Source organism: Isoptericola sp. NPDC057559 (assembly GCF_042801555.1).
In the GTDB taxonomy this organism is placed as follows: Bacteria; Actinomycetota; Actinomycetes; order Actinomycetales; family Cellulomonadaceae; genus Isoptericola.
Genome location: NZ_JBHVFQ010000008.1, coordinates 1 through 55,008, shown reverse-complemented (window position 1 = coordinate 55,008; position 55,008 = coordinate 1). Strand labels below are relative to the sequence as shown.

Genomic DNA, 55,008 nt, shown 5'->3' with positions numbered 1-55,008 from the left:
GTCCTGACGCACGAGTGCCAGGGGTGGCAGTGGGTCCCGGGCCGGTGCGCCGGCCAGCTCGCCGTCACGCTCCCCGCCGACACCGCCGTCGTGGTGCGCACGTCCAACGGGGACGTCCTCGCCGCCGGCGTCGCGGGGGACGTCGAGCTGCGCTCCAGCAACGGCGACGTCGAGGCCACCGGCACCGGCGCCCGCCTGGACGCCGGCACGTCCAACGGGGACATCACGGTCGACCGCGCGGCGGGCGGCGACGTCGTCGCGACCTCGTCGAACGGGTCGATCGAGGTGACCGGCGTCGACGGGAGCCTCCAGGCGGTGACGAGCAACGGGCGCGTGGAGGTGTCCGGCGTGACCGGCGACGTCCGCGCCGAGTCGAGCAACGGCGACGTCACCGTCGTCGGCGACGGCGAGCCCGTGCGCCTCACGATCGACACGTCCAACGGCGACCGGACCGTCGAGGGTCCCACCGACCCGGCCGCGGACCGCACCGTGCAGATCCGGTCGTCCAACGGGGACGTGGCGTTCCTGGCCGACTGACCGGGGTGCCTGCGGCTATCGTCCTCGGCCATGGGGATCTTCTCGCGCCGGGGCGCCGCCGCCGACGGGCCGCACGAGCCGTTCGAGCTGGTGGTCGACACCGTCTTCGTCGTCCCGACGCGGGGGCACGTCTTCACCGGCACCGTGACGTCCGGGCGCGTGCGCGTCGGCCAGCCCGCCGTGCTGCACCTGCCCAGCGGCGAGCACGCCGTCACCGTCTCGCGGATCGACGTGCGCCGGCGCAAGGCGGACGTCGCCGAGGCGGGCGAGGAGGCCGGCGTCTACCTCGGAGGGCTGGCGCGCGGCGCGCTCCCCGTCGTCGCCGGCGGCGAGGGGAGCCTGATCGACGCCGAGGCCCTCGCGGGCTCGCGGCTGGTCGCGGCCCCGTAGGCCGGCAGGCCGCGTCTAGAGCCGGTCGGCGAGCGCGACGAGCGTCTCGGTGACCCCGTCGTCCACCTTGAGGGTGGCGAGCGGGTCGCCGCGCGTCTCGCCGCGGTTGACGATGACGACGGGCTTGTCCGCCTTCGCGGCGTACCGCACGAACCGCAGGCCGCTCATCACGGTGAGCGACGTGCCCGCCACGAGCAGCGCGTCGGCGTCGTCCACCAGCGCGTAGGCGCGCTCGACGCGCTCGCGGGGCACGTTCTCGCCGAAGTAGACGATCTCCGGCTTGAGCACCCCGCCGCAGAACTCGCACGGCGCGGGCACGAAGTGGCTGGTCTGCTCGATGACGGCGTCCGCGTCGGGCGCGGTCTCGATGTCGGCGACGGTGGCGCCGTCGTCGAGCACCGACTCGACAAACCCGGGGTTGAGCGCGTCCAGCCGCTCCGCGAGGTGGGCGCGGCTGATGACGCGCCCGCACTGGAGGCAGATCACGCGGTCGTAGCGGCCGTGCAGGTCGATGACGTGCCGCGAGCCCGCGTCCTCGTGCAGCAGGTCCACGTTCTGGGTGATGACGCCCCGGACCACGCCCCGGTCCTCCAGCGCGGCGAGCGCGCGGTGCCCGGCGTTCGGCTCCGTGCGGTGCACGACCTGCCAGCCCACGTGGTTGCGGGCCCAGTAGTGGCGGCGGAACGCCTCGTCGGCCACGAACTGCTGGTACGTCATCGGGGCCCGCTTCGGCGAGTCCGGGCTGCGGTAGTCGGGGATGCCGGAGTCCGTGGAGACGCCCGCGCCGGTCAGCGCGGTGACGGTGCGGCCCCGCAGCAGCCGGACGGCGTCGTCCACCGTGCCGCGGTGCACCACCGCGTCCGGCGGGAGCTCCCAGCGGCGGTCCTGGTAGGTGGGGGCGAGCGGCCGGGGCACGGGTTGCACGCCTTCGAGCGTACGTCGCCCCGCGGGCCACCACCGCTCGCCGTGAGGGACCCCACCTCGCCGTCAGCTCGTGGCGGTGCCCGACGACGACTGCTCGCCCTGGGCGCCCTGCGGGCCCTGGCCGTCGGGGGCGTCCTGGCCGGGCTGGCCGCCGCCTCCGGGGCCGCCGCCCATGCCCCCGGCGGGCGCCTCGCCCGCGGCGGCGGTGCCGACCTCGGTGCCGTCGGCGGTGAGGGTGTACGTGTCCCCTGAGGTGATCTCCGGGCCGCTGTACACCACCGACTGCGCGGGCTTCGTGAGCGTGAGGGTGGCGACCTGCGTGCCGTCGGCGTCCACCACCGCCACCTCGGTGCCGGCCTCGAGGGTCGAGTCGGCGGTCAGTGCCACCCAGCCCTGCGACGAGTCCGTCCCGGGGGCCTCGGCCATGCCCGACGACCCGACGGCGAGCAGCGTGCCGCCCGAGACGGTGAGGCCGCCGGCGGAGTCGAGCGCGCCGTTGCCGCCGTTCGTCGGGCCCTCGATCACGACGTCGCCGCCGCTGATCACCGCGACGCCGTTGGAGTCCAGCCCGTCGCCCTCCGCGTCCACGTGCAGCGTGCCGCCCGTGACCGTCAGCGACGCGCCGTCCTGGACCTCGTCCATGCCGCCCCCGCCGCCCTGAGGCGCCTGGCCGTCCTCCGGCGCTGCGCCCTGGTCCGGCGCGGCCTGGTCGTCCGTGCCCGTCGCCGAGTCGTCGGTGGCGGTGTCGTCCTCCGCCTCCTTCACCGTGGCGTTCAGACCGTCGTCGGACGACGTGATGTCCACGTCGCCGCCGGAGATCGCGATGGTCGCGGCCTCCAGGCCCTCGACCGACTTCTCGATCGTCAGCGAGCCGTCCGTGATCGCGATGTCGGTGAACGCCTGCGCGCCGTCGTCGCCCGCCTCGACGGTGACGTCTCCGCCGGTGAGGGCGACGTACCCGGCCGTGGCGTCGTCGTCGGCGTCGGACTTCAGCCCGTCGCCGCCGGCCTGGACGTCGATCGTGCCGCCGGAGACGACGAGGTAGTCCTTGCCGCGGATCGCGTCGTCGGCCGCGGTGACGGAGATGTCCCCGCCCGCGACGACGAGGCCGTCCTTGCCGGTGATGCCGTCGTTCGCGTTGCCCACGACCTCCAGCGCGCCGGTGCCGGAGACCGCCAGGTCCGCGGTGGAGTACAGGGCGGCGTTGGCCGCGTTGTCCGACGTCGTGTCGGCGTACTCGGCCGCGTCCTCGAGCCGGTTGGTGGAGCCGTCGGCGAGGACGACGGACACCTGGTCGGCGTCCCGCACATCGATCGCGGCGCCGGTGGAGCTGGTGATCTCCGCGCCGTCGAGCACGAGGCGCACCACGCCGTCGGCCGACGCGTCGACCACGACCTGGCCGTCGTCGAGCGTGCCGGAGACCCGGTAGGTGCCCGGCTGCGTGATCGTGACGGTCGAGCCGTCCACGGTGACGCCGTCGCCCGACGCGCTCGCGGTGTCGCCGTCGAGCGCGACCGCGACCTCGTCGGCCGTGTCCCAGGTCTGGTCGGCGAGCGCCGCGGTCTCCTCGGACGACAGGTTCGCGGCGAGGACGTCCTGTGCGGACCGACCGGAGTTGTCCGTCGCGGCGATCTCGGCCGCCGAGGTGTCGGAGCTGCCGGTCGAGGCCGAGCCGGCGGAGTCGGCGCCGCACGCCGCGAGGGCGCCGGCGGCGAGCGTGCCGGCGGCCGCGAGCGCGACGGTGCGGGTCCAGAGCTTGGTCGGGCGGGGGATGCGCATGGTGGGTCCTCTCGGGGGTGTGCGAGGTCGGGGTCAGGCGACGCCCAGCCGCTCGCGCCGCAGGCGGCGCCAGGGGTGGTCGGGCAGGTCGGGCCGCAGGGTGGCGAGCCCGGTCGCGTACTTGGAGATGCGGTCGGGGCGGTGGCCGGCGCGCCACAGGGCGCGGTCGGCGGACGACGGCGCGGTGCCGGCCTTGGTCTCGACGACCACGAGGTCGCCGACGTCGGCCGTGCGGACGTCGTCCGGTGCGCCGGGGCCGTCGAGGTGCCAGCGCAACCCGGTGTCGAGGGTCAGGCGGGCGTCGGGCAGCAGCACGGTGGTGCGGCGGTACACGGAGCGCAGCACGGGGGCGAGGTCCGCCGACGGGGGAGCGTCGAGGCGCGCCGCGGCGAGCCGGTCGTCCACGAACTCCAGCCCGGCGCCCTCCAGCGGGGCGGCGAGCTCCCACGGGCACCGCTCCTTGACGGTGACGCCGCGGGCGGCGCGCGTCTTGACCTCGAGGAACGTCGTGTTCCCCGTGTCGACGTAGGTGCGGGTGCGGACCTTGAACCGGCGCCGCCGGCGGCGCGCGGCCTGCCGGAACGTGAGCAGGTCGGCCGTGTCGTAGTAGGTGGACGCGTACGTGAAGGAGCGGTCGCCGCCGATCTCCAGCACGCGGGGCGCGTCGTGCGCGGAGCCGGCGGTGAGCGCCGCGAGCATGGCCGCGACCTCCGCGGGTGTGAGCACGTACTTGCGGTCCACGCGGGTCTGCAGGGCGGCGGTGGCGTCGAGCTCCTCGAGCGTCACGGGCTCGCCGGCGGCGAGGCCGTGCGCGACGACGGCGTCCGCCGTCGCTCCGGCGACGTCCGCCGGGGCGCTCATCGCGTCACCGCCAGGTGGTCGTGCGCGCCGGTCGGGGAGGGGGCGGGCCGGCTCCCGGCGCGGGGCAGCTCGTAGCGGACCTCGACGCGCGTCGTGTCGTTGGCGAGGTCGATCGACTGCACGCTCACCGAGTGCACGCGGGCGCCGAGCAGGGCCTCCAGGTGCGCGGTCAGCTCGTCCCGGTCGACGACGGCGCGGTCGAGGACGATCGTCTGCGCGGCGTGCCGGGCCAGGAGCCGCGGGTGGTCGGCCACGGCCATCACGACCAGGATCAGCGCGGAGCCCGCGACGCCCAGCCAGCCGACCGACGTGCCCAGGCCGCCGAGCAGGCCCAGCGCGAGCGCCGCGAAGTAGTACGCGACCTCGCGCTGCGACAGCTCGTCGGACCGCAGCCGGATGATCGACAGCACGCCGAACAGCCCCAGGCCCAGGCCGGCGGCGATCGTGCTCGACGAGAGCACCGCGGACACCGCCAGCACGCCGACGTTGACGCCCAGGTACGCGACGACGAGGTCGCGGCGGCGATGCCGGGGGAAGTAGAGCGCGAAGGTCAGGACCGACACGGCGACGAGGTCGATGGCGTACAGGGCGACGGGAGGCATGCGTGCTCCGGGGGTCGTGAGGGACCGTTCACGGTCCGTTGGTGGGGACGTCACCCAGTGGACACCGTCGGCTCCGGCACCCACTGAGGGGAGCCTGAGAATCCACTGCGAGCGATGGGACGCGGCTGGGAGGCGGCGCCCGCGTGCGTGCATCGGGCCTGGTGGCGAGCATCAGGTCGTGAGGACGTTCGGGTGGGGGCGACGAGGCGCCGCGGCGGCGGCCTCGCTCGCCGTCGCCCTCGGGTGCGCGGGGTGCGTCGCGAGCCGGCAGGAGCCGGGCCAGGCGACGGCGGCCGTCGCGGACGCGGCCGCCGAGGCGGCCTCCGCCGGCGAGACCGCGCGGATCACGGTCGGGCTGCTCGACGAGGGCCGGCTCACCGGGCCCGTCGCCGACACCGCCCTGCTGGACCAGCTGCGCGCCCTCGACGAGGCGGAGACGGCGCTGACCACCCTCGTGCCGCCGGACGCGGCGTCGGCGGCCCACCGGGCCGCGGGGCTGGCAGCCGTCGGCGACGTGTCGGACGCCGTCGTCGCCGCGCGCTCCTGGGTGGCCGCGCGGTCCGGCGGGGACCTCGCGGGCGCCGCGGGCGTCCCCTCGTCCGCGGACGCGCTCCTGGCCGACCTGGCGGACGCCACCGGCGCGGCCGAGGACGCCCTCGCCGGGGCGGGCGGCCCATGAGCAGGCTGCTCGCCCTGGCGCTCGGCATCCTCACCGCGATCGGCGGTTTCGTCGACATCGGCGACCTGGTGACCAACGCGGTCGTCGGCTCGCGGTTCGGCATGTCGCTGGCCTGGGTGGTGGTGCTCGGCGTCGTCGGGATCTGCCTGTTCGCGAACATGTCCGGCCGCGTCGCGGCGGTGAGCGGCCGCGCCACGTTCGAGGTCATCCGCGAGCGCCTGGGGCCGCGGGCGGCGGGCGCGAACCTGCTGGCGTCGTTCGCGATCAACCTGCTCACGCTCACCGCGGAGATCGGGGGCATCGCCCTCGCGCTGCACCTGGCGAGCAGCGTGGAGCCGCGGCTGTGGGTCCCGGTCGCGGCGCTCGCGGTCTGGCTGGTGCTGTGGCGCGTGAAGTTCCAGGTCCTGGAGAACGTGGCCGGGCTGCTGGGGCTCCTGCTCGTCGGCTTCGCGGTGGCCCTGTTCCTGCTCGGGCCGGACTGGGGCGAGCTGCTGCGCCAGGCGGTGCCGCCGTCGCCGCCCGGCGCCGAGTCGCCGGCGTCGTACTGGTACTACGCGGTCGCGCTGTTCGGCGCGGCGATGACGCCGTACGAGGTGTTCTTCTTCTCCTCCGGCGCGGTCGAGGAGCGGTGGACGGCGAAGGACCTGTCGACCAACCGGTTCAACGTCATGGTCGGGTTCCCTCTGGGCGGCCTGCTGTCGCTGTCCATCGCCGCGTGCGCGGCCGTCGTGCTGCTGCCGGCCGGCATCGAGGTCACCGCGCTCTCGCAGATCGTGCTGCCCGTGGCGCAGGCCGGCGGGGTGCTGCTGCTCGCCGTCGTCCTCGTCGGCATCGTGGCCGCGACGTTCGGCGCCGCGCTCGAGACCGCCCTCTCCAGCGGCTACACGCTGGCGCAGTACCTGGGGTGGTCGTGGGGCAAGTTCCGCCGCCCGGCCCGGGCCGCGCGCTTCCACCTCACGATGATCGTGGCGCTGCTGCTCGCGGTCGGGATCCTCATGACCAGCGTCGACCCGGTGGCCGTGACGGAGATGTCGGTGGTGTTCTCCGCCGTCGCGCTGCCGCTGACGTACGTCCCGATCCTCGTGGTCGCCAACGACCCCGGCTACATGGGCAGGCACGTCAACGGGCGGGTGGTGAACGCCCTGGGCACGGTGTTCCTGGTGATCGTGGTCGTCGCCGCGGTCGCGGCGGTCCCCCTGATGATCGCGACGGGAGCGGGGTCATGACCGAGCGGATCGTGGACGCCCGCCTGCACCTGCTGAGCCGGCAGGTCCTCGACGCGGACGGAGAGCCCGTCCGGACGGTGGACGACCTGGAGCTGGCCGGGCCGGACGGCGGCGAGGTCGAGGTGGGTCGGGAGGCGCACGTGTCCGCCATCCTCGTCGGCCCGCTCCTGGCGACGCGGCTCTTCGGCGGCCGGGTGCCCTCCTCGCGGATGCCGCGCATCGCGTGGGAGGACGTCGGCCACGTGGGGACGGCGGTCGAGCTCACGGTGCCCTCCGACCGGCTCGACGCCGACTGGGTGGAGCACTGGCTCCGCGAGCGGCTGGTCGGGCGCATCCCCGGCGGCCGCCACGACCCGGAGGCCGGCGGATGAACGTGGGCGACCTGCTCGACGCGCCCGTCCTCGACCACGACGGCGCCCCGCTCGGGGTGGTCGTCGACGTGCGCCTCGCGCTGGAGGTCGTCGACGAGCCGGAGGGCGCCCCGGGCGAGGGGGAGGATCGCGAGGAGGCGGAGCACGACGCCCCGCTGAGCGCGCAGGCCCGGCGTGACGCCGTCGGCCGGGCGCGGGTGGTGGGGCTGCTGGTGGGGCCCCGCGGCGCGGGCTCGTTCCACGGCTACGAGCGGACCGACGTGCGGTCGCCGTGGCCGGTCCCGCAGCTCGTGCGCCGCCGCCACCGCGGTACGTTCCTCGTGCGGTGGGAGGACGTCGAGGCGCTCGACGGCACGGAGGACGGCGGGAGCGTGCGCCTCGTCCAGGGGTACGAGCAGCTCCCGCCGGACCTCGGATGACGGGTGCCGGGACGGCGCGCCCGCGGGTCGTGGCCGTCGTGCACCGTGCCTGGGTGCTGCACCCGCGGTGGTCCCTCGCGGTGCGGGGCGCGGTGGCGGCCGGGCTGGCGTGGGCGGTCGCCGTGCTGGCGCCGGCGCCGTTCTCCGAGTACCCGTTCTACGCACCGCTAGGAGCCGTGGTCGCCACGACGGCGACCCCGGTCAGGTCCCTGCGCGAGTCGCTGCAGACGGTGGGGGCGCTGCTCCTCGGGGCGCTGATCGCGCTGGTCGCCGACGTCGTGCTCGCGCCGAGCGTCCTCGCCGTCGCGCTCGTGGTGGGCGTCGCCCTCCTGTGCGCCGGATGGCGCGTGCTCGGCAGTGCCGGGGTGTGGGTCGCGAACTCCGCGATCTTCGTGCTGGTCCTCGGCCAGGGCGAGGACGCGAGCTACGTGGCCGCGTTCGCCGGGCTGATCCTCGTCGGGGCCCTGATCGGCACGGGCGTCAACCTCCTGCTCCCCTCGCTTCCGCTGGCGCCGTCCGACGTGGCGCTGGATGCCCTGCGTGACGCTCTCACGGACCAGCTCGACGCCCTCGCCGACGGGCTCGAGCACGAGGGAGCGCTCGACGCCGACGAGTGGGAGCGTCGGCGGGAGGCATTGTTCCCGACCATCGAGCGCGCCCGGCGGGCGGTCGACGTCGCGCGGGAGTCGTCCCGGGGGAACATGCGGGCGCACCGCCACAGCGCCTGGGCGTCGTCCCAGGGGAGGCGGGCGCGGACGCTCGGCACCGCCGCGGGCGTCGTCGACGAGGTGGTGCGCCTGCTGGTGGACTGGGAGGCCGCCGGCCGCGACGACGTCGCGCTGGGGCCGCCGCTGCGTCCCGTGGTGGCCCGTGCGCTGCGGGCCCTGGCCGCGGCCCTCCAGGACCCGACGGAGGGTGACGAGGCCGCGGGCCGGTTCGCCGCCGCGGTCGACGACCTGCGGGCCGAGGTGCGGGACTCGCGCGACCGGTCCGGCGACGACCACCTCGTCGCGGGGGCGCTCGTCGTCGTGCTGGGGCGGGCGGTGGAGGCCGTGGCGGGGTGACCACCGGGGAGAAGTGGGCGGGGCGGGCCCCCGCGGTCTCGCCGGTCCGGGAGGGAACCGGGTGCCGCGCTGCTGGACATCCGGTCCGCGGCCCCGCGGAGCGGTGGTCGCACCGACATCGTCACCAGGGACGGAGATGGTCGCCACCGCGGCGGACCGGGGCGCCGCCTCGCTGCCCCCCCTGTCGCCCGGCAGACGAAAGGGGCTACGGTCGGTCGGAGTCATGAGGCGGCTCGGCTGGGCGGCGGACGCCCGCAGCGGGAGGGACACCACCATGACCGACAGCAGGAAGTGGGACATCGAAGGCACGCTCGCCCTCGGCGCGAGCCACCCCGTCGGGCGCTATCGCCACGACCTCGCGACGGGCCGCTGGTGGTGGTCGGACGAGACGTATCGCATCCACGGCTTCGAGCCGGGGGAGGTCGTGCCGACCACCGAGCTCATCCTGGCGCACAAGCACCCCGACGACAGGGACCGTGTGAGCCAGGTGCTCCGTCGCGCCTGCGTGACGGGCGAGCCGTTCAGCAGCGTGCACCGCATCATGGACGCCCACGGCGACGAGCGGACCCTCGCCGTCGTCGGGGAGGGGCGCACCGACGAGGCGGGCGCCGTGTGCGAGCTCGTCGGGTTCTTCACCGACGTCACCCCCGCCGTCGCGCGGATCGCCGACGCGCGCGCGACGTCCAGCATCCGGGCCTCCGCCGCGAGCCGCGCCGCGATCGAGCAGGCCAAGGCGATCGTCATGTGCGCCGTCCGCACGGACATGGAGGGGGCGTTCGACTGGCTGCGGGAGGCGTCGAACCACTCGAACGTGCCGCTGCGCGACCTCTCCGCCCGGATCGTGGCGCTCGCCTCGGCCGGCAACGGGGACATGCGCGTCGTCGCGGAGGCACTGGCCGACCTGCTCGTGCCCCGGTCGGAGTCGCCGACCGCTCCGCGGTAGCCGCCGGGTCAGGCGGCGCCGGGAACGTGCCGCGGCTCGCGCATCGCCTGCGCGACGTGCCCCCCGAGGAAGCCCCCGGCGCCCACCGCGCCCATGCCCGCCAGGCTCAGCAGCGTGCCCAGCCCGGTGCGCCCCGCCCGCCGTGCGCGCCACGAGGCGAACGCCAGGAGGGTGCCGGCGCCCGTGCACGAGGCGTGGACGGCGGCCACGCGCCGGGCGGGCGCGCTGAGCGCCCGGTAGTCGGCGAGTCCCGTGAGAGCTGTCGGCGGCGCCGCCAGCAGACCCAGGCCCACCAGCCGCCGGGCGGCGTCGGCGTGGCCCTGCGGGCGGGTGAGGTCGAGCGCGACCGCGCTCGTCCACAGGCCGATCGGCAGGTCGGTGAGCACGGCGTGCACGGGGTGGCCGACGGACCTGCCGCGCAGCTCGTCGCGCACGCGGCTCGGGCCCGGCACGACGGTGCGCGAGATCCGCTCGTACAGGCCCGCCAGCGGGTCGAGCCCGGGGGAGCGCTCCAGCGCCTCGGCGAGGCGCGGCAGGGGTCGGTCGGCGGACGGTGTGGAGTGGTGGGCGGGCATCGTGCCTCCTCGTGACGCCCTCGGACGTCGCGGCATCGGCCGGGCGCCCGGACTCGACGCCACCCGACGACCGTAGGACGCCCGCCGTCAGCTCGCCGCGGCGGGCGGGCGGTGGTGAGCGGTGGACGACTCCCGTCCGCGGGGCTAGCGTGAGGAACCGGCGTCAGGAAGCGGCACCATCCCTCCTTCTTCATCCGGAGGTCATGATGACGACCACCCCTCCCGTCGACTCCGACCACCCCACCGCGGAGCAGGCCGTCGAGGCGCTCGCGGTCGGGACGAACCTCCTGACCGGCAGCTACCGGGCCGACCTGGCCTCGGGGCGCTGGTGGTGGTCCGACGAGGTCGACGCGATGCTCGGGCACAAGCCCGGCGAGCTCGAGCCCGGCGCGGCGACGCTGGACGGCCGCCTGCACCCGGACGAGCGCGAGCGCGCGGTGCGCGGCGCCGTCCGCACGCTGGCCCTGGGCGGCCCGGTCACGACCGCCCGCCGCGTCGTCGACGCCCACGGCCGGACCCGCACGCTGCTCTTCACGGCCCAGTCCCGCCGGAGCCGCGACGGCGGAGCGTCCGAGGTGGCCGGGTACGTCGTCGACGTGACCCCGGTGCAGCGCGAGGCCGTGCAGCGGGACGTGCGGCGCGCGCTCGACAGCGCGTTCGTCTCCGCCGCGTCCATCGAGCGTGCCAAGGGCGTGCTCATGGCCGTGCACGGGGTGTCGGAGCAGCAGGCCGAGAGCCTGCTCACGGAGGCCGCCGGCGCGACGGGCGCGACCCTGCGGGAGGCGGCCACCCAGATGATGGCCCACCTGGCCGACGCGGACGGGTTCGGCCGTCGGGCGAAGGAAGGGGTGCGCGACGCCCTCGACACGGTGAAGCCGGCCAAGCGGCCCCACGTGCACGAGGCGCAGCTCGCGCGCCGTCGCGCCGCGTGAGGCCACCGCCGGACCGAGGACCGCACGACCGAGGACCGCACGACCGAGGAGGACCGTATGGCTGACGACCAGCAGTCGTTCCCCGCCCAGCAGCAGGACCCGCCGGGGCTGACGAGCGCGATGACCCCGACGCCCGACCACGGCGAGGAGAGCTACCGCGGCTCGGGCCGCATGGACGGCCTGCGGGCCCTGGTGACCGGCGGGGACTCGGGCATCGGCCGCGCCGTCGCGATCGCCTTCGCGCGCGAGGGCGCCGACGTCGCCATCGGCTACCTGCCCGAGGAGGAGGACGACGCGCAGGAGACGGCGCGCTGGGTCCGCGAGGCGGGCCGCGCCGTGGCCCTGCTGCCGGGCGACGTCACGGACGAGGCCACGGCGCGGTCGCTCCCCGACCGGGCGGCCGAGCAGCTCGGCGGCCTCGACGTCCTGGTGAACAACGCGGGGTTCCAGATGGCGCGGCGGGAGTCCGTCGAGGACATCACGACGGACGAGATGGACCGCGTGCTGAAGACGAACCTGTACGCCCTGCTGTGGATCACGCAGTCGGCGCTGAAGCACCTGGGCGAGGGGGCGAGCATCGTCAACAACTCGTCCATCCAGGCGTTCCAGCCCTCGACGTCGCTGCTCGACTACGCGTCGACCAAGGCCGCGATCAACAACCTCACGGTGAACCTGGCGGCCGAGCTGGGGCCGCGGGGGATCCGCGTGAACGCCGTCGCCCCGGGCCCGATCTGGACCCCGTTGCAGCCGGCCACCCAGCCCGAGGAGAAGGTGCAGAAGTTCGGGCAGGACACGCCGCTCGGTCGCGCCGGGCAGCCGGGCGAGGTCGCCCCGGCGTTCGTCTTCCTCTCCTCGCCGCGCGACGCGAGCTACGTCTCGGGCACCGTGCTCGGGGTGACGGGCGGCAAGCCGGTGTTCTGACCCCTCTCGGAACCACCCCTGACCTGGGCAGGGGCTGGCCACCGCCGGACGGTCACGATATTGTGCAGGAGCCCGAACAAACCCGTATCCGGGTGCGCCCGGAGGAAGCAACGAGGCTCCCGATGAGACACCGACCGTCCCCGCGCCGTCACGGCGCCCTCACGCTCGTCGCGGCGGCCGCCGTCGTCGGGCTCACCGCCGCCGGGGCGTCCGCCGCGCCCCGGCCCGCGACGCCGGCGCCCACGTCCAGCGGCGCGTCCGCGCACGACGCCGACGGCGTCAACGGCTACAAGACCCTCGGCTACTACCCGGCCTGGGGTACGGAGACCCACGACTTCGAGGTGGCGGACCTGGCGCGCACGGGCGCCGCGGCCGACCTCACGCACCTCACGTACGCGTTCGGGAACGTCACGTCGGACCTCGTGTGCGACATCACCGACGCCGAGGGGCCGGAGGGGCCCGAGGGCGACCCGCAGAACGACTACCTGCGGATCTTCGGCGCCGAGGACTCCGTGGACGGCGTCGCCGACTCCGCGGACCAGGCGCTCGCCGGCAACTTCAACCAGCTCCGCAAGCTCAAGGCGGCCTACCCCGGGCTCAAGGTCATGATCTCGCTGGGCGGGTGGACCTGGTCCGACCACTTCGCCGAGGCGACCCTGACGGCCGGGTCGCGCGAGCGCCTCGTCGACTCCTGCATCGACACCTACCTCGACGGCGACCTGCCGCAGGTGGGGGCGCAGGGCGGCGCGGGCGTCGCGGCCGGGATCTTCGACGGCTTCGACATCGACTGGGAGTGGCCCGCCGCCGACGGCGAGCACGCGCCCACGTACCCGGACGTCGAGAAGGAGAACTTCCTCGCGTTCATGGAGCTGTTCCGCGAGAAGCTCGACGAGCGCACCGCGACGACGGGCGACGACTACCTGCTGACCGGCTTCGCGCCCGCGGGCTGGGCGCCGCGCACGCAGGGCGGCTGGGACGACCCGCGCCTCGCCGCAGTCGTCGACTTCCTCAACGTGCAGGGCTACGACTACACCGGGCCGTGGGCCGCCACGCAGACGGGCCACCAGGGCAACCTGCACCCGTACAGCAACCCGGACGGGTCGTCGGCCAACTGGGGCCTCGCCGCCGACGGGCTGCTCGGCGCCTACCGCGCCGCCGGGTACGACGGCGACCAGCTGGTGCTCGGCATGGCCGCGTACGGGTACGGCTGGGAGGGCGTCGAGGACGCGACCCCGGGCGCCGCCGCGACCGGCTCCCTCGGGCAGAAGAACTACTCCCAGCTGCACGACCTCGGCCGCGAGTACTACGACGAGACCGCCGCCGCCGGCTACCGGTACGACGGCGACCAGTGGTGGAGCCTCGACACCCCGCGCTCCGTCACCACCAAGGCCGAGTGGCTCGCCGAGAACGGGTACGGCGGCGCCTACTTCTGGGACATCGCGGGCGACTACCGCAACCAGCTCGGGTCGGCGCTCGCCGGCACCCTCCGCGCCGCCACCCCCGGCCCGCAGGTCGTGGGCGAGGGCGCGGACCCCTGGTACGCCACCGGCGTCTACACGAAGGGCGACGTCGTCGCGCACGACGGCGTGGAGTACCGCGCGCAGTGGTGGACGCGGAACCAGGAGCCGGGCGACCCGCACGGGCCGTGGAAGGAGATCGGGCCCCGCGGCACCGTCCCCGCCCCCGCGGCCGCCGACTGCGCGCCCGCGTGGGACGCGGACACCGTCTACCGCAGGGGCGACGTCGTCTCCCGCGCCGGGGTCAACCACACCGCGCTCTGGTACGCCAAGGGCGAGCGGCCCGGTACCGACGTGAACGGCGCCTGGGACGCGGGCGCGCCCTGCGCCTGACGGACCGGCGCGGCACGACGACGCCCGCACCCGGGGGCCGGGTGCGGGCGTCGTCCGTCGTCGTCGCGGTGTCAGCCCTTGACCGGGTCGAGCTGCAGGTAGTCGAGGTTCCAGTTCTGGTAGGCGTCCTCGGGCAGGCTGACGCGCACGGTGTGCGTGCCCTTCGTGAGGCGCTGCACCACGCCGCCGGCCTGGAGCTCCTGCTTGGTGTGGCTGGTCGTGGACCGCACGGCCACCTGCTCGCTCTCCGCGCCGCCGTCGAACGACACCGTGTACGCGCCGGCGGGCGTGTACGGGGAGGAGACCCGCGCGGACAGCTCGTAGGTCCCGGTACGCGGCACCTCGACCTCGTAGGCGAGCCACTCGCCGCCGCGCATCCACGAGACGCGCACGTTGCCGTCCGCGTCGGAGATGTCGACGTCGTCGCCGGGGCGCATGTCGAGCCCGCCGCGGTTACCGGCGTCGGCGTCGTGATAGGCGACGCCCTCGCCGCCGGGCGCGTAGTCCTCGCCCTGCACGCGGACGCTGCCGCGGGGGACGGGGTCGCCCTCGCCGGTGCGGAGCCAGCGCTCGAGCTTCTCCACGTCGTCCGTCTGGATCATCGACGCGCGGTACGTGGTGACGATCCGCTCCCAGCCGCGGCTCGGGTCGACCAGCGACGCCTCGTCGGTCAGGTGGTCGGCCAGGCCGTTCCACATCGAGTTGACCCACACCCGGGACTCCCCGGCCAGGCGGGCGAGGAACGGCGCCCGCACGACGGCGTCCTGCTCCGTGCCGAACACGACCTCGTACCCGACGGGCTGGTCGTCGCCGAACTCCTCGAACGACGCGAGGTTGTCGTCGCTGATCATGTGCAGGTAGAGGGCGCCCGGGTGGGCCTCGCGGAAGGCCTGCACCTCCGCGACCGGCGCGTCCGACTTGAACAGCCCGTTGCGGACCGTGCCCGTGTCGGCGAGGACGTCCCAGATCTCCTCGCGCGCCGGCCACCCCTTGTCGAGGTTGACGAGGCCCCGGTCGACGGCGACCTCCATCGCCTCCGCCAGCGTGGGGACCCGCTCGTCCGTGAGGGCCGTCTGGGCGCCGCCGAGGTGCTCCTTCAGCCGCAGCTCCCGGATCTCCGCGAGCGTGAACGACGAGACCTTGCCGGTGCCGTCCGTGGTGCGGTCCACCGTCTCGTCGTGCATGAGCACGGGCACGCCGTCGGACGTGAGGCGCACGTCGAGCTCGACGACCTCCGCCCCGTCGTCGAACGCCGCCTCGATGGCGGGCAGCGAGTTCTCCGGGGCGTCGCGCCACTGGCCGCGGTGCGCCGCGGTGAGGATCTTCGCCCTGGCGGAGTGGTCCAGCAGGTCGCGGTACGCGCGGTCGGCGGCGGTCCTCCCGCCGTGCCCCGGGCCGCCGTGCGCGAGGGCGGGGGAGGTGCTGGTCGCCGCCGCGGTGGCGGCGTCGGAGCCGGTGGTCGAGGTCGCGGCCGTCGTGCCGCCCACCGCCGCGGCAGCGGTGAGCGCGACGGCGAGCGCGGACGTGGCGGTGCGTCGTAAGCGTGGGGTGGCCATGCCCGCGACGCTAGGAGCGCCAGGCTGCCGGGCGTCGGACCCCCGAGCGACGGCTGGGTGAAGACTGGGCGAACGCCGTGGCCGCGGGACGATTTCGGGTCTGCCGCATCGTTGGGTATCCTCGGTGGGCCGGTCCGTCCGGCGAGGTAGCGTGTCCGAGCGGCCTAAGGAGCACGCCTCGAAAGCGTGTGTGGGTGAAAGTCCACCGTGGGTTCAAATCCCACCGCTACCGCCACCCGAAGGGCCCCACCCGCAGGATTCTGCGGCCGTGGGGTCCTTCGTCGTTCCCAGGTCACCGAAAACTCACCGGATTGCTTCCGGCACTGCGCCATGATGGCTGCATGAGGGGGATCGCATGAGTCTCGATCCCGACGACTCGCGACCGCCCTACCTCCATGTGGCGACGGCGCTCCGCGCTGCGCTCCTGACGCGCAAGATCGAGCCCGGGGACAAACTCCCTAGCCAGAACGAGCTGGCCGAGCGTTACGGCGTCTCCCGGATGACGATCCAGCAGGCGCTGCGTGTCCTCAAGGACGAGTCGCTCGTCGTCTCCCGCCAGGGGAGCGGTGTCTTCGCGCGCGAACGCACGGAGAAGCCGGTCGGCCTGCGGCCCCACATCGAGAAGGCGTTCGAGGCCGACGAGGTCAGCATCGACTTCCTCGGCTACACGGCCGAGACCCTGCACGGCGCGATTGCCGAACCGCTCGACAAGATTCGCGCGGGCCGGCTCACGCCGAAGTCGATCCGGATCCGGAATCTGGTCTCCGACATGACACGCCCCCTCGCGCTGCCCGTGGCGGTCGACGGCGTCGAGCGCGAATCGGCCGCTGCGCGTGCTCGCATGAACGACCTCAGCACCCGCTACATCGGCGGTGTCACCGACGCCGTGGAGGAGCTCGCGGACCTCGGCCTGGTCCCTGACGCCACGGTCGAGACCCGACGATTCACCGCCGCCCCGATGTTCAAGGCGTACGTCATCAACGGTGCCGACGCCTTCTTCGGCTACTACCCGGTCGTCAAGCACGACGTCCGAACAGCAGGCCGCCAGGTGTCCGTCTACGGCCCGATGGGCAAGGACACAGTCCTGTTCCACTGGACCGACGACGGCGACATCGAGGCCGTCGACACCCAGTTCGTCATCGAGACCCGCAACTGGTTCGACAGCGTCTGGAACACCATCGCCGTCGAGGACGCCCAGTGACCGACGCCCGCACTCTGCTCTGGTCCGCACGCGTCGTCCTACTCGACTTCGACGGCCCCGTGACCGCGCTCATGCCTGCCCCGCTCAACAGGCAGGCCGCCGACTCCGCACGTGCAGCCCTGGCCCGACCCGGCATCGAACCCGCCGAGGTGCGTGAGACCTCCGATCATCTTGCGATCATTCGCTGGACCGGCGCCCATGCCCCCGACGCGCTGCCCGCCGTCGAGGAAGTGTGCATCGAAGCCGAGCTCGAAGCCGCCCGCACGTCACAACCAACCCCGGGTGCGCATGAGCTGATCGGAGCGCTCTACGACGCCGGAGTGCCCATCGTCATCGTCACGAACAACGCAGCCGTTGCACGTACTTACGCCGAGCGCTTCGATCTTGCAGGCTGCATTCGCAGCGTGGTTGGACGTCCCGCGCACCAGCCAGAACTGATGAAGCCGAACCCGCCCTCCGTCGAGATCGCCCTGCAGATTGCAGGGGTCCCGCCCCCCGAAGCGGTGTTGATTGGCGACTCGGTATCGGATGTGGTCGTGGTTCAGACAGTGGGAGTTCGAGTGGTTGGCTACGCAAAGAACCCGTGTCGAGGACGGGAGCTAGCGAGAGCCGGAGCAGACGCCCTCGCGGAGACGATCAGCGACGTCGCCTCTTGAGATGACCACGAAACACGTCGTGCCGAGATGCCTCCTTCCTCGCAGGCCACGTCATCTCTGGGTGGCGGGCTAGCCAACCACGCAGCGCATCGAGCAGCCGCGCCGTCGACCGACGATCTGCTGGCCGCGTGACCGGCATCCGGGCGAGCGTGGATCTACGGAAGCCGGGTGAAAAACCTGTAGTCGTCGGTCTTTGACCCTCGCACACCTCCCTACGACGCGACGCAACGTTGCCCGCCCTGCTGAACTGAAGGCATGGCAACCAAGGTCCATCCAACGACCCAGACCGGCACGCGAGGCGAGCTCAAGGCAGCAGTCATCTTCGCGGACATCGGTTGGGCACCCCCGGTGAAGCTCAGCGAGGACATCGGCACCGACTTCATTACCTTCGCCCGCGATACGGCAGCGCCAGAGGACAAGGACGATGCTTGGGATCTAGGCGCTCCTGTCTGCCTCCAGATCAAGGGGAGCCCAAGTGAATATGCGACTCCCGATGCCATTCACAAAGGTGAATCTGGCTGGTGGTTCGCCGAGTCGGAGACGTACCACTTCGACCACTGGCTCTCCTTTGGCCTTCCCTACCTCTTGGTGTTAGTTGACGTGACCAACCAAGTTGCCTATTGGGTCGAGGTTAATGGGGACGCCATTGTCGCTACCGGAAAAGGGCGAAAAATCTTTGTACCCGCCAACCAGAAGGTTGACACGGACAACCTGGATGCCCTAAACAGGATCGCCGTCGCACGCCGCAAGCACACCCTCGAAGGTGCCGTATGGAACGGAAAGCTCAACGACCTTGGACCCGCTGACCGACTCCGAAATGCCCTTGTGCTTCCGCGTCTTGTTGCGCCACATCCCAATAAGTCGGTCAGCAAGCTAGCATTCGAAGAAGCGGCAGCGATGGTAGTGCGGAACCGCTACTCCGAACTTCGACGCCGCGGAAATAGGGGACAATGTCCCAAACCCGAGCAGTGGAAGAACCACAAAGACTGGGGCTGGCGTTTCGTCCACGCGCTGTACGAACTGGTGACTCAGGGGAGCGCAAGCAAGTTCGCGCAGCTCGAAAGCGAGGCTCGTCACCGTTTTGAACGGGACGCTTGCCTCGTTGTTCAAGGCTGCGCCGAGTATGCCAGCGGTAACGTTGCTGGAGCGCTGGCTCCTCTACTACCTAGCAGATCGACTAAACCTGCCGACCGCGGCTGGCTTTATGTCCACAGGGCCGCGTTCCTTCTTGAGCTTGACAAGCCGGATGAGGCCGCTGAAGCTGCGAAGAAGGCCCTCGTCGCAATAAAGGCCCTCGATGGCGACCTTTCAGTCAGTGTGATCCGAGGCGGCGCAGCAGAAGTACTGTATGCCGTCGCCGACTTCGGAGTCGGTGACATCGAAGCTACCGTCACCGCGCAGGACAATGCCGGAACATGGTGGCGCACTCAAGATGTGAGCTGGGCGCTGGAAAAGGATCTCAAGCTCCGGTTCGAGGGTTGGACGGACAACGGAAGTATTCACTTCCTCAACAGCTCCGCCCAAGCCGACCTTTCGGTAGCTGGTTGGAGCGCGGCGTTTAGTGGTTCCTGGGGCTCCTGGCGTCACCTGGCCACCTTGAAGGCCCAACTCACACTCACTTCGACGAACGACGTCGTTCTCCTTGGTGCCGCACTATCCGATCTTGTCCTCATAGGGGAGAAGAAGATCGCGAAGGACGCGGCGAGAAAGATTTGGATGGAAGGTCCCATTGAATCGTTGAATTCACTCGTGAACACGTATGCTTACCGAGCATGGTCGCGGCGTGACGAAGGCGCCGTAATGGCCGTCTTCTCGCAAGCCGGTGACCTACTCAAATCGGAGGCCGCGGACTATGTCGTGCAACGCATCATCGATTTAATCAACACTGATGGGTCGGTGCGGGTTCGCGGCAACGCTTGGAGCTTTCGCTGGAATGAGGTGGATGGCGCACTTCGACGCGTTCTCCGAGCCGCATCTCCAACGTCGCACGAAAGGGTGGCGGAATTTCTTGCGGCCGAGTTCGCCACTTGCGATGAAAGTGTCGCCATCCCTGTTGTCCGTATTGCGAACGAACTCGCGGTGACACAACTTGACCTCACCTGCGTCAACCAACTCCTGGAAGCTGCCACGGTCCGCGGTGACCGCTACGCAATCCACTTGCTCGAGGTCCTTGCTCCGGTGATCCCTGCCGCCGTCTCTGAACTAAGAGCTCGTGCGGAGGCCGGCAATGTGAACGCAATTCGTTCCCTCCTTGTCGCCGGGTCGACGGATCGAAATGACTTCATCATATTCGGTCGGCGTGCCGCGCGGACCGTGCGGACCATGGTGCAAGATGTGGTTGGCGAGGGTGGCACCAGAAAGATGACCGACCACTCTAGCGATCAGCTCGACGATCTCACGCTCGCGGCTTTGAATACCAACGACACCAAGCTTTGGAAGCAGGTCACCGATGCTCTCGAAGCTTGCGTGATTGAGGAAACGCAGCAACAGCGGACTATTCGAAGGCTGGGCGAGCAATTTCAGAACCTTCCCCGACATGTTCAGCGAAAGCTTAGGAGCCTCGTGCCGAGCATTCACGGCACGTCCTTCGGCGTCGGATTCGGTTCCAGTCGCAACGAGTACGCTGCCTCGGTAACTCAGTTGCGCATTGCGGCGGGCACGGTGCCCGATTTTGAAATCGAGGCACTGCTGCTGGCTGAGCGTCGGAGTGACCCCGTTGGCTTTGTGAGGAATCTTGGGGCGTGGAACTCGGCGAGAAAGTTGCCGCTCCTCGCGACTGCAATCGTCGACGATAATCCTAGGGTCCGAGAACATGCCGGCTACAACATCATTAAGCATGCCCGCACATTCCCGGATGACCGCGACCGAGCATTCGCGATCATCCGAAGTGCTCATGCACTGGAGAACGGTGGCGCTCTTGCCGATGGTATCGCCCAAGGGCTTTCGGTATTTCCAGACGAAGGCTTAGCCGACGTGGAGGCCGACCTGCGATCCCACCCATCGGCGGTAATACGAGGGCGGTTTCTTCACGATCACTAGTACGGGTGGCGCGATCTGATGCAATGAAATCGCGAGGTGTGAGGACTCTGGACGTTGGCTGGTTCTGCACACCGGTGATGTCTCGTACCCTGGCGGGAATTGTTCGTGAGGACTTTCCTCACTGCCTCAAGCGCGCGGCTTCGCCGCGCGGGCGTTCGGTCGGGCGGGGCCCGCGCCGCGGGGCCCCGCGCTCCGCTCGCAAGCTCGCTTCGCGCACCCCACGACGCACCCACCCGACCGACCACCCACTCGCACAACGAACAGGGCCCCGAGTTTCCCCGGATCCGGCCTCCATGTCATGACCGGCTAAGGCCTCGCTAGTACTACAGCCGTAAATCGTGACCGTGACCTGCGGCTGGAGATCGGGATGGTCGCCCACGCTCGGCGCCATGCGTCTGCCAGGATTGGATCATGGAAGACGCCCACGGCCGCCCGGCTCGGCGGCCAGGCACACCGCTGACACCGCACGAGACCGCTCTGCTGGAGCTGATCTGCGCAGGAACCTGGCGAGGGGCCGATGAAGCCAGGGCCCAGCTCGTACATGCGCGTTGGGGCGGCAAGGACCACAGCGGCGATGCGTGCTTCCTCATTGACGTCCCTGCCCGGGTAGATACTCCGAGGATCCCATCGCACGCAGGCGGCCCGATCGCCACCCTCGACGTCACTGACGGGGACAAGCCATTTGGCCTGCTCGAGCTGTGGGTCGAGGACGGCCGGCTCCACTCGCTGGATTACAGCATCTTCAGCGACACGGCTGGCGAGGGACTTCCCGAGCTTCACCAGATCGACGGGACCATTGCCAGCGGCGGCACGGAGTAGAGCATGTGAGCCCGACGGCTGTGATCGGTGAGCCGATACCCGTTCGACCATCACGATCTTCGGCTGTAGTACTAGTCCCGCAACCACGGTCGGGCACCTGCACCGCCTGACCGTCCGGCCCCGCACCGACAGCCGAGCATCCGGCCGTCTCCACCCCGCATCAAGGGCGCCTGCGGCGTCGCTCCGCGATGGCCTGCGGCCACCCTTGACACGGGTCTCCGACGACCTCTTGTGCTCCGCTATCGGCACGGCGCCTCCGAGTGTCCCCACCGGCCAAAGTGCCGAGAGGTCGCCGGATTGCTTCCGTTTTGGACGGCGGATCGGTGCCGGCAGGTGCAACCCGATCCAACGGACGAAGCCATAAAACACCAGGTCAGATGCCAGAACGACCCGGACGAGCAGGGTGGGCCAACGCGCCGTTTTCAAGCCCACCGCTACCGCCACCCGAAGGGCCCCACCCGCAGCACGCGGACGTGGGGCCCTTCGTCGTCCCCTACGCCGTTCTCATCGTCAGGTGCGCCGCCGCCCGGCGCGCCCGTTGCTCGTGACCGGCTTGCCTACAGCGGCCTGTTGCGGGCGTTCTGCTCGAGGGAACCGGGTCTTCCAGCCACCCGCGCGGTCAGTTCAGTCGCGCCGGGCGGTCCAGGACTTCCACGTAGCGGATCACGTCGTCGACGACGTCGACGATCAGCATTTCCGGCCACGGCGGCTCCAGCCAAAGGTTCCGGAGCCCGGGCCCCCACGGACCGTCAGGAGCGGGGCCGGTGAAGAAGCTCTGGCAGAGGTCGTCGCCACAGTCGCATCGCTCGGCGACCTCAAGGTCGCCCACGCTCGCCGCGAGCTCCTCCTCGCCCTCCGCGATCAATGCCGCCCGCAGCTCTTCGGCGAATACGGGCCACTGATGGGTAAGACGTTCCATCTCGGCTACCGTCCTCGGCGCTGACGATGCAGCCACCGGCCGATGTCGCGGACGACCTTGCCGAACTCGCGCGCCTTGATGATGTCGGCGCGCACCACGTCTCCGAGCCGGCTCCACGGGGTCCCGGGCAGGGGATCGCCGAGACGACGGATGTGCCGCGGCCGGGGCGACTCGTCATCAACCGACATGTCGAGATCGTAGTGCCGCGTTCCTGCGCTCCCCAGGCAGGGTCCTGCCTGGTGGCGAGACTATGCGGGACGAGAACAGCAGGAGCGCGCAGCGGCCCGAAACCTGCTCCCTAGGCGAAGGTCTTTATCGGCGAACTGGCGATCCTCAGCTCTCGCACAGCTGCGCGAGCTCCGACTTGAACTCCTCCGAGTCTCTGGTGAGGGTGCTCTGCCAGAGCGTGCCGTAGAAGGCGACGTCGGCATCGCGGCGGATGCCGAGCGACCAGACCTGCACGGGCGCGGTCTCGACGCCGGTCCGGTCGTTGACGCGGCTCTGGCCGCCGGCCGTGTACTCGTTCTCGGGACGGAACGGGTCGATGATCCACATCGAGGCCTCCCGGCCGGGCGGGATCGTCACGCGGTCGGACGTCTCGTCGTCCGGCGGTGCGCCGAGCAGCGGGTCGGACGGGAACGTGGCGTCGTACCTCGGGTCGTCGGGGACGGGGCTGAAGCGGTACGCCTCGGGCCTGGTGCTGATCACCTCGACAGGCCAACGGCCCTCGTTGCGCACGGTCTGGACGGCGACGGGCGTCTCGTCCTTCGCGTACACGGCCCAGAATTCCTCGTCCGGGTAGTCGCAGTCGTCCCCGTGCCCCACGCCCGACGACGCCGCCGAGCCCTGGGCCACGGCGGCGGTCCCCGAGACCGCCCACCACGCCACGAGGAGCGCCAGGACGGCGACGACCGCCAGGGCGATCCTCCCGCTCCGACGGCGGAAGCGGACCTTGAACTCGACCACGTCGTCGCTCACGAGCCAGAGAGTAGCGGCCTGCCGCTTCGCCGTCCCCGCGGCCACCGTCCGCACGATGACGAGTGCGTCCTCAACGTCCCAGGGCTCCTCGTGTGTCGGCGGTCTGCGCGTCGGGGGCAGGCTCGGTGGACGGGGCCGGACGCAGGTTTACTTCCCGGCCCCGCCGTCCGAGACTTGTCGGCCGGGGTCGGGCAGCCGACCCTGAAGGACCACTACCGAGGAGACCACCGACGATGGCAGCGCGACGCACGGACGGCTACGAGCTCGCGGGGGCGGACGCGGACGACCGCGGCGACCGTCTGCTGCGGGGGGCGGCGGTCGCGGGCCTGGCGCTGATCCAGGCGGGCGTGGCCGGCCTGTTCGTCAGCGCGTGGTGGCGGCACGTCCTCAACGTCCTCGACGCCCCGTCCGTGGGCGGGGTGGTGTGGCGGCTCCTGACGGCCGGGCTGTTCGTCTGGGTGCTCGTCGCGGAGATCGGCGCCCTTCGCCGTCCCCGCCGGTCGCCCGTACTGGTGATCTCGCTGGCGCTCGCAGCGATGGTCGGCGCCATCCTGCTGGAGACGCTCGCGCCGTTCTAGGCGTCGCCGCGCCAGCAGCATCGCGTGGCGGCACCCAGGACGGTGGTACGCAGGGCGTCGCGGCGTCGACGTAGCACCTGGCGTCAGTTCCGCGCCGTGAACCGTCAGTGGGAACGACGTCGGCGAGCGCGGCGGCGTCATTGCCGACACGTCTTCCACGCCACGTCGTTGCGCCGGTCCTGGCGGGAAAAAGGACCTGACGGGCCCGGGCGCCGCGACCGATCCTGGGGCCGTGCTCCCGACCATCGCCCCCGACACCACCGCCGCCGACGCGCGCGCCCTGCTCGAGTCGCACGGCTGGAGCCTGGTCGGGACGGGCGACTGGGCGTGGGTGCTCGCGTCCCCGGACGGCACGCTGGCGGCGCGGGTCACGCCGTTCGACCCGGCGTTCCGGCTCTTCGCGGACGCGTTCGCCGCGCGGCCGCACTCGTTCGTCGTGCGGATCGACGACGTCGTGCCGCTGCGGCACCGCGGCTACGTCGTCGTCATGGAGCGCCTGCACCCGGCGGACCGGGACCGGGCGCTGCGGCTCGTGCGGTCCCTCGGCGTCACCAGCGCCACCGACGCCCCGCCGCCCGACGACGTGCCCGCCGACCTCGCCGACCACCCCGACGTCGTCGACCTCCGCCGCCGCGTCGAGGACCTGCTCGCCGACGGCGCCCGGCGCTACCGGCTCTGGGGCGGCGCCGACATCCGGCCGGGCAACATCCTGCAGACCGGCGACGGCCGGCTGCGGCTCACCGACCCGGTCTTCGTGCACGGCCCGACGGTCGTCGAGTCGATCCGCGACGCCCGCGCGGAACGGCTCGCCGACTTCTCCCGCGCCGACCTCGAGGACTTCCTGCGCATCCCCGCCTTCGATCCCGGGCCGGGCACCGACGCGTTGCGCGCGGCCCTCGCGGACCTCGTGCTCCCGGAGGATCAGCGCCCGGAATCCTGCCGGCCGACGTCGTAGACGGCGTGCACGGCCGTCGTCGACGGCGTCACCGCCCGCTGCGTCAGGGAGTGCGTGCGGCCGCCGACGAACAGCGGCGTCCCGGACCCGAGGACGACGGGGGACAGGTGCAGCACGAGGACGTCGAGCAGCCCGGCGTCCAGCGCCGACCCGACGGTGAGCCCGCCGCCCATGAGCACGACGTCGCGGTCGTCGCCGGCCTCCGCGGACAGCTGGTGCGCGGCCGCGCGGGCCTGCGCCACGGCGTCGTGCAGCCCGGTCGTGACGAAGGTCCAGAACGCGAGCCGCGTGCGCGTGGGGGCGTGGTGCGTGACGACGAAGAACGGCGGCGTCCCCACCTCGCGCGCGCCGTAGCCCACCTCGTCGTTCCAGCCCTGCGGGCCGTCGACGACGTCGAACAGGTGCCGCCCGAGCACGACGGCGCCGCTGCGCTCGGTGGCGGTGCGGAGCTGCTCCCGGTCGACGGGGTCGTCGCTGAACGCCCAGGTGTGCAGGGCCTCGCCGCCGTCGCCCAGACCGTTCTCGGGACCCGGGTGGGGCCCGGTGACGTACCCGTCGAGGGAGATCGAGATGTCGCCCACCACTCTGGTCATGCAGGGTGGACCGCCCCGGCGGCGCGGAGTCATCGACCCGTGGTCGTCGAACCTCGGGATCAGCCGGCGGCGGCGAGGAACGTGTCGACCGCGCCGCGCGACCGCAGCCGGTGGAACGCCAGGTGCGCGTGGGCGGGGTCGGCCATCGCCGTGCCGTACCGCTCGGGGTAGCGCCCCACCTGGTCCCACGACCAGCGCACGATGCCGTCCCTGCGCCAGGGCGCGAGGACGTCGCGCCACCGCTGCCGGTTGCCGGTGCCCGGCCAGAGCTCCGTGCGGTCCACGGCGCGCGCCAGCGTGCGCCGGTACACCTGCGCCATGACGACCGGCCTCGGCGGGTCGAGCCAGACGACGGCGTCCGCCCGTGCCCAGATCTCCGCCTGCAGGGCGGAGTAGTTGCCGTCGATCACCCACGCGTCGCCGCCGATCTCGCGCCGGGCGTCTGCCAGGAACTCCTCGCGCGGACGGGGCGTCCAGTCCGGGCCCCAGAACAGCGCGTCCAGCTCCACGCGCCGCACGTTCAGCCGTGCCGCCAGCTCCCGGGCGAGGGTCGACTTGCCGGACCCTGCCGCACCGACCACCGACACCCTGCGCACCCGCGGCAACCTAGCAGGAGCAGGCGGTCGAACCAGGCCGGCTCAGGGCGTGATCTCGATCGAGGCGGACGGGTTCATCGGGCACTGCATGCTCGGGTCGATCTCGCACAGGGTCTTGGCGTTCTCGAGGTCCACCGAGATCTCGGCCGGCCCCGGCGGCATGTCCTCCGGCACGACGACGGTGGTCCGCGCGGCGCCGTCCTCGTCCGGGTCGACGACGACGAGGTCGGCCGAGTAGTAGTGGCTGCCGACGTCGTCGTTTCCCGTGCCGTCAACCAGCGACATGATCGAGATCTCGTACCGGGCGTGGTCCGGCAGCTCCGTGGAGCAGTCCAGGCCGCCGACCCCGTCGATCCGGACGTCCACCTCGTCGCCCGGGCCCACGCTCGTCGGCGTGACCACCGGGTCGCTCGCGTTGCAGTACGCGTTCTGCGGGAAGACCCCGCACCCGGACGACAACCCTGTCGTCGCGAGGAGGGCGACGACGCCCAGCGCGGTGCGGCGGGCGGGGCGGAGGAGCGGGGGCGACGTCGGTGTCGGCACGCGCCCAACGTAGTGGCTCGGGGCGCCCGTCGTCCCGAGTGCGGCCGCTTGCTAGGGTCGGCATCATCGGTCAAGGAACGGCCGGTGCAGTCGATCCGGTCGGAGGCGACCTTTGCCCGTAGACACCCTGGCAGCCGAGGCGCAGACGCTCGAGCCCCCGCGCCTGGTCGGTCAGTTCAGGCTCGAGCCGGCGTCGGACCGGTGGACCTGGACGGACGAGGTGTACGCCCTGCACGGGTTCGCCCCGCACGAGGTGGTGCCCACCACCGGGCTGGTGCTCTCCCACGTCCACGCGGAGGACCGCGAGCGCACCGGTGAGGCGCTCGCCGCGGCGATGCGCACGGGCGAGGCGTTCTCCGTCGTCCACCGGCTGCTCGACGCCCGCGGACGCGAGCTCACGATCGCCGTCGTCGGCCGCGGCGTGCGTGCCGAACAGGGTCCGGGCGCCTTCGCGCTCGAGGGGTACTTCGTCGACCTCACCGCCGTCGTCGCCGAGCGCGCCCACGCGCGCGCGACGGCCGACATCCGGGCGTCGGCCGAGAGCCGCGGGGTGATCGAGCAGGCGAAGGGCATGGTCGCCGTGCTCTACGACGTGGACCCCGCCACCGCGTTCCAGGTGATGCGCCGGACCTCCAACGACCACAACGTCCCGATCCGCGACCTCGCGCAGGCCATCGTCGCCGTCGCGCACCGCCAGGACCTGGACCGTCGCTCGGCGGTCCGCGGGCTGCTCGCGGCGCCCCGCACGGACTGAGGGCTCAGGCCTCGTCGGCGGTGTGCGACTGGACGGGCTCGTGCCCGTCCCCGGCGAGCGACAGCCGTCGGGCCACGACGTCGTCCGCCACGGCCTCGAGCGTCGTGCCCTGCACGAACGCGTGGGCGCGGAGCACCGCGAGCGCGTCCGGCGGCGACAGGCGCAGCTGGATGGAGACCATCCCCGTGGCCTGGTGCACCTGTGCCCGGGTGGACGACCCGTCCTCGTCGAGCTCGCCGAGGACGGCGGTGCCCACGGCGTCGGCGAGGAACTGCGCGTCCTCGAGGCTGCGGGCCAAGGCCCCCACCACGTAGAGCCCCAGCGCGCCGACGGGGACCCCGCCCACGCGCATCGGCACGGCGTACCAGGTGGCGTCCTCGACGTGCTCGTCCCCGGCGGCGAAGAGGGAGAAGACGTCGCCGGCCCCGGCGCTCGGGCGCAGCGGGGTGACCACGATCCGGTCCTCCGCGATCGCGGTGTGCCCGGGACCGTCGCCCAGCAGCTCCTGGATGCTGCTGAGCTCGGCCGACGCCCCTCCGGAGGTGGTGATCGTCAGCTGCTCGCCGGGCGGTGCGGCCACCGTCACGGTGCCGCCCTGCGCTCCCAGGACGTCGAAGCACGCGCGGCACAGCCGTGTCGCGGGGGTGAGCTCGGCGCCCTCGACCTCGGTCAGGGCGCGGGCGAGGAGTCCCAGAAGCTCGGAGGTGTTCACCGGGGGCTCCGTCCTGTCGCTCCGGACCCAGTGTCCCACCGTCGGCTCACGCACGTGTCGAGGCGTCGCGCGCGGACGGGCCGCCCCGCGGTGGCGCGGCGGTGCTGGCCTCGGGCGTCAGCGATCCGACCCGCCGATGACGTCGTCCTCGCCGCCGAGGACGAGGGACCGGACGACCGTGTCGGCCACCTCCCGCAGGGGGAGGTCACGCCCCTGCGATGCGGTCAGGAGCACCCGCCGGGCGTCGTCCTCGGTGCAGTCGTTCGCCGCCATCAGCACCCCGACGGCGCGCTCGACGGCGACGTCGTCGGCGATCTTCCGGTGGAGGGCGGCGACGGCCGCCCCGAGGTCGGCGAACTGGAGCTGGAGGCGCACCGCGTCCGCGGTCAGCAGGGCGTAGGCGGTGCAGGTCGAGACGAAGTCCGCGGGCCAGTCCCCGCCCGTGCGCGAGTACACGTTGAGCGCGACCTGGACCCCGGGCCCGACCACGGCCGGCGCGCCGAGCGCCTGCACGAACCCCGCCTCCTTCGCCGCCGTGGCCCAGGCCTCCCAGCGGGCGGGCGCCGTGGCGACGTCGGTGGTGAGGGCCTCCCGCACCCGCATCGCGTCGATGCAGGGCCCCGTGTCCGCGCGGGCCTCGGCCTGGTCGCAGCGCGCCGCGGCGCGGGAGCTGCTCCCCGCCTTGAGGGAGATGCCGTGCTCGCGGATCGACACGCTGACCTCGATACCGTGCCCGAGGACCAGCGCCGCGCGGGTGGCGCACTCGTCCAGGTACTGCGAGAGGGTCATGACAGGCACGGTACCCGGGAGTCGGGGGTGCCTGCGCCCCCGGCCGTGGGGCGGTCGGGGGCGCCGTTCGCCCGGGGTCAGCGACGCCCGGTGAGGCGGTCGACCTGGAAGAGCGTCGTGGTGCCCGACACCTCGTTCGCGACGGCGAGCAGCGGCCGGTGCGTGGGGGATCCGGAGGCGGGGACGAACGCCAGCCCCTCGGGGCCGAGGTCGCCGGCGCCGGCGAGCGCGGCGGTGGGGTCGGCCCCGTCCTCGATCGCGTCCTCGACGGACACGGAGTAGTCGCGGTTCGAGACGTAGGTGACGAACTCGGAGCGCTGCGGCCGCGTGACGTCGTAGACCATCACGCCGCCGGCGCGCTCCAGCCCCACGAACGCGTAGGTGCGGCCCGAGACCTCGCCGATCGCGAGGTTCTCCGGCTCGGGGCCCTTGTCGTCGCTGCGGCCGTCGCCCTTGGTCTCGGTGTGGTTGGTGTTGAACGCGTCGCCGAGGGCCCCGGCGGTCACCTGCTCGAACTGGTCGCCGGAGTCGAAGACGAGGTCGCCGTCCGTGGTCCACACGGAGAAGGACCGGCCGCCGAACGAGTAGAGCTGCTCGTAGCAAGAGCCGTCGGCGCGCAGCCCGGACGCGGTGGTGACGGTGAGGCGGCCCAGGTCGGCGTCGCCCCGCAGGCCGAACGCGGGGGAGTCGGCGCAGACCGGCGCGAGGCCGCCCTTGCCGAGGTCCTTGACCCGTGCGGGCTCGGCGTAGTCGCCCCACTCGCGGGCGTCGCCCTCGTTCGCGGTGACGAGGTAGGTCCGGCCGTGCGAGGTGTACGACGCGATCCCGTCGGGCATGTACAGCCCGTGGACCGGCACCTCGCGGATCGCGGCGACGCCGTCCTTGTCGGACGGGTCGATGCCCTGGCCGGGCACCGAGTGGTCCTTGCTGCCGAGCGACCACAGGTCGGTGGTGCGGGCGCTGCGCAGGTCCACCTCGGCGACGGCGTTCGCCTCCTGCAGCGCGACGTACGCGGTGCGGGAGTCCTTCGACACCGTCACGTACTCCGGCTCGAGGTTGCGCGACACGCGGTGCTCCAGCGACCCGTCCGGGCCGGCCACGTCCGGCCCGAAGACCCGCACCCCCTCGGGGAGCGCGTCGCCCTCGAAGGCGTGGAACGTCGCGGTGCGCACGGCCGACTGCTCGACCGCCGGCCCCTTCGTGCCCGACCCCTTGCCGGACACGCGGTCGGGGAGCGCGACGACGGACACGGTGCCCTCGGGGTCCACGCCGAAGTCGTCGGCGGGCTCGCCCTCGTTCGCGACGACGGCGCTGCGCCCGTCGGGCGTGATCGTCACCATGTCGGGCAGGGCGCCGACGCGCCACGCGCCGAGGGCCCGGCCGTCGCCGGCGGCGTCGAACAGCACGAGCCAGCCGTCGGAGACCTTGTCGGGGGACTCGACGGCGACCACGCCGAGGCCGTCGGGCCGGACGGCCACCGAGTTCGCGATCGCGCCGTCGGGCACGGTGGTGCCGTCGGCGGCCCGCACGCCCGTGGTCCGGAGCGCGAAGAGCTGGCGCGGCGCCGACGGCCGCGCGACGTCGAGCACGGTGACCTCGCCCGCCTGCGCGTCCACCGAGAACAGGCGCTGCGAGCGCGCGTGGTAGGCGACGATCTCCGCCGCCGAACGGTCGAAGACCCCCGTGGCGTACGAGCCGAGCGGCGAGAGGGCGATGCGGGCGTCGTCGGCGGACGTCGTCACCGGCTGCGCGACGACGCCCGCGCCGGGCTGCGTGTCGCGGTGGGCCGACGCGGTGAGCGCGAGGGGCACGGCCAGCGCGACGGCGAGGGTCGTCGCGCAGGCTCCGACGACGGCGCGCCGCCGGGGCCGGGGGGTGAGGTGGTCGGGCACCGGGGTGCGGGCGTTGCGCAAGGGGTCCTCCGTGGCGGGCCGGTGGCGCGCGCCTGCGCGCCCTCGGGGTGACCGTAGGGAGGACGGATGGCCGCCCGGGGAGGCCGCGGTGAACGCGCGCCGGCCTGCCGGTGAACGCCTGGCTCAGGCGGTCGCGTCGCCGGCGACGTCGCGCACGCCGTCGCGCCCGAGCTGCGCGATCCGCCAGACCGCGCCCCCGAGGAGCACGACGAGCGCGAGGTTGCGCAGCCCCTCGACGGCGATCATCGCGGGCTCGCCGGCGAGGAACTCCCCGTAGGCGACGGGGTAGACGATCTGCGTGCCGAGCGCGGCGAGCAAGGCCCCGACGGCGGGCGGTCCCCAGAGCCGGCGCGTGCCGGGGCCGGCCAGCGCGAGCGCGGCGGCCAGCGGCGGCCCGATCCACGCGACGAACTGGGGCGACCCCACCTTGTTGAACACGATGAGCGCGAGCAGCAGGGCGGCGGTGCTGAGCAGCAGGATGTCGCCGGCGTGGTCGGGGCGGCGGTGCGCCGTCCACCAGGTGAGGGCGGCGAGCAGGAGCACCACGAGGGGCAGCAGCCAGTCGAGGGCCGTGGCGACCTGCCGGGCGGCCTCGCCCTGCACCTCGTACGTGTAGATGACGTCGTTGTAGTCGATCCGCACGGTCGGGTCCCACAGGCGCGCCACGCTGAACCAGGTCGCGAACACGGACTCGGCCTGCAGCGTGCGGGCCTCCTGCTGGCCGAAGACGGAGAACGCGCGCTCGCCCGCGCCGCCCGCGAGGGCGAGCCCGACGACGACCACGCTGACGGCCGCCCCCGGCACGACGACGTGCCGCAGCAGGTCCCGCCAGCGCGCGCGGGTGGCGGCCAGGGCCACGACGACGGCGCCGGGCGCGATCTTGATCCACGCCCCGGCGGTGGCGACCGCCGTCGCGAGCGCCGGGCGGCGGGAGGCGACGACCAGCGCGACGAGGATGAGCGGCGCGACGACGCCGTCGAGCCGCCCCACGAAGATCGGGCCGAGCGCGACGAGGAACGCGAGCCACCACCAGGCGCCGAGCACGCCGCGCGGGGCGGACCGCACCAGCACGATCGTGGCGACGGCGTCGAGCGCCACGACCATCGCCGTCCAGACGATCTCGTACCCCAGGACGCCGTGCGACAGGAGGGCGGGCAGCGTGACCGGGACGAGCGCGCCGGCGGGGTACACCCAGTCGTAGTCGAGCACGGGCCACTGCCCGGTGGTGAGGCCGTGGCGGGCCCACCACTCGTACAGCGTCACGTCGCCGTAGATGGTGTTCCCCCAGGTGATCGCCTGGTTCACCACCCACGCGTGGACCGCGACGAAGCCGAGCGCCAGCAGCCACGGGGACCTCAGCACGGCGCCGAGGGGACCGGGGTCTCGCCGCGCGGAGGGCGGCTGCGTGGTGGGCACGACCGACATCGTGGCAGACCGGCCTCGGAGGCGGCCCCGGACGCAGGCGGGGATGCGAGATACGGTGATAGACGTCTAGAGTTTCGGACACCCGAAAACTGTCCGACCGAAGGAGTCCCGTGAGCCGACCGACGCCCGCCACCGCCCCGGCGCCGCCCGCGCCCGGCGCCGACGGCACCGGCGCGAGCGGTGCCCGCCACCGGGGCGCCCGCCCCGCCCGGATCGTGGCGCTGCTCGGCCCGGCGTTCGTCGCCGCCATCGCCTACGTGGACCCGGGGAACGTGGCCGCCAACCTCACCGCCGGTGCGCGGTTCGGCTACCTGCTGGTGTGGGTGCTGGTGGTCGCGAACGTCATGGCGGTGCTGGTGCAGTACCTGTCGGCCAAGCTCGGCGTGGTCACCGGCCGGTCGCTGCCCGAGGTGCTCGGCGAGCGGCTCTCCCGGCGCGGCCGCGTCGTCTACTGGGCGCAGGCCGAGGTGGTCGCGATGGCCACCGACGTCGCCGAGGTGATCGGCGGCGCCATCGCCCTGCACCTGCTGTTCGGCGTCCCGCTGGTGCTGGGCGGCCTCATCACCGGCGTCGTGTCCATGCTGGTGCTCACGGTCCAACAGCGGCGCGGGCAGCGCGTCTTCGAGTCGGTCGTGACGTCGATGCTCGTGGTGCTCACGGTCGGGTTCTGCGCGGGCCTGTTCTTCTCGCCGCCCGACCTGGGCGCCGTGCTCGGCGGGCTGGTGCCGCGCCTCGACGGCCCCGAGTCGGTGCTGCTGGCGGCGTCGATGCTCGGCGCCACGGTGATGCCGCACGCGATCTACCTGCACTCGTCTCTCGCGCGCGACCGGGTGCGGCACGACGCGCGCGTGCAGCGGCAGCACCTCCTCGCCGCCGGGGTGGCGGACGGCGACGACGAGCCCGCGCCGCCGTCGACCGCCACCGTGCGCCGCCTGCTCACCGCCACGCGCTGGGACGTGGTCGCGGCGCTCGTGCTCGCGGGCGGGGTCAACATCGCGATGCTGCTGCTCGCCGCCGCGAACCTCCCGGGCCGCACCGGCACCGACTCGATCGAGGGCGCGCACGCCGCGATCGAGTCGTCCCTCGGGCCGGCGGTGGCCATCCTCTTCGGCGTCGGCCTGCTGGCGTCCGGGCTCGCGTCCACGTCGGTCGGCGCCTACGCGGGGGCCGAGATCATGTCCGGGCTGCTCCGCGTCCGGGTCTCCTTGCTGGCCCGGCGCCTGGTCACCCTGGTGCCCGCCATCGTGCTGCTCGCCACGGGGGTGTCGCCCACGTGGCTGCTGGTCGTGAGCCAGGTGGTGCTGAGCTTCGGCATCCCGTTCGCGATGGTGCCGCTGGTGCGGATCACCCGCGACGCCGGTCTGCTGGGCGGTTTCCGCAACGGCGTCCTCACCCAGGTGGCCGCCTGGGCCGTGGCCGCCGTCATCGTGGCGCTCAACATCGCGCTCCTGTGGCTGACGTTCACCGGCTAGCGGCCGTCGAGGCCGGGGTCAGGGCGCCAGCGCGGCCTCGAGGCGGTCGACGAGCGCGGCCTGCGCGCTGACGACGACGCGGCGCGCGTCGTCGGGCCCGAACCAGGCGACGCGGTCGATCTCGGGCACCTCGATCCGCTTCCCGGAGCGCGGCGGCCACTCGATCTCGACGGTGTTGCTGCGGGCCGTGGCGAGGTCCGGCTGCGGGTCCGGCCACGGACGGGCCCACGCGACCACCCGCTTGCCGGACCTCTGCCGCACCTCGCCGAGGTCGACGTCGGGGGACGACGGCTCCGGGAGCGGCAGCCCGAGCTCCTCCGCCGCCTCGCGGAGCGCGGCCGCGTGCGGCTCCTCGTCCGGCTCGAGCTCGCCCTTGAGCACGGTCCACGCGCCCTCGTCCTTGCGCGCCCAGAACGGCCCGCCCATGTGCCCGAGCAGCACCTCGAGCCCGCCGTCGGGCGTGGTCCGGTAGAGCAGCAGCCCCGCGCTGGTCGTCGCCATCACCCCAGGATCGTCGACCGCGCGCCCTGAGACCGAGTATCGCTTGACCTGAGACGCCGTCGCGGGTCACCATGGGGGCAGGTCGGCGTCGCCACACCACCAGCCTCGTGGCGGCGCCGGCCCTCCTTCTCCGGGCCCGGAACGCCGGACCCCCGTGCAGAGAGAGGTCGTCGATGACCCGCACCGCCCCCGTCATGCCCGGCGTGACCGCCCCCGACTACGACGTCTCGCAGCCGCTGGACCTCGACTACGTGGGCGCCTTCGCCGGCGTCGCCCCCGAGGAGCGCGCGCACCAGCTCGCCGTCCGCGAGTTCGTCCAGGACGAGGTGCTCCCCGTCATCGACGGCTACTGGGAGCGCGCCGAGGTGCCGTTCGACCTCGTGAAGAAGCTCGCCGAGCGCGACTTCCTGCGCGACGGCGTCGACGTGCCCGGCCGCCCGTCCGTGTCGTTCATGGCCGAGGGCCTCGCCAGCATGGAGATGTCGCGCGGCGACGGCTCCGTCGCCACCATCTGCGGCGTCCAGGGCGGCCTCGCCCTGCGGTCGATCATCATGCACGGCTCGCCGGAGCAGATCGAGCAGTACGCCGAGCCGATGGCGCGCGGCGAGATCCTCGGCGCGTTCGCGCTCACCGAGCCCACGCACGGCTCGGACTCCGTCTCGCTCGAGACCACCGCCCGCAAGGAGACGCGCGACGGCGTCGAGGGCTACGTGCTCGACGGCGAGAAGAAGTGGATCGGCTTCGGCTCCTGCGGCGACATCACCGTCGTGTGGGCCCGTCTCGTCGGCGACGACGGCGACAACCAGGTGCACGGCTTCATCGTCCCGCAGGACGCCCCCGGCTACGCCGCCACCACGATCGAGGGCAAGGTCTCGCTGCGCGCCATCTGGCAGGCGCACATCGTGCTCGACGACGTGTTCGTCCCCGCGGACGCCGCGCTGCCCGGCGCGACGTCGTTCAAGGCGACCGCCGCCGTCCTCTTCGCGACCCGCCTCGCGGTGGCCTGGTCCGCCGTCGGGCACGCCGTCGCCTGCTACGAGGCCGCCGCCGCGTACTCGACGCAGCGCATCCAGTTCGGCCGCCCGCTGGCCAAGAACCAGATGGTGCAGGAGCGGCTCACCCGCATGCTCTCGCTGGTCACGCAGATGCAGCTGCTGGTCGCGCAGATCACGCGCCTCGCCGACGCCGGCACGCTGACCGGCGAGCAGGCGTCCCTCGCCAAGTACACGACGACGCGCCAGGCCCGCGAGGTCGCGTCGATCGCCCGCGACATGCTCGGCGGCAACGGCATCCTGCTCGCCAACCGGGTCGCGCGGCACTTCGCCGACCTCGAGGCGCTGCACACCTACGAGGGCACCGAGTCGATGCAGGCGCTCATCGTGGGCCGCGACATCACCGGGGTCTCCGCCTTCGCCTGAGCCCAGCACCCTCCGCACGACGGGGACCCGCGCAGCCGCGCGGGTCCCCGTCGTCGCGTGCGGGCTCGTTGACGTGGACGCGGCCGTCCGTGAGGGCGACGACTGAGGATCCGCGGCAGTTCGGTGCCGATGCGGCAGTTCGAACTGCCGCCCCGACACCAAACTGCCGCGCCGTCGGGGGTCAGGCGGCGATCGTCGACTCCGCCTCGGCCTGCTCGCGGCGGTGCACGCGCCACCAGACGAAGAACCCGGTCAGCGTGAAGGCGCCGTAGAACACGTACATGAGCGCGGTCGCGTAGTACTGCGCCGACCAGAGGAGCGGCACGCCCACGACGTCCACCGCCACCCAGACCAGCCAGAACTCCACCCAGCCCTTGGCCATGCCGTAGGTGGCGACGAGGGAGCCCATGAAGATCCAGGCGTCCGACCACACCGGCTCGTACGAGCCGAGCGCGCGGAACAGCGGCGTGAGCAGCAGGGTGCCGCCCACCATCACGACGACGATCCCGACGCGCTCCCGCCAGGAGGCCCAGTGCGGGTGCACCGCGGCGCCGCCGTCGGCGGGGATCCTGCCGTCGGCGCGCACCTCGAGGGCGGCGCGCTCGGTGCGCCGCCACTGCACCCAGCCATAGATCGACACGATCAGGAACATCACCTGGCGGCCGGCCTGGCCGAGCATGTCGGCGCGGCTGGAGTCGCCGAACCACGAGCCCATGAACACCGTGAACAGCAGCAGGTTGCCGACGATGCCGACGGGCCAGGCCCACACCTTGCGCCGCATGCCGCCCAGCGCCGACGCCAGGCCGAAGCCGTTGCCGACGATCTCGCGCCACGACATGTGCTGGTCACCGATGGTCAGCGTGGCGTTGAAGAACGCGTCGATCGCGTCCATCGTTCACTCTCCCGGTCCGAGGGTGCGGCGTCCGGGGTGAGGGCTGACGTCCGCCGAGGGCGGACCGGGGCCCGCCGTCGACGACACGACGCCCGGCGGCACCCACCCGTCACCGGGCGCGTGCCGCACGTGCTTCCTCCCATCCGGACTTTGACCGTCGGCCCTGGAATCTCACCAGGTCAACCGGCCTCCCGAGGGAGGCCGGGTCGCGGGCTGTCACCGCCGGCTCGGAATTTCACCGACCCCGGAGCACGTACGTGCGTGTCTTCCACCGCCGGAGGTCCCGGCGGCGTCTTGCACAACGCAGGATGCCACAGGGTCATTCCGGCGTGCGCTCAGGAGAGGGCGTCGCGGACGGCGCGGGCCACGTCGTCGGGCCCGGCGCCGGGCTCCAGCACGGTGACGACGACGCGCCGGCCGTCGGCGCCCGTCACCACGGAGCGCCCGCCGTCGCCGTCGGTCACCGGCACCTCGCCCGCGGCGGCGAGCTGCTCGTCGGTGTGCGGGAAGGGGGTGATCGCCGCCCGGCGCAGGTCGGCGAACGCCTCCTCCAGCTCGGGCCGGAGGTCCAGGTGGGGGTTGCGCAGCCAGCGCCGCAGGATGGCGTTGTGCACGGCGACGACGGACGCGGCGAACGCGATCGACATCGTCGTGGTGGAGCGGTCCGGGGGCAGCGTGTCGCGCAGGTACGCGGTGAAGGCGCGCTCGTAGCGGTGCGTCGTGACGAGCTCGCGGTCGCGCAGCGCCGGCACCTGCTGCAGCAGCTGGTGGCGGGCGATCGACGTCTCCCGCTGGCCCACGTGGTGGTCGAAGACGAGGCGGGCGGCCCGGCAGACCTCGAGGTACGGGTCGGTCGCGGGGTCCCACGCCCGCTCGGGCGCGCGGCCGGACTCCTCGCTGGCCCGGGCCTCGGGCCGGGTCTCGGCGAGCATCACCACGACCTCCTCGAGGAGGAGCTCGTGGTCGGCGAAGACCACGTCCTCCTTGGAGCGGAAGCGGCGGAAGAAGGTGGCACGGCTGACGCGGGCCGCATCGGCGATCTCTTCGACGGTGGTCTGCTCGTAGCCCTGCCGGGAGAAGAGGTCGATCGCGGCGTCGACGGCCTGGGCGTGGGTGTGCGTCCGGACGGCAGTCATGCCACGGAGATTACTCCGGCAGGCCGTCCTCACCCGCCGGCGTCCGTCCGCCCTCGGTCCCGAGCAGGAGGCGGTAGAACCGGAAGAGCCCGAAGTCGTCCACGGGCAGCACCTCCACGCCGGCGAAGCCCGCCTCCCGGGCGTACCGGCGCACGGTGGCGGGGCGCATCACCGTGCCTGTCGCCGCCGACGGCCACGACGACAGGCTGTCCGGCAGGCACACGAACAGGCTGTAGCCGTACATGATCCGGTCGACGTCGTCGGCGGGGGCCTGGAACTCCTCGGCGACCGCCTCGTCCATGACGACGACGACGCCGTCGGGCCGCATCGACTCCCGCACGGCCTCCAGCACGGCGACCGGGCGCGGCATGTCGTGCAGGCACTCGAAGGCGAACGCCGCGTCGAACGGCTCGGCCGTGCGCAGCTCCGCGGCGTCGGACAGGTGGAACACGACCCGTTCCTCCAGGCCGCGCTGCGCCGCGGCGACGCGGGCGGCCTCCACCGACGGCCGGTCGAGGTCGACGCCGTGCAGCTCCGCGGTGGGGAAGGCGCGCGCGAGGGCGAGCGTCGACCAGCCGAACCCGCAGCCGACGTCGACCACGCGGGCGCCCGGACGGCTGAGCACCTGCCGCACCGGCTCGATGCTCGCCAGCGCCGAGGCCAGCCGCTGCTCGAACCACGGCCGGTTGACGTCGGCCTGCGCGTGGCGGGCGTCGTCGCCGAGCTGGTCCCACGACACCCCGCCGCCCGTGCGGTACGAGCGCAGCAGGTGGGGGAGCTGCGGCCCGACGGCCCCGACGAACCGCGCCAGGGGCGCCAGGTAGCTGAGCGACTCCGGGTCGGCCAGCACCTCCGCGTGCGCCTCGGGCAGCTCGAACGTGCGCGCGGCGGCCCGTGCGGCCTGGCTCAGGCCGTCGGTGGCGCCGTCGGGCTCGTGCGCCACGAGGATGCCCGTCGCGGCCTGCTGCTCCAGCCACTCCCGGGTGTAGCGCTCGGACGTGCCCGTCACGGCCGCCAGCTCCGCCGAGGTCTGGGGGCCGCACTCGTCGAGCGCGCGGTACCAGCCCAGCGAGTCGCCGACGTAGACCGCGAGGGTGTCGATCGCGCCGAGCGCCGCGCCGAAGAGCCGGTCGGCGAACTCCGCCGCGGACGGTGAGGGCGGGCCCGGCTCGTGCGCCTCCGCGGCGCTGGTGCTGGTCCTCCCGGTGGTCCGGGTCACGTCTGTCATGCCGACGCCTCCGTCGCGACGCCCGCGCCGTCGCGGGCTCCCCGTGGGCGTCGTCGGGAAGACGCCCGCCTTCGACGCTAGCCCGGGGCCCTGCGCCGCGTCGATGCCCGGAGCGGGTGACTCCTGGCGGGGTCAGCCCTGGCGCGGTCCCGCGCCGGGCTCGTCCCGTCGGGGCTCGTCGAACCCGGCGTCGGCGGGGCGGCGCGTGCGCTGCAGGTAACGGATCTCGCGGACGGCGACCCCGGCCGCGAGGATCAGCGGGATCCAGGCCCACATCCGGCCGCGGAGCACCACCGAGAGCATGGCGACGGCGACGACGCACGCCCCGAACACCGTCCACACGCTCGCCCACCGCACCCTGCGCACGTGGCGAGGCTACCGCGCCGCCCCCGCCGCCTGGGTAGGGTGGCGGGCGTGACTTCCGGGACCACCACCGCGCCTGAGACCACGTCCACCCCCTCGACCGCCCCGGTCGTCGACGTCTACGTCGACCCGCTGTGTCCCTTCGCCTGGATCACCTCCCGGTGGGCGCTGGAGGTCGCGGAGCACCGCGACGTGCGTCTCACGTTCCGCCTCATGAGCCTGTACCTGCTCAACGCGGACCGGGACCTGCCGGCGGACTACCGGGCCAAGATCGAGTCGTCGCGCGGCATCGGCCGGGTCGCGGCCGCCGTCCAGACCGAGCACGGCCCGGAGGCGTTCGGCGCCTTCTACACGGCGGCCGGCACGCGCATCCACCCCGGCGGCCGGTCGGACCTCGACGCCGTCGCGCGCGAGGCGCTCGCGGAGGCGGGCCTGCCCGCCGAGCTGGCGGACGCCGCGACCTCGGACCGTTACGACGCGGCCCTCGCCGTCTCGCACGAGGAGGGCATGAAGCCCGTGGGCGAGGACGTCGGCACGCCGACCATCCACGTCGACGGCGTGGCGTTCTTCGGGCCCGTGCTCACGCGCGTGCCCCGCGGCGAGGACGCGGTGCGGATCTTCGACGGCGCCGTCGCGCTGGCGTCGTTCCCCGACTTCTTCGAGCTGAAGCGCTCGCGCACCTCCTCGCCGACGTTCGACTGACCGTCCGGCGCCGCGCCGGCCCACCGCTCCACCCGAGAGGCGAACCATGACCCTCGACCTGCGTGTCTTCACCGAGCCCCAGCAGGGCGCGTCGTACGACGACGTGCTCGCCGTCGCGAAGGCGACCGAGACCCTCGGCTTCAGCGCGTTCTTCCGCTCCGACCACTATCTGGCGATGGGCGGCGACGGACTGCCCGGGCCCACCGACGCCTGGACCACGCTGGCCGGCCTGGCCCGCGACACGTCCACGGTGCGGCTCGGCACCCTGGTCACCTCGGCCACGTTCCGGCACCCGGGCGTGCTGGCGATCCAGGTGGCGCAGGTGGACCAGATGTCCGGCGGCCGCGTGGAGATCGGTCTGGGCGCCGGCTGGTTCGCGCGCGAGCACGAGGCGTACGGCATCCCGTTCCCGGCGAAGCGGTTCGGCCTGCTGGAGGAGCAGCTCGAGATCCTCACCGGGCTGTGGGGCACGCCCGTTGGCGGCTCGTACTCCTTCGCCGGCGAGCACTACACGCTCACCGACTCCCCGGCGCTGCCGAAGCCGGCGCAGGCGAAGATCCCCGTCATCGTGGGCGGCGGCGGCCCTCGCCGGACGCCGGCGCTCGCCGCGCGGTTCGGCGACGAGTACAACCAGGCGTTCCCCGAGCTCGACACCGTCGCCTCCCGGATCGGCGTGATCGACGACGCGCTCGCCGCCGTCGGCCGCACCCCGGACTCGATCGTGCAGTCCGTGGCCCTCGTGCTCGCCGTGGGCAAGGACGAGGCGGAGTTCGCGCGCCGCGCCGCCGCCATCGGCCGCGAGCCGGCGGAGCTGCGCGAGCACGGCGTGGCCGGCACGGTCTCCGAGGCCGTGGACCTGCTCGGCTCCCTGCGCGACCAGGGCGTGCAGCGCGTGTACCTCCAGGTGCTGGACCTGGACGACCTCGACCACCTGGACCTCGTCGCGCGCGAGGTCGCGACGCAGCTCTGACCCGTCGCCCGGGTCCGTCCGCCTCCCGCCGAGGCCGTCGGGACCCGCGCGAGGTGGTGCGATCCACGCCGGGGTGGTGCGCACGACCTCGGGAGCGCCCGGCCCGCCTCGGCACGGTGCGGACCACCGGGCGCTGACGGACACCTGCCGCGGCGGGGGCTGCCTCGTGGCGGTGTCGAGGCGTGTCCGCGAGATGTCGTCGGGATGTTGACGAGGGAAACCCCGACCCCTACGGTGAATCCATTCAACCCGGGAAGGCCTTTCCCGAACGCTGGCCGGCGGTGCCGCCGACCAGGAGCCCAGGGACGAGCCACGACGGCTCGTGCATCGATGGAGATGGGACCGACATGGCGACGGTGGACGACGCGCGAGCCCGCGGCACGCGGCTCGACCGCTGGTTCGGCTGGGTCGACACCCTCGCCTACCTCGGGCTGCTCAACCTCCTGATCCTGGCCGGCACGCTGACCGGGGGAGTGGTGCTCGGCCTGGCGCCCGCGCTCTCCGCCGCCGCGACCTGCAGCCGCACCCGGCTGCGCGGGGACGCCCAGCGCACCGTGCGGGCGTTCGTCCGGGCCTGGTCGGCCGGCTTCGGCCGCGCCAACCTCGTCGCCGCACCGGCCCTGGCGGTGCTCGTCCTCACCGGGACGAGCCTGGCCGCGCTCGACGGCGGGCCCGTCGTGCTGCGGGCCGCGCTCGCCGTCGTCGGCGGCCTCGCCGTCGTGCACCTGCTGCTCGTCCTGACGATGGACGCCCACTACGACCTGCCGCGCGGCGCCGTGCCGCGGCTGGCCTGGTCGTTCCTGCTGCGCTTCCCCGGCGCACCCCTCCTCCTCGCGGCGACGACGGCGCTGGTCGGCGTCGTCACCGCGTTCGTGCCCGGACTCCTGCCCGTCGTGTCGATCGGCGCGTGGGTGCACCTGTGCACGGCGCTCTGCCTGTCCTTCTACGCCGCCAACGACCGCAACCTCGAGCACCACCCGGCGGACCCCGACCCCCTCGACGAGTGAACGACGACGTGCACTCCGACGAAAGGACCACGATGAACTCACGACGGCTGGCACCCCTGGCCCTCCTGGCCGCGGGCGGCCTCCTGCTCTCCGCCTGCAGCAGCGCGGGGGGCGGCGACGGCGACGGTGGCGGCAGCGGCGAGAAGCTCGCCTCGCTGTCGATCATGGCGCCGTACCTCTCGGCGACGCCGCCCGAGGCGGACGACCCGGTGGGCGAGAAGCTCTCCGAGCTCGCGGGTCTCGACCTCGAGATGCAGTGGGTGCCGAACGCCGAGTACGGCGACCGCACCAACGTGGTGCTCGCCGGCGACGACATCCCCGACGTCATGGTGATCCAGCAGAAGAGCCAGGGCTTCGTGCAGACGGCGGAGGCGGGCGGCTTCTGGGACCTCACGGACTACCTCGCCTCGGGCGACTACCCGAACCTCGTCACCGAGAACGAGGACGTGCAGCAGGCGTCCAGCGTCAACGGCAAGGTCTTCGGCGTCTACCGGGCGCGCGACGTGGTGCGCACGTCGATCAGCATCCGCAAGGACTGGCTGAAGAACCTCGGCCTCGAGGAGCCCACCAACACGGACGAGCTGATGGAGGTCGCCCGGGCGTTCACCGAGGACGACCCCGACGGCAACGGCAAGGACGACACCTACGGGATGATCATCCCCGCCTGGGGCGCGACGATCGGCACGGGCAGCCCGTACGACGCGATCGAGACGTGGTTCGGCGCGGGCAACGTGTGGAAGGACGACGGCGGCACGCTGGTCCCGTCGTTCACCACGCCCGAGTGGAAGCAGGCGCTCGACTACGAGAAGAAGCTGATCTCGTCGGGCTACGTCAACAAGGACTACGCCACGATGGACGGCACCACGGGGTGGAACGAGCCGTTCGTCAACGGCAAGGGCGGCATCATCATCGACGTCCAGTCGCGCGCCGCCCAGCTGGCCGGCCTGTTCAAGGAGCAGGACCCGAAGACGTACGACCAGAAGATCTCGCTGGTGGGCAACATCGCCGGCCCGAACGGCGACTTCGCGCTCCCGACGCCGGGCTACAGCGGGTTCCTCGCGGTCCCCAAGGCGTCGGTGCAGACGGAGGACCAGCTCAAGCAGGTGCTGACCGCCCTCGACGCGCTCGCCGGCAAGGACGGCCAGGTGCTCGAGAACAACGGCATCGAGGGCGACAACTTCACGGTGGAGGACGGGTACGCCGCCTTCGACGAGTCCAAGCAGGACTACACCGACGTCGTCTCCGGCGCGTGGGCCCAGATCGGCACGAACGTGGCCGGCTACGTGGCGTACAAGCCGAAGCCGGAGACCGCGTACGACGCGGAGCTCGCCCAGGAGCGGCTCGACCTGCAGGAGAAGGACCTGGAGAAGGCGGTCTTCAACCCGGCGGGCGCGCTGGTCTCCAAGACCTACTCCACCAACGGCGTGCAGCTCGACCAGGTCATCGCGGACGCCCGCATCCAGTACATCAGCGGACAGATCGACGAGTCCGGCCTCGACGCGGCGATCGCGCAGTGGAAGTCCTCCGGCGGCGACCAGGTGACGTCCGAGATGAACGAGCTCTACGGCCAGCTCGGCTGATCCCCTCCGGCGCGGGGCCGGACCGGCCCGCACGGGCCACCGGCCCGGCCCCGCGCCCCGTCCGAGATGGAGGCTGCGATGACGACCGTCGTCGACGTCGATAGGGCCGGCACGCCGGCCCCGACCGCCCCGGCCCCGCGCCCGCGACCGCACCGCCGGTGGGCGCGCGTGGTCCGGTTCCGGTGGCTGCTGGTCATGCTGCTGCCGGGGGTCGCGTACTTCCTGCTGTTCCGCATCTGGCCGATGTGGGGCGCGCAGATCGCGTTCAAGAACTACGTGCCGTTCCTGGGGATCCAGGGGTCGGAGTGGGTGGGCTGGCAGCACTTCGCCGAGTTCTTCTCCAACCCCGACTTCCCGCGGCTGCTGGGCAACACCCTGATCCTGGCCGCGCTGAGCCTGTTCGTCGCGTTCCCCCTGACGATCGTGCTGGCGCTGCTGCTCAACGAGGTGCGCCTGTCGGTGCTCAAGCGGACCGTGCAGACGCTGGTCTACATCCCGCACTTCCTGTCCTGGACGGTCGTGGTCTCCCTGACCGCGCTGCTGTTCGCGATCGGGACCGGGCCGCTGTCGTCGTTCCTCGACGGGCTGACCGGCCAGGAGACGAACTACCTCGCCGACCCGTCCTGGTTCCGGCCCCTGATCCTGCTGCAGACCGTCTGGAAGACCACCGGCTGGGGCACGATCATCTTCCTCGCGGCCCTGGCGAGCGTGGACCAGGAGCAGTACGAGGCCGCCGTGATCGACGGCGCCGGCCGCTGGCAGCGCACCTGGCACATCACGCTGCCCGCGATCCGCCCCACGATCATCGTGATGCTCATCCTGCAGACCGGGGAGATCCTCAACACCGGCTTCGAGCAGATCTACCTGATGTCCAACGCGCTGAACCGCACGGTCGCGGACGTGTTCGACACGTACGTCTACTTCACCGGGATCCAGCAGGGCGCCTACTCCTACTCCACCGCGGTGGGCCTGTCGAAGGCGATCGTCGGGCTGGTGCTGATCTTCGGCACCAACTGGCTCGCCAAGCGCTTCAACCAGCAGGGGATCTTCTGATGGCCACCACCACACCCGTGCTGCGCCGGGCCTCCAAGCCGTCCACCCAGCACCAGCGGTTCAACACCCGCGCCGGCCGGGCGTTCGACGTCGTCAACGTCGTGCTGCTGGTCGCGGTCGGGCTGCTCGCGCTGCTGCCGTTCCTCTACGTGCTCGCGGGCTCGTTCGCCACCGAGCTGGAGATCACCACCCGGCCGTTCTTCCTGTGGCCCCGCGAGTTCACGACCGACTCCTACGCCTCGATCCTGTCCTCGACGGCGTTCGTGCGCGCCTTCGTCACGACGGTCGTCGTCACCCTGGTCGGCACGCTGGTCCAGCTCGCCCTCACGGCGCTCATGGCCTACCCGCTGTCGAAGGTCGAGCTGCCCGGGCGGCGCACGATCATGACCGTCGTCGTGTTCACGATGGTGTTCTCCGCGGGCATGATCCCCACGTTCCTGGTGGTCAAGGAGCTCGGCCTGCTCAACACCTACTGGGCGCTGGTCCTGCCGATGGCGATCAACCCGTTCAGCCTCATCATCATCAAGAACTTCTTCCAGCAGCTGCCGCAGGAGCTGGAGGAGTCCGCGAAGATCGACGGCGCCCACGAGCTGCAGATCCTGCGCCACGTCGTGGTGCCGCTGTCCAAGCCGGTGCTCGCGACGTTCGCCCTGTTCTACGCGGTGGGGATCTGGAACGACTACATGTCGCCGCTGCTGTACCTGGGCGACCAGGACATGTGGACCCTGCAGATGTTCCTGCGCCAGGTCACCGCGTCGGCGTCGCTGTCCGCGCAGGACATGGGCAGCGAGCTCCCGCCGCCCGCGCAGGGCATCAAGTTCGCGGTGGTCATCGTGGCCACCATCCCGGTGCTCCTGGCGTACCCGTTCCTCCAGAAGCACTTCGCCAAGGGCATGCTCATCGGCAGCGTGAAGGGCTGACATGACGATCCACCTCGCGGGCGACTCGACCGTCGCCCCCACCGACGAGGGCCGGACGTCCGGCCACGCCGAGATCCCGCTGCTGGGCTGGGGCGACGAGCTCGCCGCCCTGCTCGACGTCCCCGTGCGCAACCACGCGATCGGCGGCGCGACGACGGCGTCCTTCCGCGCCGAGGGGCGCTGGGACGCCCTGCTCGCCGAGCTGCGACCCGGGGACACGGTGGTGATCCAGTTCGGGCACAACGACCAGAAGGAGCCCGACGAGCTCGCCGCCGAGGGCGGGTACTCCGAGCGGCTGGCGCGGTTCGTGGGCGAGGCGCGCGCGAACGGCGCGCGACCGGTGCTGGCCACGAGCGTCGAGCGGCGCCTGTTCGACGACGCCGGCGGGCTGCGCTGGTCGCACGGGCCCTACCCGGCGGCCGTGCGCGCCCTCGGGCACGAGCTGGACGTGCCCGTCCTCGAGCTGACCGCGTTCACGCGCTGGCTGTACACGTGGCTCGGGCCCGAGGCGTCGGCGGCGCTGTTCCCGCACGGGGCCGCCGTCGCGGCCGGGCTGGTGGTGGACGACGCGCTCGCCAAGGACAACACCCACTACACGACGGCGGGGGCCCGCGCGGTCGCGCGGTACGTCGCGGAGGCGCTGGCGTCGGTCGACGGCGCGCACGACGGCGAGGCGCCGCTGGGCGCGTGGGTGGTGCAGCCGTGACGGCCGCCGCGCCCACCGTCACGGGCACCTACCGCAACCCGCTCGCGTCGCCCGCGGACCTCGACGGCTGGGTCGCGGAGGGACCGGTCGGCACCCGCCACACCCCCGCGGACGGCGCGCTCGGGGCCGGCGTCGAGCTGCGCAGCACGGCCGACGAGGCCGCGCTCGTGGCCGACGGCCGCGGCGACCACGCGCACTTCACGCTCTGGTGCCCGGAGGTGTTCCCGGCCGACGTCGAGGTGGCGTGGGACTTCCGGCCCCTGGCGGGCGACGGCCTGGCGATGCTGTTCCTCGCCGCGACCGGCACCGGCGGGCGGGACCTGTTCGACCCCGCCCTCGCCCCGCGCACCGGCTACTACCCGCAGTACCACTCGGGCGACGTCTCGACGCTCCACGTGTCGTACCTGCGCCGCAAGTGGCCCACCGAGAAGCGGTTCCGCACCTGCAACCTGCGCAAGAGCCCGGGGTTCCGGCTCGTCGCGCAGGGCGCGGACCCGCTCCCCGGCCCCGACGACGCGGACGGCCACTACCGCGTGCGCGTCACCAGGCGCGGCGCCGACGTCGCCTTCGCGATCGACGACCTCACCCTCTTCACCTTCCACGACGAGGCGCCGCTGGGCGCCGGCCGGATCGGGTTCCGGCAGATGTCCCCGCTCGTGGCCCACTACCGCAACCTCGAGGTGACCCCCCTGTCATGACCACCGCCCTCAGCACGGATGCCCCCGCCACCGACGGACCCCGCGCCGCCGTCGACGTCCCGCTGCGCTGGCTGGAGGACGCCGCGCCGGACCTCGCCTCCGGCGGCGTCACGTGCGGCGTCCCGCTGCGGCCGGGCGTCGTGCGCGACGCCGGCGCGCTCGCCGTCGTCGACGCGGACGGCCGCCCCGTCGCCGCCCAGACCTGGCCGCTCGCGACCTGGCCCGACGGCAGCGTGAAGTGGTCCGGCGTCGCGCTGGGCGCGGGCGCCGCGCCCAGCTCCTCGTACCGCGTCGTGGCCGGGCCGGCGGACGCCCCCGCCGCCGGCGGGCCGCGGGTGACCGTCACGGAGCACGCCGACGAGGTCGTGGTCGACACCGGCGCGTGCGTGGTCGTGGTCGGCCGCTCCGGGCCGCACGTCGTGCGGTCGGTGCGCGCGGGCACGGGGGACGCCGCGGTCGAGGTGGCGCGCGCGGGCCGGCTCGTGTCCAGCCGGCAGGACCGCCCCGAGCCCGACCACCGGTCGCGCCGGGAGTCGGTGGGCGTGGTGCGCGAGGCCGTCGTCGAGCAGGCGGGCCCCGTGCGCGCCGTCGTGCGCGTGTCGGGCCTGCACCGCGACGTCGACCGTGCCCACGAGGACGGCGCCGCGGGCTGGCTGCCGTTCACGCTGCGCCTGGTGCTCGCGGCCGGGGCCCCGACGTTCCGGCTGGTGCACTCGTTCGTGTGGGACGGCGAACCCGAGCGCGACTTCCTCTCCTCGCTGGGCCTGCGCTTCGACGTGCCCCTGCGGTCCGCGCCGTACGACCGCCACGTGCGCCTCGCGGGGGCGGACGGCGGCCTGGTGCGCGAGGCGGTGCAGGGCGTCACCGGGCTGCGCCGGGACCCGGGCGCCGAGGTGCGCGCGGCCCACGTGGCGGGTCGCACGACGCCGCCGCTCGCCGCGTGGGACCCGCGCGTCTCCGAGCGGCTGCGCTGGGTGCCGACCTGGGACGCGTGGTCGCTGCGTCAGCCGACCGCGAACGGCTTCACCGTGCAGAAGCGCACGGCGTCCGACCGGCCGTGGATCGACGTCGCGCAGGGCACGCGGTCCGACGGGCTGGGCTACCTCGGCGACACGGGCGGCGGCATCGCCGTCGGGCTCACCGGGTTCTGGCAGTCGCACCCGACGGGGATCGACGTGGCGGGCGCGACGTCCGACCTCGGCTCCCTGACCACGTGGCTCTGGTCGCCCGACGCCGCGCCGATGGACCTGCGCTTCTACCACGACGGCCTCGGCCAGGACACGTACGACGACCAGCTCGACGCCCTCGAGATCACCTACGAGGACTACGAGCCCGGGTTCGGGGACGCGCACGGCATCGGCCGCACGCACGAGCTCACCGTCACCGCGTACGCCGCCACCCCCGACGCGGGCGCGCTGGCACGCCTCGCCGCGGCCACCGCCGTCCGGCCCCAGCTCGTCCCGACGCCGGAGGCCCTGCACGACGCGGCCGTCCTCGGCGACTGGGACCTCGTGGACCGCGGCACGCCCGAGCGGGCGGCGCTCGAGGACCGCCTCGCCACGATGCTGGACTTCTACGTCGGCCAGGTGGACCAGCGCTCCTGGTACGGCTTCTGGAACTTCGGCGACGTCATGCACGCGTACGACCCCGACCGGCACGTGTGGCGCTACGACGTGGGCGGCTACGCGTGGGACAACTCCGAGCTGTCGCCGGACCTGTGGTTGTGGACGTCGTTCCTGCGCACCGGCCGCGCGGACGTCTTCCGGCTGGCGGAGCGGATGACCCGGCACACGGGCGACGTCGACGTCTACCACGCCGGCCCGTGGCAGGGCCTGGGCAGCCGCCACAACGTGCAGCACTGGGGGTGCAGCGCCAAGCAGCTGCGCATCTCGACGCCCGCGTACCGGCGGCCGCACTACTTCCTCACCGGCGACGAGCACACGCGCGACCTCATGGTGGCCCAGCGCGACTCCGACCGGACGTTCCTCGGCCTCGACCCGACGCGCAAGGTGCGGCCCGACGCCGCCACGTACCGCCCGCGGCGGGACGCGCTCGCCGTCGGGCTCGGCACGGACTGGAGCGCGCTGGCCGCGACCTGGCTCGCGGACTGGGAGGTCACGGGCGACGAGCGCTCGCGTGACCGCCTGGTCGGCACCATGACCGACATCGGCGCGCTGCCGCACGGCTTCTTCACCGGCGAGGCCCTGTACGACCTGGACACCGGCCGCTTCGCCACCGACCGCGACCGCGTCACCGTCTCGCACCTGTCCGCCGTCTTCGGGCTGGTGGAGATCTGCTCGGAGCTCGTGTCGCTGGTCGACGCCGGCCTCGTCGACGCCCCGGGCTTCAAGGACGCGTGGCTGCAGTACTGCCGCCTCTACCTCGCGACGCCGGCCGAGCAGGAGGCGGAGCTCGGCGTCGCGCCGTCTGGCACGAACCTCGAGCAGGCGCACTCCCGCCTCGCGGCCTACGCCGCGCAGCGCCTGGGCGACGACGGCCTGGCCGACGTCGCGTGGCGCGCGTACTTCCGCGGTGGCGAGTTCATGGGGGAGGAGGCCTTCCACCCCGTGCCGGTGCTGCCGCCCGAGACCCTCGTCCCGATCGACGAGGCCCGCACCCTGTCCACCAACGACGCCGCGCAGTGCAGCCTCGCCACCCTGCAGAACCTCGCGCTCATCGGCCACCGCCTCCCGCCGGGGTAGCCGCGGCCGCCGGGTGGCCGTGCGGGGCGCCGCGGCAAGTACGCTGTGCGGCGGCAATCTTCACCGGACGTTCACTGTCGAGCATCCACGGTGAGCACGGCGGCCCGGTTCCGGGCCCGACGGACGGAGCACCATGAGCCTCGGCTGGACCAAGCACGGCGACGGGAAGCACGTCGGACCCGGCGACGTCGTCGCCCCCGACGAGCGGCTGAGCTGGCCGCGCACCATCGGCATCGGCATGCAGCACGTGGTGGCCATGTTCGGCTCCACGTTCATCGTGCCGCTGCTGACGGACTTCTCGCCCGCCACGACGCTGTTCTTCTCGGCGATCGGCACGGCGCTGTTCCTGCTCATCACGCGGAACCGGCTGCCCAGCTACCTGGGGTCCAGCTTCGCGTTCATCGCCCCGATCCTGGCGGCGACGGCGTCGCACGGGCAGTCGGTGGCGGTGGGCGGGATCCTCGTGACCGGCCTCCTGCTCGCGGCGGTCGGCCTGCTGGTGCACTTCGCCGGTGCCCGGTGGATCGACGTCGTCATGCCGCCGATCGTGACCGGCACGATCGTCGCCCTCATCGGCCTCAACCTGGCCCCGGCCGCCTGGGGCAACTTCCAGATGGCGCCGGTCACCGCCGTGATCACGCTGGCCGCGATCATCCTCGTGACGGTGCTGTTCAAGGGCATCCTCGGGCGGCTGTCGATCCTGGTCGGCGTGCTGGTCGGCTACGTCGCCGCGCTGCTCCAGGGCGAGGTCGACTTCACGGACGTCAAGAAGGCGGACTGGCTCGGCTTCCCGCACTTCGTCACGCCGTCGTTCGACGTCTCCGTGCTCGGCCTGTTCATCCCGGTGGTGCTGGTGCTCATCGCGGAGAACGTGGGGCACGTGAAGTCGGTCGCCGCCATGACCGGCAAGAACCTCGACGGCGTCGCGGGCCGGGCGCTGTTCGCCGACGGCGTCGCGACCACGCTCGCGGGCGTCGGCGGCGGCTCCGGCACCACGACGTACGCCGAGAACATCGGGGTCATGGCGGCCACGCGCGTCTACTCGACGGCCGCGTACTGGGTGGCCGCGGTGACCGCGCTGGTGCTGTCGTTGTCCCCCAAGTTCGGCGCCCTCATCGCGACGATCCCGGACGGTGTGCTCGGCGGGGCGACGACCATGCTCTACGGCATGATCGGCATCCTCGGCGCGCGCATCTGGGTGCAGGCCAAGGTGGACTTCGGCAACCCGGTGAACCTCACCACGGCCGCCGTGCCGCTGATCATCGGCATCGCGAACTTCACGTTCTCCTGGGGCGACCTCACCTTCGAGGGCATCGCCCTGGGCACGGCGTCCGCGCTGGTGATCTACCACGGCATGCGGGCCATCGCGCGGTGGCGCGGGACCAGCCAGGAGCCGGTGTCGCCGGCCTCGACGCCCGAGCCGGCGCACGTCGACTGAGTCGACCGACGGAACCCTCAGGCCCCCGGGTGGTCAGCCCTTCTTCTTGGTGACGACCACCTGGGGGATGGGCGTGATCTCGTCGGCGGGCACGCAGCCCTCGACGTCCTCCATGGGGGTGTCGGCGGAGAGCAGCACGCGGTCCTGGCTCAGCGGGGGGCTGTACTGCTCGCCGACGAGGAGGTCGACGGTGTTGCCCTTGCGGTCGTCGAGGACGAGCCGGACGTCGGGGTACTGGGCGGCGAGCGTGTACGCCCGCGTGATGCCCTTGCTGCCGAACCGGACCTCGGACTGCTGGATCTTCTCGGCCTGCCAGTCGCCGCTCGCGACGACGTCGAAGCCGCGCTCGGAGAGGGCGTCGGCGTTGGCGCCGGCGAGGGGCTCGCTGCCGTCGGCGGCGTTGTAGACCCGCACCTTGACGTTCGAGTACGGCACGGGGAGCGCGCCGTCGGGCTGGCCCTTGACCTGCGGCAGGCAGGGCTCGGGCTGCGGCGCCTCGGCGACGGGCGTGTAGATGGGGCGCGAGAAGGGCGAGCTGAACGCGCCCGTGTACATCGCGACGGCCGCCAGCCCGGCGACCAGCATGAAGACGATGATGACCCCGAAGACGACGGCCTGCCGCTCGTGCTCGCGCTTACGGCGCGTCTCGCGGACCGGGTCAGGGGCAGGTGATGTCACGCGAAGAAACTACCTGAGTTCGTGGGATCGTTCGCGGGCGCACCGCGGTCACGGGGGCGGTCACCGGAGCACGAGGACGCGGGCGTGCAGCACCGGACGCTGCTGCAGCGCGGCGCGGACGGCGCGGTGCAGACCGTCCTCCAGGTAGAGGACGCCCTGGTACTCGACGACGTGCGCGAAGAGGTCGCCGAAGAACGTCGAGTCCTCGGCGAGCAGGTGGTCGAGGTCGAGCGTGCGCTTGGTGGTCACGAGCTCGTCGAGGCGCACCTGGCGCGGCGGCACGTCCACCCAGTCCTTGGCGGTCACGTGTCCGTGGTCGGGGTAGGGACGGCCGTCCCCCACGGCCTTGAAGATCATGGCTGCCATCGTAGGGGCGGGCTCGCGACCGGCGGCCTGGTTGCCTCGCGATACGGACACGATGTCGTCACGATCCCATCACGACGGCCCCTCGGGAACCCGTCCTGGCCTGCGGCGACGCCCCTCGGCGGTCAGCCCGGCCGCCGGAGCTCCAGCAGGTGGCGCGCCGAGTGGGCGACGAACGGGCCCTCCGCCTCGATCCGCTCGTGCAGCGCGCGAAGCTCCGGCAGGTAGGCCTCGACGGTGAAGCCCGGCACCATCCACACCACCTTGCGGAGGAACCACACGACGGCGCCGACGTCGTGGAACTCGATCCGCAGCCGCTCGGCCCGCAGGTCGACCAGCTCCAGCCCGGCCGCGCGGGCGTCCGCGACCTCGTCCTCGGGGTCGCGGCCGCGCCGCACGTCGTCCGGCAGCGGGCCGAGGAAGAACTCGACCAGCTCGAAGACGCTCGCCGGCCCCACGTGCTGTGCCAGGTACGTACCGCCCGGCCGCAGCACGCGGGCGATCTCCGCCCAGCGCGGCACGACGGGGTGTCGGCTCGTCACGAGGTCGAACGCCGCGTCGCCGAACGGGAGCGGGGAGTCGCCGTCGTGCGCGACGACGGCGACGCCGCGCGGGTGCAGCAGCGCGGTCGCGGCGGCGACGTTCGGCGGCCAGCCCTCGGTGGCGACGAGCAGGCGGGGGAGCGCGGGCGCGGTGCCGAGCACCTCGCCGCCGCCGGTCTGCAGGTCGAGTGCCGCGCCGACCGTGCCCAGCCGCTCGTGCAGCAGGCGGGAGTAGCCCCAGCTCGGGCGCTCCTCCGTGGCGCGCCCCTCGAGCCAGGAGAAGTCCCAGCCGGCCATGGGTGCGGCGTCGGCCTCGGCGACGAGCTCGTCGAACGTGCGGTCCATCTCCCCATCGTCCGGTGCCGACCGGGCGGGTGCCATCGAAATACGGGCGGCGTACGGGCGGCGCGGCGACGGCCGCGGGGCGAACCGCCGGGTCGGCGACCGCGGCGAGGGGGCGGAACGACGACGGGGCCCGCACCGTGTGGTGCGGGCCCCGTCGGGTCCAGGCGGAGGATGGGGGATTCGAACCCCCGAGGGCGTGAACCCAACACGCTTTCCAAGCGTGCGCCATAGGCCGCTAGGCGAATCCTCCTGGAGCGCAGCCGACATCGAGCGCCGGCAGCCTCAGCAGGATAGCGGACACCCAGGGGTGCGTCCGAATCGCGCGGACGTGACGGTGGTCTCCGTGCCGGGAGCCGCCCCCGGGCCGGTTTCGGGACGGGGCGGGGTCTCGGTTAGGCTGTCGGGCAGACCCCTCGTGCGGCACCATCTCGCCGAACTCCCCCAGGGCCGGAAGGCAGCAAGGGTAAGTGAGCTCTGGTGGGTGTGCGGGGGGTCCTTACTTTTCCGGCCGCGATGGCGGCCTGATCCGCCCCCCGCGACGCCGCGGGAGTGCCGCGGGTCACAAGATCCACGATGTGGACGGATTTTCGTCCGACCCGTGAGATTTCGGGTCGATGGGCTTGGTGGTGGGCCCCCGTGGATGGTCACCTTGACGGCATGCCCCGCATCGCTCCCGCAGCACCGTCGACCGCGCGCTCCTGCCGTCGCGGCGAGATGTGCTGCCGCGCGACCGTCGCGGGCCGAATGTGCGTGCTCGACTGACGACCCCTCGGTATCGCGCCTGACGACTCGACCGTCGTCGCCCCGCCCCCGGCCCGGCCGGGAGCCCCGTACCTCGCCGCCTCGAGCTGATGGCCGTGGCCGCAGCACCCACCCGCCTCCTCGGCGCCGACCTGGCGCCTGCCCGGAAGGACCCACCATGTCCCGCAGCACCCGCAACCGTCTCCTCACCGTCACCGCGATCGCCGCGGCCACCACGTTCGCGCTGTCCGCCTGCGGCAGCGGCACCGACGCCGCCTCGGGCGACGGCGACGCCAAGGGCGACGGCAAGCTCCGCGTCGGCGTCGTCGGTGCCGCCGACGACAAGTGGGCCGTGTTCACCCAGGAGGCGAAGGCCGAGGGCCTCGACGTCGAGCTCGTCGACCTCCAGGACTACACGCAGGCCAACCCCTCGCTCTCGCAGGGTCAGCTCGACGCGAACCAGTTCCAGCACCTGCAGTTCCTCGCGGGCTACAACGTCGACGCCGGCGACGACCTGGAGCCGATCGGCGCGACCGCCGTCTACCCGCTGGGCCTGTACTCGTCGAAGCACGACTCGCTCGACCAGATCCCGGCCGGCGGTCAGGTCGCCGTGCCGAACGACCCGACCAACCTGGCCCGCGCGCTCCTGGTGCTCCAGGAGGCCGGCCTCATCGAGCTCAAGGACGGCGGCAGCGCCGTCTCCACCGAGGCCGACGTGCTGCCCAGCTCCAAGGTGAAGGTGACGCCGGTCGCCGCCGAGCAGACGCCGATCCAGCTCCAGTCGGTGGACGCCTCGATCGTCAACAACGACTTCCTCGAGGACTCCGGCCTCTCCGCGGACGACGCCCTCTTCCAGGACGACCCGGACTCCGCCGCCGCCGAGCCCTACATCAACGTGTGGGTGGCCCGCGCCGAGGACGCCGACGACCCCGACCTGCTGAAGCTCGCGGAGGTCTCGCACTCCGACGCCGTCGTCGCGGCCGAGAAGAAGGCCTCCGGCGGCACGGCCGTCATCAAGGAGAACACCCCCGAGGAGCTGCAGAAGATCCTCACCGGCCTCGAGGACGACATCCGCGCCGCCTCCTGACCCGACGTCGTGGCCGGGGCGCGCTGACCGCGCGCCCCGGCCACCGTGCTGGGCAGGATGGGCAGGGCGTGGACGGGCAGGACGAGCAGTGAGGACGGACAGGTGAGCGAGACCGTGACCGAGGGCGGGGCCCGGGCCGGCGCGCCGGCGATCGAGCTGCGCGGGGTGTCGAAGACGTTCGGCGACGGCGACCGCGCCGTGCACGCCGTGGTCGACGTGTCGCTCACCGTGCAGGCCGGCGAGATCTTCGGCGTCATCGGGTACTCCGGCGCGGGCAAGTCCACGCTGGTGCGACTCGTCAACGCGCTCGAGACCGTGACGTCCGGCACGGTGCTCGTCGAGGGCACCGACATCACCGCGCTCCCCG

56 protein-coding genes, 2 tRNA genes, 1 other RNA gene and 1 riboswitch (1 of these 60 only partly in view) are annotated in these 55,008 nt (G+C 72.9%); of the genes, 34 read left to right on the top strand and 25 right to left on the bottom strand.

Features of this window, described 5'->3' with window-relative positions:
• Positions 1-537, top strand: partial view of a DUF4097 domain-containing protein gene (locus tag ACFU5J_RS10090; RefSeq protein WP_430578632.1) — the 3' portion only. It extends 324 nt beyond the left edge of the window; 537 of the gene's 861 nt are visible here — the last part of the coding sequence; its start codon lies beyond the left edge, outside the window; its stop codon occupies positions 535-537.
• 30 nt (positions 538-567) lie between these two features.
• Positions 568-927 carry a hypothetical protein gene (locus ACFU5J_RS10085; protein ID WP_430578631.1) on the top strand — a complete coding sequence of 120 codons (360 nt, stop codon included), beginning with the start codon at positions 568-570 and terminating at the stop codon, positions 925-927.
• Between the two features lie 15 nt (positions 928-942).
• Here the strand turns inward: ACFU5J_RS10085 and ACFU5J_RS10080 are convergent, their stop codons facing one another.
• From ACFU5J_RS10080 to ACFU5J_RS10065, 4 genes are all read right to left on the bottom strand, one after another.
• Entirely contained in the window at positions 943-1,851 is a 909-nt protein-coding gene (locus ACFU5J_RS10080; protein WP_430578630.1) for an NAD-dependent protein deacetylase, read from the bottom strand.
• Positions 1,852-1,914: 63 nt separating this feature from the next.
• A complete protein-coding gene (locus ACFU5J_RS10075) occupies positions 1,915-3,630 on the bottom strand; it encodes a carbohydrate-binding domain-containing protein (RefSeq protein WP_430578629.1) in 1,716 nt (571 codons plus the stop codon).
• Between the two features lie 33 nt (positions 3,631-3,663).
• Positions 3,664-4,491, bottom strand: a complete 828-nt coding sequence (locus ACFU5J_RS10070) for a polyphosphate polymerase domain-containing protein (RefSeq protein WP_430578628.1) — start codon at positions 4,489-4,491, stop codon at positions 3,664-3,666.
• Positions 4,488-5,093, bottom strand: coding sequence for a DUF4956 domain-containing protein (locus ACFU5J_RS10065; protein ID WP_430578627.1), 606 nt, complete (start codon positions 5,091-5,093; stop codon positions 4,488-4,490). Before ACFU5J_RS10065 ends, ACFU5J_RS10070 begins: the two co-directional genes overlap by 4 nt.
• Before the next feature lie 178 nt (positions 5,094-5,271).
• On the opposite strand from ACFU5J_RS10065, the gene ACFU5J_RS10060 reads away from it, so the two are divergent.
• The 6 genes from ACFU5J_RS10060 to ACFU5J_RS10035 all read left to right on the top strand — a co-directional run bounded on the left by ACFU5J_RS10060 (position 5,272) and on the right by ACFU5J_RS10035 (position 9,795).
• The gene (locus ACFU5J_RS10060) at positions 5,272-5,772 is read left to right on the top strand and encodes a hypothetical protein (protein WP_430578626.1); all 501 of its coding nucleotides are present in this window, start codon (positions 5,272-5,274) and stop codon (positions 5,770-5,772) included.
• Positions 5,769-6,998 carry an NRAMP family divalent metal transporter gene (locus ACFU5J_RS10055; RefSeq protein WP_430578625.1) on the top strand — a complete coding sequence of 410 codons (1,230 nt, stop codon included), beginning with the start codon at positions 5,769-5,771 and terminating at the stop codon, positions 6,996-6,998. Before ACFU5J_RS10060 ends, ACFU5J_RS10055 begins: the two co-directional genes overlap by 4 nt.
• Positions 6,995-7,369: a hypothetical protein gene (locus ACFU5J_RS10050; protein WP_430576839.1), complete on the top strand. Its 375-nt coding sequence runs from the start codon at positions 6,995-6,997 to the stop codon at positions 7,367-7,369. The genes ACFU5J_RS10055 and ACFU5J_RS10050 overlap by 4 nt, the downstream gene beginning before the upstream one ends.
• On the top strand, positions 7,366-7,788 hold the full coding sequence (locus ACFU5J_RS10045) for a PRC-barrel domain containing protein (RefSeq protein ID WP_430578624.1): 423 nt from the start codon (positions 7,366-7,368) through the stop codon (positions 7,786-7,788). Before ACFU5J_RS10050 ends, ACFU5J_RS10045 begins: the two co-directional genes overlap by 4 nt.
• Positions 7,785-8,852 (top strand): aromatic acid exporter family protein, encoded by a 1,068-nt coding sequence (locus ACFU5J_RS10040; RefSeq protein ID WP_430578623.1) that lies wholly within the window; start codon positions 7,785-7,787, stop codon positions 8,850-8,852. Before ACFU5J_RS10045 ends, ACFU5J_RS10040 begins: the two co-directional genes overlap by 4 nt.
• A 274-nt stretch (positions 8,853-9,126) precedes the next feature.
• On the top strand, positions 9,127-9,795 hold the full coding sequence (locus ACFU5J_RS10035) for a PAS and ANTAR domain-containing protein (RefSeq protein ID WP_430578622.1): 669 nt from the start codon (positions 9,127-9,129) through the stop codon (positions 9,793-9,795).
• Positions 9,796-9,803: 8 nt separating this feature from the next.
• On the opposite strand, the gene ACFU5J_RS10030 is transcribed toward ACFU5J_RS10035, so the two are convergent.
• Positions 9,804-10,370, bottom strand: a complete 567-nt coding sequence (locus ACFU5J_RS10030; RefSeq protein WP_430576835.1) for a DUF2231 domain-containing protein — start codon at positions 10,368-10,370, stop codon at positions 9,804-9,806.
• A 206-nt stretch (positions 10,371-10,576) separates the two neighbouring features.
• On the opposite strand from ACFU5J_RS10030, the gene ACFU5J_RS10025 reads away from it, so the two are divergent.
• The 3 genes from ACFU5J_RS10025 (at position 10,577) to ACFU5J_RS10015 (ending at position 14,073) form a co-directional block, all read left to right on the top strand.
• A complete protein-coding gene (locus tag ACFU5J_RS10025; RefSeq protein ID WP_430576834.1) occupies positions 10,577-11,302 on the top strand; it encodes a PAS and ANTAR domain-containing protein in 726 nt (241 codons plus the stop codon).
• A gap of 57 nt (positions 11,303-11,359) precedes the next feature.
• Entirely contained in the window at positions 11,360-12,223 is an 864-nt protein-coding gene (locus ACFU5J_RS10020; RefSeq protein ID WP_430578621.1) for an SDR family oxidoreductase, read from the top strand.
• A 122-nt stretch (positions 12,224-12,345) separates the two neighbouring features.
• Entirely contained in the window at positions 12,346-14,073 is a 1,728-nt protein-coding gene (locus tag ACFU5J_RS10015; RefSeq protein WP_430578620.1) for a glycosyl hydrolase family 18 protein, read from the top strand.
• A gap of 71 nt (positions 14,074-14,144) precedes the next feature.
• Here the strand turns inward: ACFU5J_RS10015 and ACFU5J_RS10010 are convergent, their stop codons facing one another.
• Entirely contained in the window at positions 14,145-15,629 is a 1,485-nt protein-coding gene (locus tag ACFU5J_RS10010) for a glycerophosphodiester phosphodiesterase family protein (protein ID WP_430578619.1), read from the bottom strand.
• A gap of 145 nt (positions 15,630-15,774) precedes the next feature.
• Between ACFU5J_RS10010 and ACFU5J_RS10005 the strand changes: the two genes are divergently transcribed.
• From ACFU5J_RS10005 to ACFU5J_RS09985, 5 genes are all read left to right on the top strand, one after another.
• Positions 15,775-15,864: transfer RNA gene (locus ACFU5J_RS10005), tRNA-Ser, on the top strand.
• Positions 15,865-16,026: 162 nt separating this feature from the next.
• Positions 16,027-16,830 (top strand): GntR family transcriptional regulator, encoded by an 804-nt coding sequence (locus ACFU5J_RS10000; RefSeq protein WP_430578618.1) that lies wholly within the window; start codon positions 16,027-16,029, stop codon positions 16,828-16,830.
• Entirely contained in the window at positions 16,827-17,486 is a 660-nt protein-coding gene (locus tag ACFU5J_RS09995) for an HAD family hydrolase (RefSeq protein WP_430578617.1), read from the top strand. Before ACFU5J_RS10000 ends, ACFU5J_RS09995 begins: the two co-directional genes overlap by 4 nt.
• A gap of 255 nt (positions 17,487-17,741) precedes the next feature.
• On the top strand, positions 17,742-20,525 hold the full coding sequence (locus ACFU5J_RS09990; RefSeq protein WP_430578616.1) for a DUF4365 domain-containing protein: 2,784 nt from the start codon (positions 17,742-17,744) through the stop codon (positions 20,523-20,525).
• A 411-nt stretch (positions 20,526-20,936) separates the two neighbouring features.
• Positions 20,937-21,344, top strand: a complete 408-nt coding sequence (locus tag ACFU5J_RS09985; protein ID WP_430578615.1) for a hypothetical protein — start codon at positions 20,937-20,939, stop codon at positions 21,342-21,344.
• Positions 21,345-21,963: 619 nt separating this feature from the next.
• On the opposite strand, the gene ACFU5J_RS09980 is transcribed toward ACFU5J_RS09985, so the two are convergent.
• From ACFU5J_RS09980 to ACFU5J_RS09970, 3 genes are all read right to left on the bottom strand, one after another.
• Complete coding sequence (locus ACFU5J_RS09980) at positions 21,964-22,263, bottom strand: hypothetical protein (RefSeq protein ID WP_430578614.1); 300 nt, start codon at positions 22,261-22,263, stop codon at positions 21,964-21,966.
• Between the two features lie 5 nt (positions 22,264-22,268).
• On the bottom strand, positions 22,269-22,451 hold the full coding sequence (locus ACFU5J_RS09975) for a hypothetical protein (protein WP_430578613.1): 183 nt from the start codon (positions 22,449-22,451) through the stop codon (positions 22,269-22,271).
• A gap of 145 nt (positions 22,452-22,596) precedes the next feature.
• Entirely contained in the window at positions 22,597-23,241 is a 645-nt protein-coding gene (locus ACFU5J_RS09970; RefSeq protein ID WP_430578612.1) for a hypothetical protein, read from the bottom strand.
• A gap of 233 nt (positions 23,242-23,474) precedes the next feature.
• Here ACFU5J_RS09970 and ACFU5J_RS09965 point away from each other — a divergent pair, with 233 nt between their 5' ends.
• Complete coding sequence (locus ACFU5J_RS09965; protein ID WP_430578611.1) at positions 23,475-23,819, top strand: hypothetical protein; 345 nt, start codon at positions 23,475-23,477, stop codon at positions 23,817-23,819.
• A gap of 232 nt (positions 23,820-24,051) precedes the next feature.
• Positions 24,052-24,774, top strand: a complete 723-nt coding sequence (locus tag ACFU5J_RS09960; protein WP_430578610.1) for a hypothetical protein — start codon at positions 24,052-24,054, stop codon at positions 24,772-24,774.
• On the opposite strand, the gene ACFU5J_RS09955 is transcribed toward ACFU5J_RS09960, so the two are convergent.
• From ACFU5J_RS09955 to ACFU5J_RS09945, 3 genes are read right to left on the bottom strand one after another with little or no spacing between them, the layout of a single operon-like run.
• The gene (locus ACFU5J_RS09955; protein WP_430578609.1) at positions 24,741-25,367 is read right to left on the bottom strand and encodes a dihydrofolate reductase family protein; all 627 of its coding nucleotides are present in this window, start codon (positions 25,365-25,367) and stop codon (positions 24,741-24,743) included. The genes ACFU5J_RS09960 and ACFU5J_RS09955 overlap by 34 nt on opposite strands.
• Positions 25,368-25,426: 59 nt before the next feature.
• Positions 25,427-25,963, bottom strand: a complete 537-nt coding sequence (locus ACFU5J_RS09950) for a toxin (RefSeq protein ID WP_430578608.1) — start codon at positions 25,961-25,963, stop codon at positions 25,427-25,429.
• Between the two features lie 42 nt (positions 25,964-26,005).
• Positions 26,006-26,506: a hypothetical protein gene (locus ACFU5J_RS09945; protein WP_430578607.1), complete on the bottom strand. Its 501-nt coding sequence runs from the start codon at positions 26,504-26,506 to the stop codon at positions 26,006-26,008.
• 112 nt (positions 26,507-26,618) lie between these two features.
• Here ACFU5J_RS09945 and ACFU5J_RS09940 point away from each other — a divergent pair, with 112 nt between their 5' ends.
• The gene (locus ACFU5J_RS09940; RefSeq protein ID WP_430576814.1) at positions 26,619-27,260 is read left to right on the top strand and encodes a PAS and ANTAR domain-containing protein; all 642 of its coding nucleotides are present in this window, start codon (positions 26,619-26,621) and stop codon (positions 27,258-27,260) included.
• Positions 27,261-27,264: 4 nt separating this feature from the next.
• Here the strand turns inward: ACFU5J_RS09940 and ACFU5J_RS09935 are convergent, their stop codons facing one another.
• The 4 genes from ACFU5J_RS09935 to ACFU5J_RS09920 all read right to left on the bottom strand — a co-directional run bounded on the left by ACFU5J_RS09935 (position 27,265) and on the right by ACFU5J_RS09920 (position 32,090).
• Positions 27,265-27,972: an ANTAR domain-containing protein gene (locus ACFU5J_RS09935; protein ID WP_430578606.1), complete on the bottom strand. Its 708-nt coding sequence runs from the start codon at positions 27,970-27,972 to the stop codon at positions 27,265-27,267.
• A 117-nt stretch (positions 27,973-28,089) separates the two neighbouring features.
• On the bottom strand, positions 28,090-28,761 hold the full coding sequence (locus ACFU5J_RS09930) for an ANTAR domain-containing protein (RefSeq protein WP_430576812.1): 672 nt from the start codon (positions 28,759-28,761) through the stop codon (positions 28,090-28,092).
• A 77-nt stretch (positions 28,762-28,838) separates the two neighbouring features.
• On the bottom strand, positions 28,839-30,674 hold the full coding sequence (locus ACFU5J_RS09925) for a choice-of-anchor I family protein (protein ID WP_430578605.1): 1,836 nt from the start codon (positions 30,672-30,674) through the stop codon (positions 28,839-28,841).
• A gap of 123 nt (positions 30,675-30,797) precedes the next feature.
• Positions 30,798-32,090, bottom strand: coding sequence for a glycosyltransferase family 87 protein (locus ACFU5J_RS09920; RefSeq protein WP_430576810.1), 1,293 nt, complete (start codon positions 32,088-32,090; stop codon positions 30,798-30,800).
• A 221-nt stretch (positions 32,091-32,311) separates the two neighbouring features.
• Here ACFU5J_RS09920 and ACFU5J_RS09915 point away from each other — a divergent pair, with 221 nt between their 5' ends.
• The gene (locus tag ACFU5J_RS09915; protein ID WP_430578705.1) at positions 32,312-33,571 is read left to right on the top strand and encodes an Nramp family divalent metal transporter; all 1,260 of its coding nucleotides are present in this window, start codon (positions 32,312-32,314) and stop codon (positions 33,569-33,571) included.
• 18 nt (positions 33,572-33,589) lie between these two features.
• On the opposite strand, the gene ACFU5J_RS09910 is transcribed toward ACFU5J_RS09915, so the two are convergent.
• Positions 33,590-34,072, bottom strand: coding sequence for an NUDIX domain-containing protein (locus ACFU5J_RS09910; RefSeq protein ID WP_430578604.1), 483 nt, complete (start codon positions 34,070-34,072; stop codon positions 33,590-33,592).
• 173 nt (positions 34,073-34,245) lie between these two features.
• Between ACFU5J_RS09910 and ACFU5J_RS09905 the strand changes: the two genes are divergently transcribed.
• Complete coding sequence (locus tag ACFU5J_RS09905) at positions 34,246-35,490, top strand: acyl-CoA dehydrogenase family protein (protein ID WP_430576808.1); 1,245 nt, start codon at positions 34,246-34,248, stop codon at positions 35,488-35,490.
• A gap of 181 nt (positions 35,491-35,671) precedes the next feature.
• Here the strand turns inward: ACFU5J_RS09905 and pnuC are convergent, their stop codons facing one another.
• From pnuC to ACFU5J_RS09885, 4 genes are all read right to left on the bottom strand, one after another.
• A complete protein-coding gene (gene pnuC / locus ACFU5J_RS09900; RefSeq protein WP_430576805.1) occupies positions 35,672-36,382 on the bottom strand; it encodes a nicotinamide riboside transporter PnuC in 711 nt (236 codons plus the stop codon).
• A gap of 125 nt (positions 36,383-36,507) precedes the next feature.
• Positions 36,508-36,639, bottom strand: a riboswitch (FMN riboswitch).
• Between the two features lie 78 nt (positions 36,640-36,717).
• Positions 36,718-37,518: a TetR family transcriptional regulator gene (locus ACFU5J_RS09895; RefSeq protein WP_430576804.1), complete on the bottom strand. Its 801-nt coding sequence runs from the start codon at positions 37,516-37,518 to the stop codon at positions 36,718-36,720.
• A gap of 10 nt (positions 37,519-37,528) precedes the next feature.
• Positions 37,529-38,746 carry a class I SAM-dependent methyltransferase gene (locus ACFU5J_RS09890; RefSeq protein WP_430576803.1) on the bottom strand — a complete coding sequence of 406 codons (1,218 nt, stop codon included), beginning with the start codon at positions 38,744-38,746 and terminating at the stop codon, positions 37,529-37,531.
• Between the two features lie 132 nt (positions 38,747-38,878).
• Positions 38,879-39,112, bottom strand: a complete 234-nt coding sequence (locus ACFU5J_RS09885; protein WP_430576802.1) for a hypothetical protein — start codon at positions 39,110-39,112, stop codon at positions 38,879-38,881.
• Positions 39,113-39,160: 48 nt separating this feature from the next.
• Here ACFU5J_RS09885 and ACFU5J_RS09880 point away from each other — a divergent pair, with 48 nt between their 5' ends.
• From ACFU5J_RS09880 to ACFU5J_RS09835, 10 genes are all read left to right on the top strand, one after another.
• Complete coding sequence (locus ACFU5J_RS09880; protein ID WP_430576801.1) at positions 39,161-39,811, top strand: disulfide bond formation protein DsbA; 651 nt, start codon at positions 39,161-39,163, stop codon at positions 39,809-39,811.
• A 46-nt stretch (positions 39,812-39,857) separates the two neighbouring features.
• Positions 39,858-40,781 (top strand): LLM class F420-dependent oxidoreductase, encoded by a 924-nt coding sequence (locus tag ACFU5J_RS09875; protein ID WP_430576800.1) that lies wholly within the window; start codon positions 39,858-39,860, stop codon positions 40,779-40,781.
• 347 nt (positions 40,782-41,128) lie between these two features.
• A complete protein-coding gene (locus ACFU5J_RS09870) occupies positions 41,129-41,788 on the top strand; it encodes a DUF624 domain-containing protein (protein WP_430578603.1) in 660 nt (219 codons plus the stop codon).
• A gap of 32 nt (positions 41,789-41,820) precedes the next feature.
• The gene (locus ACFU5J_RS09865; protein ID WP_430578602.1) at positions 41,821-43,368 is read left to right on the top strand and encodes an extracellular solute-binding protein; all 1,548 of its coding nucleotides are present in this window, start codon (positions 41,821-41,823) and stop codon (positions 43,366-43,368) included.
• 78 nt (positions 43,369-43,446) lie between these two features.
• Positions 43,447-44,421 carry an ABC transporter permease gene (locus tag ACFU5J_RS09860; RefSeq protein ID WP_430578601.1) on the top strand — a complete coding sequence of 325 codons (975 nt, stop codon included), beginning with the start codon at positions 43,447-43,449 and terminating at the stop codon, positions 44,419-44,421.
• A complete protein-coding gene (locus tag ACFU5J_RS09855) occupies positions 44,421-45,341 on the top strand; it encodes a carbohydrate ABC transporter permease (protein WP_430578600.1) in 921 nt (306 codons plus the stop codon). The genes ACFU5J_RS09860 and ACFU5J_RS09855 overlap by 1 nt, the downstream gene beginning before the upstream one ends.
• Position 45,342: 1 nt before the next feature.
• The gene (locus ACFU5J_RS09850; RefSeq protein ID WP_430578599.1) at positions 45,343-46,047 is read left to right on the top strand and encodes a rhamnogalacturonan acetylesterase; all 705 of its coding nucleotides are present in this window, start codon (positions 45,343-45,345) and stop codon (positions 46,045-46,047) included.
• Positions 46,044-46,745 (top strand): DUF1961 family protein, encoded by a 702-nt coding sequence (locus ACFU5J_RS09845; RefSeq protein ID WP_430576794.1) that lies wholly within the window; start codon positions 46,044-46,046, stop codon positions 46,743-46,745. The genes ACFU5J_RS09850 and ACFU5J_RS09845 overlap by 4 nt, the downstream gene beginning before the upstream one ends.
• Positions 46,742-49,447, top strand: a complete 2,706-nt coding sequence (locus tag ACFU5J_RS09840) for a Tat pathway signal sequence domain protein (protein WP_430578598.1) — start codon at positions 46,742-46,744, stop codon at positions 49,445-49,447. The genes ACFU5J_RS09845 and ACFU5J_RS09840 overlap by 4 nt, the downstream gene beginning before the upstream one ends.
• A gap of 133 nt (positions 49,448-49,580) precedes the next feature.
• Positions 49,581-50,885, top strand: coding sequence for a uracil-xanthine permease family protein (locus ACFU5J_RS09835; protein ID WP_430578597.1), 1,305 nt, complete (start codon positions 49,581-49,583; stop codon positions 50,883-50,885).
• Positions 50,886-50,918: 33 nt separating this feature from the next.
• Here the strand turns inward: ACFU5J_RS09835 and ACFU5J_RS09830 are convergent, their stop codons facing one another.
• The 4 genes from ACFU5J_RS09830 to ACFU5J_RS09815 all read right to left on the bottom strand — a co-directional run bounded on the left by ACFU5J_RS09830 (position 50,919) and on the right by ACFU5J_RS09815 (position 53,063).
• Positions 50,919-51,563, bottom strand: a complete 645-nt coding sequence (locus ACFU5J_RS09830) for a LytR C-terminal domain-containing protein (RefSeq protein WP_430578596.1) — start codon at positions 51,561-51,563, stop codon at positions 50,919-50,921.
• Between the two features lie 60 nt (positions 51,564-51,623).
• A complete protein-coding gene (locus ACFU5J_RS09825) occupies positions 51,624-51,920 on the bottom strand; it encodes a type II toxin-antitoxin system VapB family antitoxin (RefSeq protein WP_380320948.1) in 297 nt (98 codons plus the stop codon).
• A gap of 131 nt (positions 51,921-52,051) precedes the next feature.
• The gene (locus ACFU5J_RS09820; RefSeq protein ID WP_430578595.1) at positions 52,052-52,813 is read right to left on the bottom strand and encodes a class I SAM-dependent methyltransferase; all 762 of its coding nucleotides are present in this window, start codon (positions 52,811-52,813) and stop codon (positions 52,052-52,054) included.
• 165 nt (positions 52,814-52,978) lie between these two features.
• Positions 52,979-53,063 (bottom strand) — tRNA-Ser (locus tag ACFU5J_RS09815).
• Between the two features lie 154 nt (positions 53,064-53,217).
• Between ACFU5J_RS09815 and ffs the strand changes: the two genes are divergently transcribed.
• From ffs to ACFU5J_RS09800, 3 genes are all read left to right on the top strand, one after another.
• Positions 53,218-53,314, top strand: an RNA gene (gene ffs, locus ACFU5J_RS09810) — signal recognition particle sRNA small type.
• 418 nt (positions 53,315-53,732) lie between these two features.
• Positions 53,733-54,641, top strand: a complete 909-nt coding sequence (locus ACFU5J_RS09805; protein WP_430576789.1) for a MetQ/NlpA family ABC transporter substrate-binding protein — start codon at positions 53,733-53,735, stop codon at positions 54,639-54,641.
• Positions 54,642-54,743: 102 nt separating this feature from the next.
• On the top strand, positions 54,744-55,008 hold a 265-nt coding region (locus ACFU5J_RS09800), incomplete at its 3' end, for an ATP-binding cassette domain-containing protein (protein ID WP_430578594.1).

Excerpts from the sequence above, each read along its gene's own strand:
- ACFU5J_RS09930 (WP_430576812.1), bottom strand. The coding sequence starts at position 28,761 with ATGACCCTCTCGCAGTACCTGGACGAGTGCGCCACCCGCGCGGCGCTG.
- ACFU5J_RS09965 (WP_430578611.1), top strand. The coding sequence starts at position 23,475 with ATGGCAGCGCGACGCACGGACGGCTACGAGCTCGCGGGGGCGGACGCG.
- pnuC (WP_430576805.1), bottom strand. The coding sequence starts at position 36,382 with ATGGACGCGATCGACGCGTTCTTCAACGCCACGCTGACCATCGGTGAC.
- ACFU5J_RS10035 (WP_430578622.1), top strand. The coding sequence starts at position 9,127 with ATGACCGACAGCAGGAAGTGGGACATCGAAGGCACGCTCGCCCTCGGC.
- ACFU5J_RS10050 (WP_430576839.1), top strand. The coding sequence starts at position 6,995 with ATGACCGAGCGGATCGTGGACGCCCGCCTGCACCTGCTGAGCCGGCAG.
- ACFU5J_RS09870 (WP_430578603.1), top strand. The coding sequence starts at position 41,129 with ATGGCGACGGTGGACGACGCGCGAGCCCGCGGCACGCGGCTCGACCGC.
- ACFU5J_RS09820 (WP_430578595.1), bottom strand. The coding sequence starts at position 52,813 with ATGGACCGCACGTTCGACGAGCTCGTCGCCGAGGCCGACGCCGCACCC.
- ACFU5J_RS09835 (WP_430578597.1), top strand. The coding sequence starts at position 49,581 with ATGAGCCTCGGCTGGACCAAGCACGGCGACGGGAAGCACGTCGGACCC.
- ACFU5J_RS09805 (WP_430576789.1), top strand. The coding sequence starts at position 53,733 with ATGTCCCGCAGCACCCGCAACCGTCTCCTCACCGTCACCGCGATCGCC.
- ACFU5J_RS09890 (WP_430576803.1), bottom strand. The coding sequence starts at position 38,746 with ATGACAGACGTGACCCGGACCACCGGGAGGACCAGCACCAGCGCCGCG.
- ACFU5J_RS10015 (WP_430578620.1), top strand. The coding sequence starts at position 12,346 with ATGAGACACCGACCGTCCCCGCGCCGTCACGGCGCCCTCACGCTCGTC.
- ACFU5J_RS09905 (WP_430576808.1), top strand. The coding sequence starts at position 34,246 with ATGACCCGCACCGCCCCCGTCATGCCCGGCGTGACCGCCCCCGACTAC.
- ACFU5J_RS09990 (WP_430578616.1), top strand. The coding sequence starts at position 17,742 with ATGGCAACCAAGGTCCATCCAACGACCCAGACCGGCACGCGAGGCGAG.
- ACFU5J_RS09895 (WP_430576804.1), bottom strand. The coding sequence starts at position 37,518 with ATGACTGCCGTCCGGACGCACACCCACGCCCAGGCCGTCGACGCCGCG.
- ACFU5J_RS10055 (WP_430578625.1), top strand. The coding sequence starts at position 5,769 with ATGAGCAGGCTGCTCGCCCTGGCGCTCGGCATCCTCACCGCGATCGGC.
- ACFU5J_RS10025 (WP_430576834.1), top strand. The coding sequence starts at position 10,577 with ATGACGACCACCCCTCCCGTCGACTCCGACCACCCCACCGCGGAGCAG.
- ACFU5J_RS09825 (WP_380320948.1), bottom strand. The coding sequence starts at position 51,920 with ATGATCTTCAAGGCCGTGGGGGACGGCCGTCCCTACCCCGACCACGGA.
- ACFU5J_RS10010 (WP_430578619.1), bottom strand. The coding sequence starts at position 15,629 with ATGGCCACCCCACGCTTACGACGCACCGCCACGTCCGCGCTCGCCGTC.
- ACFU5J_RS09850 (WP_430578599.1), top strand. The coding sequence starts at position 45,343 with ATGACGATCCACCTCGCGGGCGACTCGACCGTCGCCCCCACCGACGAG.
- ACFU5J_RS09975 (WP_430578613.1), bottom strand. The coding sequence starts at position 22,451 with ATGTCGGTTGATGACGAGTCGCCCCGGCCGCGGCACATCCGTCGTCTC.
- ACFU5J_RS10020 (WP_430578621.1), top strand. The coding sequence starts at position 11,360 with ATGGCTGACGACCAGCAGTCGTTCCCCGCCCAGCAGCAGGACCCGCCG.
- ACFU5J_RS09865 (WP_430578602.1), top strand. The coding sequence starts at position 41,821 with ATGAACTCACGACGGCTGGCACCCCTGGCCCTCCTGGCCGCGGGCGGC.
- ACFU5J_RS10045 (WP_430578624.1), top strand. The coding sequence starts at position 7,366 with ATGAACGTGGGCGACCTGCTCGACGCGCCCGTCCTCGACCACGACGGC.
- ACFU5J_RS09985 (WP_430578615.1), top strand. The coding sequence starts at position 20,937 with ATGGAAGACGCCCACGGCCGCCCGGCTCGGCGGCCAGGCACACCGCTG.
- ACFU5J_RS09855 (WP_430578600.1), top strand. The coding sequence starts at position 44,421 with ATGGCCACCACCACACCCGTGCTGCGCCGGGCCTCCAAGCCGTCCACC.
- ACFU5J_RS10075 (WP_430578629.1), bottom strand. The coding sequence starts at position 3,630 with ATGCGCATCCCCCGCCCGACCAAGCTCTGGACCCGCACCGTCGCGCTC.
- ACFU5J_RS09980 (WP_430578614.1), bottom strand. The coding sequence starts at position 22,263 with ATGGAACGTCTTACCCATCAGTGGCCCGTATTCGCCGAAGAGCTGCGG.
- ACFU5J_RS09860 (WP_430578601.1), top strand. The coding sequence starts at position 43,447 with ATGACGACCGTCGTCGACGTCGATAGGGCCGGCACGCCGGCCCCGACC.
- ACFU5J_RS09840 (WP_430578598.1), top strand. The coding sequence starts at position 46,742 with ATGACCACCGCCCTCAGCACGGATGCCCCCGCCACCGACGGACCCCGC.
- ACFU5J_RS09875 (WP_430576800.1), top strand. The coding sequence starts at position 39,858 with ATGACCCTCGACCTGCGTGTCTTCACCGAGCCCCAGCAGGGCGCGTCG.
- ACFU5J_RS10085 (WP_430578631.1), top strand. The coding sequence starts at position 568 with ATGGGGATCTTCTCGCGCCGGGGCGCCGCCGCCGACGGGCCGCACGAG.
- ACFU5J_RS09910 (WP_430578604.1), bottom strand. The coding sequence starts at position 34,072 with ATGGCGACGACCAGCGCGGGGCTGCTGCTCTACCGGACCACGCCCGAC.
- ACFU5J_RS10030 (WP_430576835.1), bottom strand. The coding sequence starts at position 10,370 with ATGCCCGCCCACCACTCCACACCGTCCGCCGACCGACCCCTGCCGCGC.
- ACFU5J_RS10040 (WP_430578623.1), top strand. The coding sequence starts at position 7,785 with ATGACGGGTGCCGGGACGGCGCGCCCGCGGGTCGTGGCCGTCGTGCAC.
- ACFU5J_RS10065 (WP_430578627.1), bottom strand. The coding sequence starts at position 5,093 with ATGCCTCCCGTCGCCCTGTACGCCATCGACCTCGTCGCCGTGTCGGTC.
- ACFU5J_RS09955 (WP_430578609.1), bottom strand. The coding sequence starts at position 25,367 with ATGACCAGAGTGGTGGGCGACATCTCGATCTCCCTCGACGGGTACGTC.
- ACFU5J_RS10070 (WP_430578628.1), bottom strand. The coding sequence starts at position 4,491 with ATGAGCGCCCCGGCGGACGTCGCCGGAGCGACGGCGGACGCCGTCGTC.